The organism is Actinomadura rubrisoli, from assembly GCF_004349215.1.
Lineage (GTDB): Bacteria > Actinomycetota > Actinomycetes > Streptosporangiales > Streptosporangiaceae > Spirillospora > Spirillospora rubrisoli.
Genome location: NZ_SMKU01000040.1, coordinates 1 through 41,140, shown reverse-complemented (window position 1 = coordinate 41,140; position 41,140 = coordinate 1). Strand labels below are relative to the sequence as shown.

Annotated in this window: 41 protein-coding genes; 13 read left to right on the top strand and 28 right to left on the bottom strand. The window is 70.1% G+C overall.

All coding sequences use genetic code 11. From position 1 onward, the window contains the following. Nucleotides 1-662: acetoacetate decarboxylase family protein (locus tag E1298_RS11060; protein ID WP_131892006.1), on the top strand; the 662-nt coding region annotated here is incomplete at its 5' end. A gap of 55 nt (nucleotides 663-717) precedes the next feature. Here the strand turns inward: E1298_RS11060 and E1298_RS11055 are convergent. The 4 genes from E1298_RS11055 to E1298_RS48005 all read right to left on the bottom strand — a co-directional run bounded on the left by E1298_RS11055 (nucleotide 718) and on the right by E1298_RS48005 (nucleotide 4,778). After that, complete coding sequence (locus tag E1298_RS11055; RefSeq protein WP_207944559.1) at nucleotides 718-1,749, bottom strand: serine hydrolase domain-containing protein; 1,032 nt, start codon at nucleotides 1,747-1,749, stop codon at nucleotides 718-720. Between the two features lie 348 nt (nucleotides 1,750-2,097). Then, a complete protein-coding gene (locus tag E1298_RS11050) occupies nucleotides 2,098-2,460 on the bottom strand; it encodes a hypothetical protein (protein WP_131892004.1) in 363 nt (120 codons plus the stop codon). 509 nt (nucleotides 2,461-2,969) lie between these two features. Next, nucleotides 2,970-3,815: a GntR family transcriptional regulator gene (locus tag E1298_RS11045; RefSeq protein ID WP_131892002.1), complete on the bottom strand. Its 846-nt coding sequence runs from the start codon at nucleotides 3,813-3,815 to the stop codon at nucleotides 2,970-2,972. Between the two features lie 552 nt (nucleotides 3,816-4,367). After that, on the bottom strand, nucleotides 4,368-4,778 hold the full coding sequence (locus E1298_RS48005) for an ATP-binding protein (RefSeq protein WP_165975412.1): 411 nt from the start codon (nucleotides 4,776-4,778) through the stop codon (nucleotides 4,368-4,370). 370 nt (nucleotides 4,779-5,148) lie between these two features. On the opposite strand from E1298_RS48005, the gene E1298_RS11035 reads away from it, so the two are divergent. The 3 genes from E1298_RS11035 (at nucleotide 5,149) to hemC (ending at nucleotide 7,438) form a co-directional block, all read left to right on the top strand. Then, the gene (locus tag E1298_RS11035) at nucleotides 5,149-6,006 is read left to right on the top strand and encodes a helix-turn-helix domain-containing protein (RefSeq protein ID WP_131891998.1); all 858 of its coding nucleotides are present in this window, start codon (nucleotides 5,149-5,151) and stop codon (nucleotides 6,004-6,006) included. Continuing rightward, on the top strand, nucleotides 5,982-6,236 hold the full coding sequence (locus E1298_RS11030; protein ID WP_341770615.1) for a DUF397 domain-containing protein: 255 nt from the start codon (nucleotides 5,982-5,984) through the stop codon (nucleotides 6,234-6,236). The genes E1298_RS11035 and E1298_RS11030 overlap by 25 nt, the downstream gene beginning before the upstream one ends. Before the next feature lie 95 nt (nucleotides 6,237-6,331). Beyond that, nucleotides 6,332-7,438 carry a hydroxymethylbilane synthase gene (gene hemC / locus E1298_RS11025; RefSeq protein ID WP_341770614.1) on the top strand — a complete coding sequence of 369 codons (1,107 nt, stop codon included), beginning with the start codon at nucleotides 6,332-6,334 and terminating at the stop codon, nucleotides 7,436-7,438. On the opposite strand, the gene E1298_RS11020 is transcribed toward hemC, so the two are convergent. Both E1298_RS11020 and E1298_RS11015 read right to left on the bottom strand, forming a co-directional pair. Next, complete coding sequence (locus tag E1298_RS11020) at nucleotides 7,435-7,977, bottom strand: GNAT family N-acetyltransferase (RefSeq protein ID WP_207944557.1); 543 nt, start codon at nucleotides 7,975-7,977, stop codon at nucleotides 7,435-7,437. The two genes, hemC and E1298_RS11020, sit on opposite strands and share 4 nt — an antisense overlap. A gap of 15 nt (nucleotides 7,978-7,992) precedes the next feature. Then, a complete protein-coding gene (locus tag E1298_RS11015) occupies nucleotides 7,993-9,441 on the bottom strand; it encodes an APC family permease (protein ID WP_131891992.1) in 1,449 nt (482 codons plus the stop codon). A gap of 162 nt (nucleotides 9,442-9,603) precedes the next feature. Here E1298_RS11015 and E1298_RS11010 point away from each other — a divergent pair, with 162 nt between their 5' ends. Beyond that, a complete protein-coding gene (locus E1298_RS11010; protein WP_131891990.1) occupies nucleotides 9,604-10,176 on the top strand; it encodes a MarR family winged helix-turn-helix transcriptional regulator in 573 nt (190 codons plus the stop codon). A 40-nt stretch (nucleotides 10,177-10,216) separates the two neighbouring features. Next, on the top strand, nucleotides 10,217-11,149 hold the full coding sequence (locus E1298_RS11005) for a TIGR03619 family F420-dependent LLM class oxidoreductase (protein ID WP_131891988.1): 933 nt from the start codon (nucleotides 10,217-10,219) through the stop codon (nucleotides 11,147-11,149). A 105-nt stretch (nucleotides 11,150-11,254) separates the two neighbouring features. Here the strand turns inward: E1298_RS11005 and E1298_RS11000 are convergent, their stop codons facing one another. The 16 genes from E1298_RS11000 to E1298_RS10925 form a co-directional block, all read right to left on the bottom strand. Continuing rightward, nucleotides 11,255-12,034, bottom strand: a complete 780-nt coding sequence (locus E1298_RS11000; protein ID WP_131891986.1) for a maleate cis-trans isomerase family protein — start codon at nucleotides 12,032-12,034, stop codon at nucleotides 11,255-11,257. Next, nucleotides 12,031-13,077: a 2,5-dihydroxypyridine 5,6-dioxygenase NicX family protein gene (locus tag E1298_RS10995; RefSeq protein ID WP_131891984.1), complete on the bottom strand. Its 1,047-nt coding sequence runs from the start codon at nucleotides 13,075-13,077 to the stop codon at nucleotides 12,031-12,033. The genes E1298_RS11000 and E1298_RS10995 overlap by 4 nt, the downstream gene beginning before the upstream one ends. An 89-nt stretch (nucleotides 13,078-13,166) precedes the next feature. Then, nucleotides 13,167-14,105: an alpha/beta fold hydrolase gene (locus E1298_RS10990; RefSeq protein WP_131891982.1), complete on the bottom strand. Its 939-nt coding sequence runs from the start codon at nucleotides 14,103-14,105 to the stop codon at nucleotides 13,167-13,169. A gap of 27 nt (nucleotides 14,106-14,132) precedes the next feature. Further along, on the bottom strand, nucleotides 14,133-14,816 hold the full coding sequence (locus tag E1298_RS10985) for an isochorismatase family protein (protein ID WP_131891980.1): 684 nt from the start codon (nucleotides 14,814-14,816) through the stop codon (nucleotides 14,133-14,135). 70 nt (nucleotides 14,817-14,886) lie between these two features. After that, the gene (locus tag E1298_RS10980; RefSeq protein ID WP_131891978.1) at nucleotides 14,887-16,155 is read right to left on the bottom strand and encodes an FAD-dependent monooxygenase; all 1,269 of its coding nucleotides are present in this window, start codon (nucleotides 16,153-16,155) and stop codon (nucleotides 14,887-14,889) included. A gap of 174 nt (nucleotides 16,156-16,329) precedes the next feature. Further along, nucleotides 16,330-16,842 carry a MarR family winged helix-turn-helix transcriptional regulator gene (locus E1298_RS10975; RefSeq protein WP_131891976.1) on the bottom strand — a complete coding sequence of 171 codons (513 nt, stop codon included), beginning with the start codon at nucleotides 16,840-16,842 and terminating at the stop codon, nucleotides 16,330-16,332. A 154-nt stretch (nucleotides 16,843-16,996) separates the two neighbouring features. Further along, complete coding sequence (locus tag E1298_RS10970; RefSeq protein ID WP_131891974.1) at nucleotides 16,997-18,601, bottom strand: purine-cytosine permease family protein; 1,605 nt, start codon at nucleotides 18,599-18,601, stop codon at nucleotides 16,997-16,999. A gap of 45 nt (nucleotides 18,602-18,646) precedes the next feature. After that, a complete protein-coding gene (locus tag E1298_RS10965; protein ID WP_131891972.1) occupies nucleotides 18,647-18,967 on the bottom strand; it encodes a 2Fe-2S iron-sulfur cluster-binding protein in 321 nt (106 codons plus the stop codon). Between the two features lie 12 nt (nucleotides 18,968-18,979). Continuing rightward, nucleotides 18,980-20,233 (bottom strand): NAD(P)/FAD-dependent oxidoreductase, encoded by a 1,254-nt coding sequence (locus tag E1298_RS10960; protein ID WP_131891970.1) that lies wholly within the window; start codon nucleotides 20,231-20,233, stop codon nucleotides 18,980-18,982. Beyond that, the gene (gene hcaB / locus E1298_RS10955; protein ID WP_131891968.1) at nucleotides 20,230-21,042 is read right to left on the bottom strand and encodes a 3-(cis-5,6-dihydroxycyclohexa-1,3-dien-1-yl)propanoate dehydrogenase; all 813 of its coding nucleotides are present in this window, start codon (nucleotides 21,040-21,042) and stop codon (nucleotides 20,230-20,232) included. Before hcaB ends, E1298_RS10960 begins: the two co-directional genes overlap by 4 nt. Before the next feature lie 51 nt (nucleotides 21,043-21,093). Next, nucleotides 21,094-21,654, bottom strand: coding sequence for an aromatic-ring-hydroxylating dioxygenase subunit beta (locus E1298_RS10950; protein ID WP_131891966.1), 561 nt, complete (start codon nucleotides 21,652-21,654; stop codon nucleotides 21,094-21,096). Beyond that, nucleotides 21,651-22,961 carry an aromatic ring-hydroxylating oxygenase subunit alpha gene (locus tag E1298_RS10945; RefSeq protein ID WP_131891964.1) on the bottom strand — a complete coding sequence of 437 codons (1,311 nt, stop codon included), beginning with the start codon at nucleotides 22,959-22,961 and terminating at the stop codon, nucleotides 21,651-21,653. Before E1298_RS10945 ends, E1298_RS10950 begins: the two co-directional genes overlap by 4 nt. A gap of 2 nt (nucleotides 22,962-22,963) precedes the next feature. Further along, nucleotides 22,964-23,992 carry a DODA-type extradiol aromatic ring-opening family dioxygenase gene (locus E1298_RS10940; RefSeq protein WP_207944556.1) on the bottom strand — a complete coding sequence of 343 codons (1,029 nt, stop codon included), beginning with the start codon at nucleotides 23,990-23,992 and terminating at the stop codon, nucleotides 22,964-22,966. Further along, nucleotides 23,989-24,456 (bottom strand): RidA family protein, encoded by a 468-nt coding sequence (locus E1298_RS10935; protein WP_131891962.1) that lies wholly within the window; start codon nucleotides 24,454-24,456, stop codon nucleotides 23,989-23,991. The genes E1298_RS10940 and E1298_RS10935 overlap by 4 nt, the downstream gene beginning before the upstream one ends. 24 nt (nucleotides 24,457-24,480) lie before the next feature. After that, entirely contained in the window at nucleotides 24,481-25,905 is a 1,425-nt protein-coding gene (locus E1298_RS10930; protein WP_165975411.1) for an amidase, read from the bottom strand. 29 nt (nucleotides 25,906-25,934) lie between these two features. Then, a complete protein-coding gene (locus E1298_RS10925; RefSeq protein ID WP_131891958.1) occupies nucleotides 25,935-26,816 on the bottom strand; it encodes a fumarylacetoacetate hydrolase family protein in 882 nt (293 codons plus the stop codon). Nucleotides 26,817-26,965: 149 nt separating this feature from the next. Between E1298_RS10925 and E1298_RS10920 the strand changes: the two genes are divergently transcribed. Further along, nucleotides 26,966-27,625 (top strand): FadR/GntR family transcriptional regulator, encoded by a 660-nt coding sequence (locus E1298_RS10920; protein ID WP_131891956.1) that lies wholly within the window; start codon nucleotides 26,966-26,968, stop codon nucleotides 27,623-27,625. Between the two features lie 229 nt (nucleotides 27,626-27,854). Continuing rightward, nucleotides 27,855-30,170 carry a LuxR C-terminal-related transcriptional regulator gene (locus E1298_RS10915; RefSeq protein WP_131891954.1) on the top strand — a complete coding sequence of 772 codons (2,316 nt, stop codon included), beginning with the start codon at nucleotides 27,855-27,857 and terminating at the stop codon, nucleotides 30,168-30,170. A gap of 93 nt (nucleotides 30,171-30,263) precedes the next feature. Here E1298_RS10915 and E1298_RS10910 read toward each other — a convergent pair whose 3' ends face one another. The 3 genes from E1298_RS10910 to E1298_RS10900 are packed head-to-tail and all read right to left on the bottom strand — an operon-like array spanning nucleotide 30,264 to nucleotide 33,447. Then, nucleotides 30,264-31,109 (bottom strand): fumarylacetoacetate hydrolase family protein, encoded by an 846-nt coding sequence (locus E1298_RS10910; protein ID WP_131891952.1) that lies wholly within the window; start codon nucleotides 31,107-31,109, stop codon nucleotides 30,264-30,266. Continuing rightward, nucleotides 31,109-32,011: a 3,4-dihydroxyphenylacetate 2,3-dioxygenase gene (locus E1298_RS10905; RefSeq protein ID WP_131891950.1), complete on the bottom strand. Its 903-nt coding sequence runs from the start codon at nucleotides 32,009-32,011 to the stop codon at nucleotides 31,109-31,111. Before E1298_RS10905 ends, E1298_RS10910 begins: the two co-directional genes overlap by 1 nt. Next, complete coding sequence (locus E1298_RS10900; protein ID WP_131891948.1) at nucleotides 31,999-33,447, bottom strand: aldehyde dehydrogenase; 1,449 nt, start codon at nucleotides 33,445-33,447, stop codon at nucleotides 31,999-32,001. The genes E1298_RS10905 and E1298_RS10900 overlap by 13 nt, the downstream gene beginning before the upstream one ends. Before the next feature lie 115 nt (nucleotides 33,448-33,562). Between E1298_RS10900 and E1298_RS10895 the strand changes: the two genes are divergently transcribed. The 3 genes from E1298_RS10895 (at nucleotide 33,563) to E1298_RS10885 (ending at nucleotide 36,080) form a co-directional block, all read left to right on the top strand. Next, the gene (locus E1298_RS10895) at nucleotides 33,563-35,035 is read left to right on the top strand and encodes an aldehyde dehydrogenase (protein WP_131891946.1); all 1,473 of its coding nucleotides are present in this window, start codon (nucleotides 33,563-33,565) and stop codon (nucleotides 35,033-35,035) included. Then, on the top strand, nucleotides 35,032-35,784 hold the full coding sequence (locus E1298_RS10890) for a gamma-glutamyl-gamma-aminobutyrate hydrolase family protein (RefSeq protein WP_243725507.1): 753 nt from the start codon (nucleotides 35,032-35,034) through the stop codon (nucleotides 35,782-35,784). Before E1298_RS10895 ends, E1298_RS10890 begins: the two co-directional genes overlap by 4 nt. A 104-nt stretch (nucleotides 35,785-35,888) precedes the next feature. Further along, nucleotides 35,889-36,080 (top strand): hypothetical protein, encoded by a 192-nt coding sequence (locus tag E1298_RS10885; protein WP_131891944.1) that lies wholly within the window; start codon nucleotides 35,889-35,891, stop codon nucleotides 36,078-36,080. 24 nt (nucleotides 36,081-36,104) lie between these two features. Here the strand turns inward: E1298_RS10885 and E1298_RS10880 are convergent, their stop codons facing one another. Then, a complete protein-coding gene (locus E1298_RS10880; protein ID WP_131891942.1) occupies nucleotides 36,105-36,962 on the bottom strand; it encodes a hypothetical protein in 858 nt (285 codons plus the stop codon). A gap of 133 nt (nucleotides 36,963-37,095) precedes the next feature. Here E1298_RS10880 and E1298_RS10875 point away from each other — a divergent pair, with 133 nt between their 5' ends. Both E1298_RS10875 and E1298_RS10870 read left to right on the top strand, forming a co-directional pair. Continuing rightward, nucleotides 37,096-38,214 carry a histidine kinase gene (locus tag E1298_RS10875; protein ID WP_131891940.1) on the top strand — a complete coding sequence of 373 codons (1,119 nt, stop codon included), beginning with the start codon at nucleotides 37,096-37,098 and terminating at the stop codon, nucleotides 38,212-38,214. Beyond that, nucleotides 38,211-38,858: a response regulator gene (locus tag E1298_RS10870; protein WP_131891938.1), complete on the top strand. Its 648-nt coding sequence runs from the start codon at nucleotides 38,211-38,213 to the stop codon at nucleotides 38,856-38,858. The genes E1298_RS10875 and E1298_RS10870 overlap by 4 nt, the downstream gene beginning before the upstream one ends. A 65-nt stretch (nucleotides 38,859-38,923) precedes the next feature. Here E1298_RS10870 and E1298_RS10865 read toward each other — a convergent pair whose 3' ends face one another. After that, complete coding sequence (locus tag E1298_RS10865) at nucleotides 38,924-39,625, bottom strand: type 1 glutamine amidotransferase (protein WP_131891936.1); 702 nt, start codon at nucleotides 39,623-39,625, stop codon at nucleotides 38,924-38,926. Nucleotides 39,626-39,677: 52 nt separating this feature from the next. Further along, nucleotides 39,678-41,138 carry an acetyl-CoA carboxylase carboxyltransferase subunit alpha/beta gene (locus E1298_RS10860; protein ID WP_243725506.1) on the bottom strand — a complete coding sequence of 487 codons (1,461 nt, stop codon included), beginning with the start codon at nucleotides 41,136-41,138 and terminating at the stop codon, nucleotides 39,678-39,680. Nucleotides 41,139-41,140 lie beyond the last annotated feature (2 nt).

Genomic DNA, 41,140 nt, shown 5'->3' with positions numbered 1-41,140 from the left:
TGGCCGAACTGCTCCCCGACCCCCTGTCCCCCGCCGAGGACGACCCGGGCGCCGTCGCGATCATCTGGGCCGACTGGCAGTCCTGCTCCGAGTCCGGCGAAGAGCTCCTCGACCCCGTCCGGGCCCAGTACAAGGAGTGCTTCGTCGTCGTCCGCTGCTCCTTCGAGGGCCGGACGTACTCGCGCTGCGTCTACATCTGGGTCGACAAGGACTTCGCCATCGCGCGCGGCCTCCACCAGGGCTACCCGAAGAAGCTCGGCTCGATCCACCAGACCCGTCCCCACCCCTACGGGCAGGGCGCCCCCCGCATCGCCTCCGGCGGCCGCTTCGGCGCGACCCTGGCCGCCGCCGACCGCCGCCTTGCCGAAGCCGTCGTGACCCTGCGCGAACCGTCCGAGTCGAACGGCTTCGTCAACGGCCACCCCATGGCCCACCACCGCTTCCTGCCGTCCATCGAACCGGGCCGCCCGCCCGCCCTGAACGAGCTGATCGAGTCCGGTGCGTCCTCCTTCGAGGCCGGCCAGGCGTGGAAGGGCGAAGCCGACCTGTCCCTCTTCGACGCCCCCACCGAAGAGCTGTCCCGCCTAGAGGTGGTCGAGCCCATAGCCGCCTACTACCGCCAGGTAGGCGTCATCTGGAACGGCGGCCGCACCCTCGCCTGACCTTTCCGCAGTGCGGCGAGGCGTCATGGACGACTCGCCGCACGTCGGTCACCGCTCAGTCGCGGCAGAACTCGGCCTCCGCGACCGGCCGTATCCGCCCGCCCCAGTCCCCGTTGAAGTTGGACGTCACGGCGCGCCCGCCGTCCGCGGCCACCAGGCTCTCCGAAACAGAACCCTGGATGCCGCCGCTGTGGCCCCACACCTCGGTGCCGCAGGACAGCTTCAGCTTCATCAGACCGAGACCGTAGGAGAAGCCGGGCACCACCGGCACGCCTGTGGTCATCTCCTTGAACTGACGTGGCTTGAGGAGCCGTCCGGAGAGCAGCGCCCGGTAGAACCGGTTGAGATCCGAGGCGCTGGAGACGATCTCCCCCGCCGCGCCCGCGAGGGACGGGTTGAACTCGGTCACGTCGTACGTCGGCCTCCCCGCCTCACCCGGCCCCGACAGGCTCCCGGTCAGCTTGGAATAGGCGCGCCCGCTGGGCTTGGGCATGCGAGCGCTGGTCCCTGGCAACGTGGTGGCGCTCAGGCGCAGCGGCCGCAGGATCCGGCGCTCGATCTCATCGGCATAGGAACGACCGCCGGCCTTCTTGATCACCATCCCGACAAGGACATAGTCGGTATCGGAGTAGTGCCACCCATCGCCGGGCGCGAAGTCCGGCTTGTGAGTCATGGCGAGCCGGACGATCCGCTCCGGCGTCCAGGTGTCGTAGCGATGGCGGAGGAAGTCCGTCCCGAACTCCTGCCGCTGGAAGCCCTCGTCCTCGGTGTAGCTGTAGATCCCGCCGGTGTGGTTGAGGACCTGACGCAGACGGATCCGCTTGCCGTCGTGCCCGTTGCCCTTGACCACGCCCGGCAGCCAGTGGTCCACGGTGTCGTCCAGGCTCAGCTTGCCCTCGGCCGCCATCTGGAGCACCACCGCGGCGACGAAGGTCTTGGTGATGGAGCCGACCCGGAAACGGTCATGCACCCCGCGCTTCCTGCCGCTCACCAGGTCAGCGACACCCGATCGTCCACCCCAGACCCGGCGTCCTTGCTCGGCGACCGCGACCACCCCGGGCACCCCGTCCCTCACCGCCGCGTCCATCGCCGCCTGAGTCCCCCGATGACCACCGCGCGCGTCCGCCGAAGCAGACGTCGCAATGACGGGAACCACCATCGCCATGACCACCCCGACGCCCACGATCCTGAACCTCCGTGCCCTAAGCACCGGCGCCCTCTCGCCTCCCCCAACCTGCCGCCGCCTGAAGGACCGGCCCCTACCCCAAACCTGCTCGCGCACGAAAGAACTCCTGTGAATCAACGGGAAACCGCCTACGGGACCAGCATCTCCAGCCAGGACCGCACGGCATAATGCGGCTACCCGGCGCCTCCCGGGTAGGGCCAGCCCCCACACCGTGCAGACCTGTGGCCGGGTTGCGAGTAGTGGGTTATTTCAATGCTGGTGGCGGGTCGCGTCACGGACGAGCTCGGGGATGCCCCGCCTGCGAAGGTGGAGCCCGCACTTGGGGCACCACACTGTGGGCGGGACCACTGTGCGGGCGTCGCACCGGCCACAGGACAGCTTCATCCCCTGACCGACCCGAAAGGACTGCATGGGCACCCCGATCTGGTGGCCACAGCCTTGGCAGTCGATGATCTGCTCAAGGTACGGGGAAGGAGGGTGCGGGACGGTGGCGTGGTAGCCGCAGCCGACGCACGGTGCGTCGGCCGGGTCGCCGGGGCCGAATGCGACGAACCGCTCGCGCAGCCGATCGTTGATGTCCGGGTACAGCTGCTCGCAGTCTGGGCAGGCCATGCCACGTTCAGCGACGATCGTGACCAGCTCACACGTCTCGCACGCCCTCGACTGCGGCCCTTCATTGAGGACGCGGTAGGCGAGGGCCGTCGCGACGATGGCGGACTCGGCCCGACACCCTGGGCAGGTCAGGACGGGTTCGGGATCTGCCGGGAGCCTTCCGCACGAGCGGCAGCCTGGACGATCCGCGTGCTGCCCGCGCGGCCGTTTTCTGAACCTCATGGGACTCCGCGATGGTGAGTGACCGGGCGCTGACGTCCAGCAGGCGTGGGGATGGATGCCCGCCGACAACGTCCCAGAGTGGCAGAGACATTCGGGACCCCTCCCAGCCCAACGATCGCCCGTCCCTCGGCGCGGCACGGAGACCAGACGGCCCTCCCTGGCGAGCCTCCCAACCGCCCGCGACAGTACGAGCACACGCCCACCGTGACCAGGCAGACGGCAGCCTGGTCAGGACGGTCCGCGAAGCCGCCAGGCGACGCCGCCACGGCTGAACTTCCTCCAGTTAGTCATTCGGCGGGAGCCACTCGGGGGCCGTCGGGGCCGGTCTCGTGGTGCGGCCACTGGGCCGACTCGTCCCGCCGCAACCGGCACACCTCTTCCATCCGGTCACCGGGGATGACGACCTGCGTCACGTCGACGGCCTTCTCGTCCTTGGCGCTGTAGCTGGTCCGGACGATCTCCCAGACGGGGAGTTCGGCCGGAATGAGAAGCGACTTGGCCTCGCTCATGGTCGGCATGCGCACCCGACGCCGCTCAAGCCACTCCAGAGGGCCGTGCCCCTTCTCCTCGATCGCGTCGATCCATGCGCCCGGGCCCGTCCCATACGGCTCCTCGACCTCCGGTACCTCGGCGGCGATTCTCGGGTGGATCCAGGTGGTGGAGATCTGGAACGCCGGCTCACCCTCCGGGCCGGTCACCCGCAGCCGCCTCATGACCATCTCGTCGACCGGCACGTTCAGCATGTGGGCGAGGCGGGGATCGGTGATCGGCGCCTCGCCGACCTCCGGCTTGACGTGGTGAACCCAGAGCTCGTTGCCCATGGCGGCGGGAAAGCTGTAACCGGCGGCGAACTCCCCGCCGTCCTTCACATGCCTGGTGTTGCGCTTGACCACGTCCGTCCGCATGACCGTCTTGCGGTGTTTGGGACGGACGACCGTCCCCCGGCGCGGCACGGAGACCAGCCTGCCCTCCTTGGCGAGCTTCCCAACCGCACGCGCGACCGCGTTGCGACTGACGCCGTAGTGCTCCGCGAGCTTCTCCATCTGCGGCAAGGTCTCACCCGACCGCCACTCACCAGCGTCGATACGGCGAAGCAGATCATCGGCGATCTCGTTGTACCGAGCTGACCCCACGTCCCCAACTCCTCACTTCGGACGGCCCGCCCAACCTACGACAGCGCTTCGATCTCACTCCGCAGATGGGACAAATGACGGGAGGACCGCCGACCACAACTCAAGGCTTCGCCTCTGGGCTGGTCACCGCTCGCCTTCATACACTTGTCGCTCGTATTGCTCCCACAGTTCGAGCGCCTCCATCAACGCCTCCTCTACTTGCTCGGCCGCCGCCCAGTACGCCTGCGCCCGTCCTGCACACCCCCCCCGCATCCCACATCCGGCCCTCACGCGACCACACCCGCGCCCGCGCCGCCTCCATGTTCGCCAGTGACCGCAACGTCTGCGCCTCATGCGGCCACACCTCGAATGCCTTGCGCGCTTCGGGGACCAGGCTCGCGAACAGGAACACCGTCCCTGGGTAAGGCTCAGGTGGCAGCCCCGGGACCGCCTCGCATCCGTCCCGGCGCGATGCGCCCGGCCCGAGGCCCCGCCATGCCGTGGCCGGCCCCACCGGCCGCTGCATCACCGCCCACACGCCCCGCAGAACTCGCGCGGCCGTCCTCCTCAGGCTCATCGCTTCACCTCGAACCACACCGTGTACCGGCCATCGAAGCCCGGCAGAGTCCCCCACTGATCCGCCAGCCCGTTCACCACCACCAAGCCGCGTCCCGACTCAGCCCACCCCGTGCCCTGTGCCGGAATCACCGGACGCCCGGCCGTGCCGCCGTCATCCTGGATCTCCACCCGCAGCCGGTCCGCCGACACCAGCACCGTCACCCGCACCCCGCCACCCGGCTCTCCGCTCTTGCTGTGCCGGACGGCGTTGGTGGTGATCTCGCAGACCATGAGATCCACGTCGTCCAGATCGACTTCGTCCGCGCACTCCGCAAGCGTCCGCCGCACTCGCGCCCGGACCTCCCGCACATCCAGCACACCGCCCGAGCACAGCCGCACGGTGTGCACCTCATCCCAGACGATCACCGCTGAACCCCCGTGATCTGGTGAGCCGCGGTTTTGGATCCGTCTGCCGCTCGTGCCCGAACGAGCAGGACCGGCTGTCCCGCCGGAGGAAGCACCAGCACCGAGCCACGCCCCAGCTGCGGCGCAGCACCAGTTAGACCAGCAGGTTGGACCGGACCCGAGCCGTGCTCGCCTCCGCCTGCCGTACTCCCGTTCTCCATGGAGATCACCCGCCGTCCGTGGCTCGATTCGACCACCTGGCCACCATCCGTGGCCGAGTGCTGACATTCTGTGTCTGCGCTCGCTTGCAAGCTAGGCTGCATCTTGCAGATTTTCAAGCGACTTGCAGATTCCCAGGACATACTGGCGGCATCCAGATCAGGAGGCATCCATGGCGCCCCGTTCCAGCCCCACGGCACGCCGACGGCGACTCGCCACAGCGCTGCGTCAACTTCGAGAGACGCGCAAGCTGAGTTGCGCGGAGGTGGGACGCGCCGTCGGCTGGTCCGAATCCAAGGTCAGCCGGATCGAGACCGGCAGGACCGGTATCCGAGCTGACGACCTTGATCTCCTCTTGAGAACGTACGAAGTGGACGAGGAGATGCGTAAGGCGCTTCACGTACTTCGGCGCCAGGCCAGCCACCGAGGGTGGTGGAGCACCTACGGCGATGCTCTTCCAGCCTGGTTCCAGGGCTACGTCGGCCTTGAGGACGGAGCGAGATCCGTGATGATCTACCAGGGTCAACTGGTCCCCGGTCTCATGCAGACTGACGACTACGCCACAGCCGTCATGCGTGCTCATCAGCCGTCGGTGGCAGCCGATGAAATCGAGCGGCAGCTCGCGGCTCGGGCTGCCCGTCAGGCGCTTCTCACCAGTTCGGACGCTCTGGAGGTGTGGACCGTGCTTGACGAGGCTGTGTTGCGTCGTGTCGTTGGCGGGCCGGAAACCATGAAGCCTCAGTTGCAGCGGCTACGTGAGATCGCGGGCCTTCCGAACGTCACCTTGCAGGTTCTCCCGTTCGCCCATGGCGCGCATGCCGCCATGGGGACCTCGTTCATCCATTTGAAGTTCCCAGAGCCCGGCGACGCGGACATCGTCTACATCGAAGACCTCACCAGCAGCCAGTATCTGGAGGAACCAGAGGACATCGAGCGGTATAGCCTGGTAGCGGACCATCTACGAGCTTCGGCTCTGCCTCCCGAAGCCTCGACAAGCTTCATCAAATGCATCGCCGACGCCATGTCCTAGCGATGAGAGGAGACCGGGACGTGTTCGCACCAGATCTGTCCCGCGCCACTTGGCGCAAGAGCAGCCGGAGCAACGGAGCAGGCGGAGAGTGTGTCGAGGTCGCGGAGGCTGACGCCTTCATCGCCGTTCGCGACAGCAAGGTTCCGTCTGGTCCCTCGTTGGCCTTCCCTGCCCAGCAGTGGAGCGCGCTTTTGCGGGACATCAAGACAGGCCGTCACGATCTCACCTGATTGAGCTCCATCCGCGCAGGACGTGGCAGCCCAATGCTTCGCTTAGCGACGTGACCGTCCAGGGCGCGGGATGACGACACCCGATCGGTCCTGGCATGCGCCGGGGCGGCGCGTGCCTTGGAGTTGATCGAGCCGCTGATCACCGGCTCGGATCAGGGATGGTGACGTGGCCGCGGACGAACCGCGAACTACGCACGTGCGGGCGAGTGGCTTGGCTAGGGTTTCGGTCGGGAGGGATCTGGTGCCGGCTGCTGGTGCGCCTGCGTTCTCGTGGGCCGGGGGTGGTGGTGCGGCTGGGGACTCGGGCGTCGCCGTTGGCGATGGCGCAGGCTCGCGGGGTCGCCGGACGGCTTGAGGAACTGGCCCCTGTCACCGTTGAAGTGGTCGGCATCGAGACGGCCGGGGACCGGCATCGGGGGCACCTCGGGGAGCTGGGCGGCAAGGGCGCGTTCATGCGGGAGATCGACCGGGCGCTGGTGACGGGCCGGGTGGACATGGCGGTGCATTGCCTCAAGGACGTGCCGGGGGACGTGCCTCGTCCGGAAGGGCTGGTGTTCGCCGCCTACGTCGAGCGGGACGAGACGTCCGACGTGATGCTGTTCCCCATGGCGAGCGAGGTCCAGAGGATGTCCGATCTTCCTCAGGGGGCACGGGTGGGGACCTCGGCCGTGCGCAGGCGGGCACAGCTCGGACGGATCCGTCCGGACCTGCGGGTGGAGTATCTGCGCGGGAACGTGAACTCGCGGCTCGGACGGCTGGACGCCGGGGAGGATTTCGACGCGATCGTTCTCGCCCTGGCGAGTCTGGCGCGGCTGGGGATCGATCGGCCGGGGGAAATGCTGGACATCGTCCCCGCCGTGGGCGCGGGTGTGCTGGCCGTGGACTGCCGCCGCGCCGATTCCGACGTCGTGGAACTGGTCCGGCTCCTGGACGATCGCGAGACCCGCCGGTGCGTGGCAGCGGAGCGGACGATGCTGCATGGTCTTCAAGGCCACTGCAACAGCCCGATCGCCGGTCACGCCCGGCTGGAGCGGGACGGTCAGCTCTGCCTTCGCGGGATGGTGTTCACGCGCGACGGGTCCCGTTTCGTCCATTCGCAGGAGTGGGCGCCGCCGGATAAGGGGGCTGAGCTGGGCGCGTATGTCGCCGGTGATCTGTTGCGGAAGGGCGCGCGGGATTTGATCGGCGGCGTTTCCCGCTAAGGACGGTCTGTGCGGTAGAGGTGGTGGGTGGGGTCGTCGATGGGGTTGTCGGGTTCCAGGTCGCCTTCGGCGGTCTTGCGGAGGCCGGCTCTTTCGAGGGCGCGCCAGGAGTTGCGGTTGGCCGCCACCACGGGGACGATCACGCAGGTGGCGGACGGGTGGACGGTCCAGATGCGGTGCAGGACCGACTCGATCATCCGGGTGCCGAGGCCGTGGCCCGTCCGGTCCGGGTCGCCGATCGGGTAGTCGATGGTCATGGCGCCGGCGGGGACGTCCGCGAGGGTGGCCAGTTCGGCGGCGTAGTCAGGGTAGTCGGACAGGAAGCAGCATTGGACGAGTCCGAAGGGCCGCCCGTCCACGGAGGCGAGGAGGTCCTCGGACGGCTCCTCGCCGCGCGCCGCGGGGCCGAAGCCGCGCAGGACGGCCTCGGCGGAGGGGTCGTGGTTCCACCATCTCGCCACATGGGGACGGGACAGCCATTGCGCCAGCAGGGGGAAGTCGTTCTCATCGACACGTCGCCACGTGATCTCGTCCGCCACGGGACCGACGGTACGTCAGGACGAGGTGCCCTGGCCTATGCGGGCGTAGGTGGACGGGCGGGCGCCGCGGAGGTAGAAGGCGAAGGCCACGCCGAGGACGCCGGCGACGACGATCAGGCCGGGGAGGAGCCAGGTGAGGGACGAGCCCTTCTCGGCGCCGAGGAGGGCGTCGAAGTTGAGCAGGCTGGCGATGAAGACGGCGCCCAGGCCGAGGCAGGCCAGGGCGGGGGCGATGAGGCGGTTCCAGGGGTGCTCGCCGCGGTGGTCGCGGACGAAGTAGGCGACGACGGCGGCCGAGGTGAGGGTCAGGAGGAGGATCACGCCGAGGGCGCCGAGGTTGGTGAACCAGTTGAAGAGGGTGAGGACGGGGTCCTTGCCGGAGAGGGCGAAGACGACCACCACGGCCGCGGCCAGGGCGGTCTGGGTGGCCGAGCCGACGTGCGGGGAGCCGTGGCGGACGTGGGTGCGGCTCAACGGGGACGGCAGGACGCCCTCGCGGCCCAGGGAGAAGAAGTAGCGGGCGACGGCGTTGTGGAAGGACAGCAACGCCGCGAAAAGGCTGGTGACCAGGAAGAGCTGCGCGAGGTCGGCGAAGAGCTTGCCGACGTGTTCCTCGGAGAGCGCGAAGACGAGGCCGGGGCCGTCCTTCTGGGCGCGTCCGACGATCTGGGACGAGCCGGTGCCGACGGTCATGGCCCAGGCGGTGAACGCGTAGAACACGCCGATGAGGGCGACGGCGATGTAGGTGGCGCGGCTGATCGTGCGGCGGGGGTCGCGGCACTCCTCGCTGTAGAGGGCGGCGGCCTCGAAGCCCATGAAGCTGGCCATCGCGAAGCAGAACGCGGCGCCGACGGCGCCCTCGTTCGCGGCGTTCCAGCCGAGGGGCGCGAGCGACACGCCGGACGGGGCGTCCGCGAGCTGGGCGAGGTCGAAGACGAGGACGGTCAGGAACTCGACGGCGAGCAGGACGCCGAGGACGCGGGCGTTGAGGTCGATGCGGCGGAAGCCGAGGACGGCGACGACCGCGATGCCGGCGAGGGCGACCGTCCACCAGGGGAGGTCGATGCCCGCCTTGGCCTTGAGGAAGTCGGCGGTGGTGAATCCGAACAGGCCGTACAGGCCGATCTGCATGGTGTTGTAGGAGATGAGGGCGATGAACGCGGCGCCGACCCCGGCGGCGCGGCCGAGGCCGTGGGTGATGTAGGCGTAGAAGGCGCCCGCATTGGAGATGGAGCGGCTCATCGCCGCGTATCCGCTGGTGAAGACGGTGAGGAGCACCGCGAGCACGACGTACAGGAGCGGGATGCCGACGACTCCGGTGACGGCGAAGGAGGTCGGCAGGCCGCCGGCGGCGACGGTCAAGGGGGCGGACGCGGCGACGACGAAGAACACGATCTCGGGGACGCCGATGCGGCGGCGCCCGGTGCCGGCGGACGAGGGGGACACGACTTCGGGGATCGCCATGCGCGGCTCCAGTGCCGGTGCGGGGCCCCGGGAGCTAATTGTTTGGGCCCGCACGATGTGCGGAATTGCCGAGATCGTACGGCCCCAAATGAGGCTCGGCAAGGGTAGATTCGCCTTCGGCCCGCGAGAACTCGACAGCGGGGCCCCACGGGGAGGACCTACGTGACCGGCCACCACACACTGCAAGAGACCGAGCAGGCCATCCAGCGGCGGCTCGGCGACGTGCCGCTGCGCCACGACGCGATGATGGCGGTCTCCAACATCTACCGCGCCGCCGCCGCGATCCGCCAGCATTTCGAGAGTTCGGTGCTGCGCGGCGCCGACCTCACCTGGACGGCGTTCGTCGTGCTCTGGGTGGTGTGGATCTGGGAGGAGATGGAGACCCGGCACGTCGCCGAGGAGGCGGGCATCTCCAAGGGCACGCTGACGGGCGTCGTCAAGACGCTGGAGGGGCGCGGCCTGATCGAGCGCGGCGCGCACGCCACCGACGGGCGGCTCGTCCTGCTCCGGCTGACCGACAAGGGGCAGGAGCTGATGCGGGTGCTCTTCCCGGCGTTCAACGCCGAGGAGGCGTTCGTGGTGGAGCGGCTGAGCCACGACGGCAACCGGGCGCTCGCGCAGACGCTCCGCTCGGTCGTCGAGCACCTGGAGGAGGAGGGCGACGGGCGGCGCGCGGCGCTGCGGGCCGAGTCCCCTCCCCCGCCGCGGCGGTCGGGGCGGCGCCCGCGCGCCTGACCCCTTGTCCAGGATTCGTTTGGACCCATACGATAGCCCGATGACGCCACGCTTCGTCCTCGTGCTGAGCGAGAACTGGACCCTGACCACCGGCCGCGACCTTCCCACCCTCGTCCGCTGGGCGCGCGAGGCGGAGGACGCGGGCTTCGACGCCGTGATGGTCAGCGAGCACGTCGTGCTGGGCCCCGACGCGGGCGCGGACGGCGTGATGGGCAACCCGCGCGAGTACGCGCTTCCCGGCAACCAGGACCCGTTCACCCCCTGGCCCGGCTCGCTGATGCTGCTCGGCGCGATCGCCTCGGTCACCACCCGGATCCGGCTCGCCGCCGCCGCGATCCTCGCCCCGCTGCGCCACCCCCTCGCGCTCGCCCGCGACATCGGCACGCTCGACCTGCTGTCGGAGGGCCGCCTCGTCGTCCAGCCGACCGTCAGCTGGAGCAAGGACGAGTACGCCGCGCTCGGCGTCCCGTTCACCAAGCGAGGCCAGATCCTGGACGAGCAGCTGGAGATCTGGGACCTGCTCTGGCGCGGCTCCCCCGTCTCCTACAGCGGCCGGCACTTCTCGTTCGAGGACGTCTACTTCGAGCCGCGCGCCCACCGTCCGGACGGCCCGCGCATGTGGCTCGGCGGGCAGCACCTCCACGACCGACTCCTGGACCGCATCGTGAAGTACGGGCACGGCTTCCACCCGCTCGGCCGCCCGACCCTGGACGAGCTGGAGCGCCTCGCCTCGGCCATGGCCGCCGCCGGACGCGACGCCGCCGACCTGGAGATGATCGGCGGCTGCCGTCCGGTCTTCCCGGACGACGACTCGGTCTCCCCGCTGGCCCCGGCCCTGGAGAGCATCCCCGGGCAGATGGAGCAGGGCTTCACGACCTTCTGCATCAAGCCGTCCCAGTTCACCGACGACCCGGACGGCGTCGGCGCGTTCTGCCGCGAGGTCGTCAAGCGCGCGGACGCCCTCACCTCCTGAGGCAGGCGATGCAAAGAGCGCCCCGGCCGGGGTCGGCCGGGGCGCTCTTTGCGGTGTGGTGACAGACGGCGTTCACAGGTCGCCCGCATCCCTGCGCCGCGGGAGTTACGCGGTGCGGACGGCGCCGGGGTCTGCGACCTCGCCGCTGAGCAGGTGCCCTGCGTTGGGCACCTGGGGCTTGAGGCCGAGTTCGCTCAGGATCCGGAACGTCGTGGCGGTCGCCGCGGAGAGGACCGGGATGCCGACGGCGTCCTGGACCGGCTGGATCGCCGGCAGCGAGGGCATCTGCACGCACGCCGACAGCACGAGCGCGTCGGCGCCGGTGAGGTCGAGCTTGCGGTAGTGCGCGCGCAGGTCGGCAGGGTCGAGCCGGGCGACCGCGAGGTTGTCGGGAACCTCAAGTGACAGTGAGTCGACGACCTCGACGCCGGCGGCCTCAAGGTACTCCACGACGGTCCGGGTCAGCGGTTTGAGGTAGGGCGTGATGATCGCGACCCGCTTCGCCCCGAGCGCGGCGACGCCCGACAGCAGGGCGCCGGCCGACGAGACGACCGGGGCGCCGGATCCTTCGGCGCGCAGCGCCGCGGTGATCGAATCCTCGGCGACGCAGTGGTGGCCCGGCCCCTGAGCCATGATCGCGACCAGGCACGCCGTGACCACGACGCCGGGACGAGCGTCGGCCAGTTCGGTCGCCGCGCGCTCGGCCTGCGCGTTCATCGCCCGCAACTGCTCCGGCGTGACGTGCTGCATCCGCGCCCGGGCGGAGTGGAACACGAACCGGTCGCCCGGGTACAGCTCCTCCCGGGCCCGCAGCATCTGCGGGAGCTCGGTCTCCATCGTGAGGTTCGAGCTCGGGACGATCATCCCGATGTGGTGGGCGCTCATCGCCGGCCCGCCGGGCGCATCTGCTCGACGGTCAGCTCGCCGGCGTCGACGATCAGCTCGTCGTCCAGGTACAGGCTGTTGCCGCGCATCGGGATGTCGAAGTGGCAGGCGGTGTCGTTCGGGCCGCCCAGCTCGTTGTTCGGGCCGATGGAGAACATCACGTTGCCGTAGAAGCTGCGCAGCTCCATGCCCATGCCGCCGGGGAACTGCGTCAGGCCGTGCCAGTGGGCGCGCTCGTCGAGGCCCCAGCCGACGTGCGACATGCCGTAGCCGCGGGGGTCGTGGAAAGACTCGATGTAGCTGCGCAGCAGATCGGCGTCGAGGCCCGACGACCCCGCGCCGCCGCGGATGTCGCGGATGAAACCTTGCTCGATCGTGAGCTCGACCGGGGTCTGGACGTAGGTGTTGAACGGCAGCAGCACATCCCCGGGCGCCAGGACGATCTTCCCGTCCACGCCGTCGTCGGCGCCGCCGGTGAACACGAACGCCGCGGGCCAGTGGTCCCAGCGGCCCGGCTGGTCGGTGTAGCCGTACTCGCTCAGCGTCGGGTACGCGCCCAGCCGGTAGGTGACGTCCGTGCCGTGGGGGCTGGTGATCCGCATGGCCTTGGCCTTCGCGAGCAGTTCCGCGCCGATCTCGACGCGTTCGCGCATTTCCTTCGTCGGCATCAGCCGGGCCAGCAGTTCCGGCGGCTCGACCGCGGTGAGGATCCGGGTACCGGCGGCCTGAATCGCGAACTGCTCCTTGCTGAACAGCAGAAACGTGCAGTCCACGACCATGTCGGCCGCCTTGAGCGCGTCCACGGCGAGCGGGAGCCGGGCCAGGCCCGAGTCGCCGACGGCCCAGGCCCCGGACGCGTCGGCCGGCGACGGAAGGCGCATGTGGTAGGCGGCCGCGCCGAGTCGCTGGGCGGCCCACAGGAACGCGTCCGCGTATTCGGCGCGGTCGCTGCCGCGGGTCAGCACCACGAGGGTCTCGCCTTCGTGCACCCCCGAAAGAGTCAGCTGGCGCAAGCAGATGTCGTTGAACAGGTTCTGGTCCATGTCGGCCTCCTTCATATTGATCCGAACACGCAATGTTTGTGGTGACTCGCGCGCATGAGCCGTGCCGGGGTTCCGGGCTTCGGCGAGCGTCAGGGCGTGGTGGCTCCCGCGTCCGCCTCAGCCACCTCGGCTGCGGCCACGAGGTCCTGCAGCACGTTCCGAAGGGCGTTCAGTGCCGCCCCTGGCTCGTCCCAGAAGACCATGTGGCCGGCGCCTTCCACGCCCACGAGCGGGTGGGCCGGGTTCGCCCTCGCGATCTCCGCGACGTCCGCCGAGGTCACCACTGGGCTCTCCGAACCGAACAGCAGGGCGGTGGGCTGAGTGAGCTTCTCCCAGAGCGGAAGGAACGCCTCGGACTCGAAGCCCGCGTGCGTCGCGGCGATGGCGGTACGGGAACAGGAGCCCAGCCAGCCGGCGCGCAGCTCTTGCTCCCGGCGGGGCCACCGGGGCCACGATTCGGCCACCTCGTCGGCGTCGGTTCCCCGCCGGGCCTGGTCCAGCTGGGCCAGGAACGTGGCCGGCGTGGTCGGATAGGGGCGGTCCGGGCCGCTCATCGGCGGATCCACCAGGACCGTGCCGGCCACGCGACCGCCACCGCAGACCGCTGCCCGGGCGGCGATCCGGGCGCCCATCGAGTGCCCGAGCAGGATCGCCGTGCGCAGCCGCAACCGCTCGATGACCGCGTCGACGTCAGCGGCGTAGGCGCCGAGGTCGTAGCCGTGCAACGGCCCGGCGTCGGGAGCGTCGTCGGACAGGCCGCGGCCGCGGACGTCGAGCACGAGCGGCCGGACCAGGTCGGTCAGCTCCCGGGCGACGAAGTCCATGGTCACCGCCGGGCTGGTGATGCCGGGGATGACGACGAGCGGGACCGCGTCGGCCGGGCCGTAGTCGAGCACGTGCAGTCGCACCGCGCCCGAGCGCACCCAGACGCTGGTCGCACGCACGCTCGCCAGGTCGGCCAGGGCCCGCTGGGTGAGCACCCGCTGCCCGCTCGCCTCGACGGGGATGCCTGCGGTGGTGGAGGACATGGCGTGACCTTTCTGGGTGGTACCTGCTCAGCGGGCCGGTGCCGGCGGGACCGCGGTGGCGAGGGTGGCGACACCCTCGCCGAGGTCGATCACGTCGGCGTATTTGGCCTGTAGGTCGAACAAGGCCGCGTCGTGGGGTCCGCGCGCGCGGTCGCCGCACGCCTCGCGGACGACGAGGGTGTTGAAGCCGGACTGCACGGCGTCGACCGCAGTGGCCCGCACGCAGCCGGAGGTCGTGGCGCCGCACACCAGTACGGTGTCGGCGCCCAGCCCGGTGAGCAGGCCGGCCAGGTTCGTTCCGTGAAACGCGGAGGCGCCCTTCTTGGTGATCAGGTGATCGCCGTCCTGCCTCTCAAGCCGCGGATCCAGGGCGACCTCGCCGCTCCCCTCGCGCAGGCCGCGCATGCCGGGGGCCTTGCGCAACCACGCGATCGAGTCGCCGTCCGCCTCGGCGCCGGTGTAGCCGATCGCGGTGTAGACGACCGGCGCTTCGCTCCGGTGCGCTGCTCGGACGAGCTCGCCGGCGGCCGCGACCTCGGCCGAGAGGTCAGTGCCAGAGGGGAAGCCGGGCTCGGTGAAGCCGCGCGTCAGGTCGACCACGACCAGTACCGGTGAGTTCCCCCGGGGCACCGCCGCGCCGAAACCCGCGCGGGTGTAGGCGCGATCGGTTTCTGCGCCGTGCAGTCCGGTCGTCGTTTCACGCGCGTCCACGCCGCAACTCCTTCATCAGCTTGTTCTGGGAACGAATCCGGTCGAGCGGCCACCCCGCCGTGGGGTGCCGCTACCGCGCGAACTGGTAGTGGATCGATTCGTTGTCGGGGTCGTTCAGCGGAGTGCCCTTCCACAGCCAGTCGTAGGACACGTCGGACTCGCCGTCGAAGCGCCGCAGCTTCTCGTCGCGCTCGCGCTGTGCCGGGCCGTCCGGCAAGTGGTAAAGGCTCATGTTCCGCAGGGAGGCGTCCTGGACCATCCCGGCGTGCTTGGCCCGGCGGTGGACGTACCGGGCCAGCGCCCCATCGATTCCCGCCCGGGCGACCTGCCCCAGTTCCTCGGCGAGGACCGCCGCGTCCTCCATCGCCTGCGACGCGCCCTGCGCCTGGTAGGGAAGCATCGCGTGGCAGGCGTCCCCCAGCAGGGCGACGCGGCCGTCCACCCAGACCGGGTCGCGGCGGCGGCGGTACATCGCCCATACCGACACGTCTTCCTTGGCCTTCGACAACATCGTGGGCACCCGGTCGTCCCACTCGGCGAACTCGCCGGCCAGCTGCTCCGCGGTCGCCGGCCCGCTCCACTCCCGCTCGACGGTCTCCGTGCACGGCACGACCGCGACCACGTTGAGGTACTCGCCACCGCGGACCAGATAGTGCACCAAGTGCTTGCCGGGGCCGTACCAGATCGTCGAGTGGTAGCGGTCGGCGAGGAACCGGGTGGCCGGGTCCGAGGCGATGAGGTCGCCCGGGATGAGCGCGCGGTAGGCCATCTCCCCGGAGAAGGCCAGTGTGTCGTCGAAACCGGCGAGGTCGCGCACCGCCGAACGGATCCCGTCCGCCCCGACGACGACGTCCCCCTCGAAGCGGCGGCCGTCCTTCGTGATGACCGCCGGCCGCCCGGGGTCCGAGCGGTCCAGATCGACGACCCTGGCATCGGTGGCCAGCCGCACGACCGGTCCCGCGCCCTCCGGATCCACGCAGGCCCGCAGCAGCATCGAGTGCAGATCCGCGCGGTGGTAGTGCCAATACGGCGCGCCGTACCGCTCCACGACCCGCTGCCCCAGCGGGAGCTGAGCGATGATGCTGCCGTCGGCCCACCGGCGCCGGACCTGGTCCTGCGGCTCGCACCGGATCTTGCGCAGCTCGGTGTGAAGGCCGAGGCCGATGAGGATCCGGCTGGCATTGGGCGCCGTCTGGATGCCGGCGCCGATCTCGCCGAGCTGCGGCGCCGCCTCGACGACGGTGACCCGCAGGCCGTGCCGCCGGAGCGACAATGCCGCGCAGAGACCGCCCAAGCCGCCTCCGGCGATCACTACCTCGAAAGACTGACTCGCCGCCACGCTGACCTCCTGCCCTCTTCGCTTCCGGTCGTGCGTCACTCGGACCTATTAATCCGAACACGGATTATCCGAGCACGCAATAGTTGGTTGAAAGTTACCCCAGGGTAGTGCGATGTCGGCGCCGCTTCCAGGGCCCGACCCGGCATTGCTACCCGGTCAGACGACCTCGCTGGTTCAGATCTCGCGGCGCTCCGCGACGGCTTCCCACAGCGCACCCAGGTCGTTGAGGATCTCCGCAACCGCCTCACGCTTGTCCGGCGGACAGTCCGCGAGCAACGCTCGATCCAGCTTGCGGGTCCGCCGGGTCACCTCACGAAACGCGGCGACCCCTTCATCGGTCAGCGTCAGGACTTTCGCGCGGGCGTCGTGCGGCGCCGGACCGCGCGCGATCAGCCCCCGTTTCTCCAGCCGCCGGCAGACGTCCGCCATGGTCGAGGTGTCGAGAGCGACCGCACTGGCCAGCGCGGTCTGATCGTGACCGGGATACGCGCGGACGGCCGATAGCACGGCGAACTGCGGACCGGTGAGAACCGGATCGACGTGGCGGTTCCAGGCGGCCAGATAGGCCTGGTACAGGCGGCGGGCTCCGAAACCAGGAGCGGCGGAAAGGTCCGCAGGAGCCTCCAGGCTGACCCGGCGCCCCGCCCGCGAGCCGCCCTTCGATGACCCACCAACCGCTGTCGACATCCCTTGACCTTAGCCACGTGCCCTCGTCCCAACGGGAAGACCTCCCGTTGAGCCTGTCACCACATTGGTTGCGCACGCCGATAATACGCCCTCGGAACATCTGCGGGCTCGGGCGCACAGGTACTGGATGGCGCCGCACGTGACGAGCGGCACCTCATCCAGCCTCTGGAACCGGTCGGACCTCTACGAGCGAGGGGCTACGGCGGCAGGCGCGCAAGTACGCAGAATTCGTCGAAGCACATGCACTGCAGATGGTCGGAAGTCCCGGCACGCTGGGGTCGCGGTCCATCTCGACGGCGACGTACGACAGATCACATACATGGCACTTCACACGGGCCGCCCAGATGTCGTCCACCTCGTCACGAGGGTCATGGGGACGGTCGACAACCACCTTCCACGGCGTTCTCGTTGCGGCAGCGTAGAAGGCGAAACTGAGGACAAGGCTGAAGATCGGTGCCCACGTGCGCCCGAACCCGCCCCCCTCCTGATGCATCGCGATCCCGATTCCGGACGCGGCGAGCCAGCTGATGAGTCCGGGGCCGAAGCGCTGCAGCCTTCCGGGACGCGACTCCGGCATCTCGCCGCGGTGCAGCGCGATATGCGCGACAGCCAGACCGGTCCATGCGACGATCAAAATGCCCTGCCAAGCCAGAGCCGTGAGCAGGTAGCTCAAGACATCGGTCAACATGAGCAGGTAGGCGATGACGCCGATTGCCGCCAGCCACCACCCCCGCTGCGCCTTGACCCTGAATGCCTGCATGCCGAACAGTTCCAGATTCGTCGACGCGGCGTACAGGTTGCCGGTATTGATCCGAACCTGCGTGACGATGACCAGGAGCAGCCCGGAGACGCCCATCAGGCCCATCAGCGCGATCACGACGGAAACCCCTGACAAGGGGCCGTCCAGCGGGACGGTCGCAACGATGAAGATGGCTGCGAGCCCGTTGAACAGAATCCCTATCGTGTACAGTACCGGCCCGAATGCCACGACCCCGTTGAAGCGTTGATCACGAGGTTTGCCGAACCGGCCGAAATCCACGGCGAGCATCGACCCGACCCAGAACGCGGTGTAGACGGAGAACGCGTACAGCCAGCCTGGTCCTGACACCGATTGCGGGATGGACGCACCCTGGGTGAGCCAGGAGTCCGGCACGTCGTACTTCACCGCCGCGACCACTACGGCGGCTACCATCCCGGCGGCATAGAAGGGAAGCAGGAAGCCACTGAACTTGTCCAGCCAGCGCCTGACGCCACCGAGCGCGAGAGGGATGTTGACGAGCACGACCACGAGATACCAGATCTTGATATCGATGGCGCCGAAATAGTGGCGCAAGGCCGCCGCGATGATGGCGGCTTCCAGGACGTACAGGTATACCGTGGTCGCGCAGAGAAGAAGCGGAGCGAGTACCGCTCCGGAGGCCCCGAACAGCCGCCGGGACAGCATCGCCATACTGAGCCCGGTCCTTGCCGCGTAACCGGATAGCACGTAGCTGAACCCGCCCGCCACGACGACCGTCAGTCCCGCTCCGATAAGGGTGTCTCTTGTACCGACGGCCGCTACCAGCGCCGCGGCTGTGACCATGTAGGCCACCGCGCTTGCGAAGGCCCAATAGGCCATCGCCAAGGAGAGGCGGCCACTGCGCCAGGTGAGCGGCGTGACGTGAGCCGTGTAATCCTCGGTCGCAGCGTGCAGGACGACACGGGGATCGTCGGTGTATCTGACCTCAAGTGGCGACGGAACGTCGGGGGGTCTGTCCATTGTGGTCTTCCTTGCTTCGAGGCTTGATGAATACCGCCGAAGGCGCTATCCCTGGCTCTCCGGGGTGCGGACGATCAGGCCGTCGAGCTCGTCCGAGACTCTGATCTGGCAGGAGAGACGTGAGTGCTCGCTGGTGTCGTCGGCGAACTCCAGCATCGTCCGCTCGGCTTCGCGCGGCGGGCCGGCCTTGGCCGTCCATTCCCGGTCGACGTGCACGTGGCAGGTGGCGCAGGACATCTGGCCACCGCACTCGGCGTCGATGCCCGGGATGTTGTTGCGGATCGCGCCCTTCATGACGGACAGTCCCGGCTCCAAGTCAACGGTCCGTGAAGTTCCGTCATGCTCGACGTAGGTGATCTTCGGCATCGGCGTCCGCCTTTACTGCACGGGTTGTTTCGCGAGGTCACGAAGGGTGAGGGTCGGGTTCCGCAGCAACGTCGAACCGAGCGGGTCCCGGCGTCCGATGAGCTTCTTTCCGATCATGAAGTCGCCGGGCCGGTTGACGGCCTCGACGGACACGAGGTGGTCTCCGTCGTCGTGGGTGACCGTCATCCCGTCGTCGGCGACGCCCCGCGCCGTCGTCGTGAGTGACGGTCCGTAGAGGCCGGCGATCTGGATTTTCAAGTCGTACTGGTCGGACCAGAACCAGGGGACCTCGGGTACGGGTCGTACCCGGCCGGCAATGGCGCCGGCCGCCTGCTTCGCCTGTTCCAGAGTGCTCGGGACGCTCTCAAGGCGCACGTGGCCATCGCGGAAAGGAACGGGACGAGCGGTCACATCACCGATCGCGAAGATGTCCGGGTCGGCCGTTCGCGCGAGCTCGTCGACAAGAATGCCTTCGGCGCAGGGCAGTCCGGCATCAGCCGCCAACTCCAGCCGGGGTTCGGCGCCAACGCCAACGACGACGACATCGCAGGATAGTTGTTCGCCGGTGGCGAGTTCGACCGCCGTCACACGCCCGGCCTCGCGTTGAACCGAGGCGACGGATGCGCTGAGGACCACCCGCACCGAGTTGGCTTCGTGGTAGCCGCGGAGGAACTCGGCCAGCTGCGGCGACGCGACACGGTTCAGCAGCCGCGGTTGCTGTTCGACGACCGTGACGTCCATATCGTGGCCTCGTGCGGCGGCGGCGATCTCAAGGCCGATATAGCCGCCGCCGCAGAGCACCACGCGCTTGCCCGGCCCCAGTGAATCACGTATGCGCGTGGCGTCGGATTGGTCCCGCAAGTGCAGGACGTCGTCTCCGTCGCCGCACTCGGCGGGAAGCCGTCGCGGCCGTGCTCCGGTGGCGATGACCAGAACGTCGTAGTCGAGCGTGCTGCCGTCGTCGAGTGCGACGCTGCGCCGACCGCGGTCGATCGCTCTAGCGGTGACGCCGAGGCGCGTTGTTATCTGTTCGGCGCGATAGAACTCCTCCGGCCGGAGCGCGAGCGAATCGGGGTTCAATCCGCCGCGCAGCCATGCCTTGGACAGGGGTGGGCGTTCGTAGGGAAGGCGCGGTTCGGACCCGACGATGGTGATGGGGCCGCCGTGACCGTACTGGCGCAGGAGGGCCGCGAGCGTTCCGCCGCCGTGACCGGCCCCGAGGATCACGACGTGCGGTTCGGACGGGCTGGATGAGAGCGGGGTCATGCTCCTTTCCCGCCGCCTGCGACGCGACCGATGCCGCGCACGCCGAGTCCGCCGTCGGATTGGAGGACGGCACCAGTCGTCGTGCTCGAATTGCGGTTGGAGGCGAGCCATACGTACGCCCCGGTGTAGTCCTCCGCCGCGGGCGAGAAATCCAGCGGCAGCACGGCGGCGATGGCGGACTCGTTGCGGTCTCGCGTCAGCGACGTGCGGTCGAGGCCGAGGTTCGCCGGGCCGCGCAGATCCGACGCGAACGCACCGGGAGCGACCCCGTTGACCCGGATATCGGGAGCGAACTCGAACGCGAGCTGGCGGACGATTCCGACCCCGGCATGCTTGCTCGCCGTGTACCAGACGCCCCCGCCGTCGGGGTAGAAAGAAGCGTTGGACAACGTGTAGACGATGTTGCCGCCGGATTTCGCCAGCTCATCGTGTGCCGCTTTGGCTCCGGCGATATAAGCCTTGACGTTGAGGTCGAAGACCGAACGGAAGGTGTCCTCGAACTCCTCGTCGGGCAGGCCGACCAGGGCGGTGTTGCCGTCCCACAGACCGGCGTTGCCGATGAAGCTGTCCAGGCGGCCGAATGCGTTCACCGCGGCCTCAACGGCTTCACGGTTGGCTTCGAGCGTCGTCGCGTCCCCCTGGACGGCGACGAGGTCCGGGTACTCCTCGCGCAGCTCGTCGATCTTGGCCTTGCTGTGCTCAAGGACGACGATCTGGGCGCCTTCGGTGCGGAAACGGCCGAGAACGGCGCGACCGAGCCCGGAACCGCCTCCAGTGATGATCGCGACGGTGCCATCAAGCCATCCCATGGGCGGGGCCTCCTTATCGTGGTGGACGGGTGCCGGCGTGGATCACCGGGATCAGAAGAACGTCGAGATCGCGCCCGCCCAGATCACGGTGGAGTCGAGGACGACCTTGCGGTACGCGATCTTGTATGTGTCGCCGGCGCGGCGCAGCACGTCCTGGCGTTCGCCGATGAACGTGGTGCCCTGGCTGTCGAAACGGGCGTGGAGCACGGCGAAGCTGGACCTCACCGAGAGCTCTTCGGCGACCTCTGTGTGATAGGTCTCGACGTTGGTGACGAGGTGCCGATTGCGAGCCGGCGGGTTCTCGCACCAGAGCTGGCGGGCGCTGTTGACCCGCGCGACCCGCAGCCTGAGTTCGTGGATGTTCTCCGACATCACCCACGGCCGGCCGTCGCTGCTGAGTTCGTGTTCGAGGTCCCGATCGCCGGGTTTGGCGCTGATCATGCGGACCTTGCGGCTGGGGATGAAGTAGTGCACGTCCTCGGTGAACAGCTCGACCCATTTCTCGTACTCGCGGTTGTCGAGGAGCCGGGCCTCTTCGGTGAGGAAGCGGTTCACGGAGAACCAGGTGGCCATGTCCACCGGGGCGCCGCGCTTCGCCATCGCGGTAGTCATTCGCCGACCTCCATGACCGCGGCCCAGTGCCGGTAGAAGTTGCGTTGCGCGGCTTCGCTCAGCCGCGGGGTGATCATGCAACCCAGGCCCTCGTGCCAGCTCTCTTCACCGAGGCCCATGGAGTAGTCGGCGACGCCGCGGCGGCCGTATGCGCCGCGGGCGGTGCGCGCGACGGACTCCCAGATCGCGCTGTCGTCCTGCTCGATGATTCCGGCGGGCCCGAAGGAGAAGTTGTACGCCTTTCCGAGTTCCCGCTTGACCTGCTCGGGCGCGTTCTTCGCGACGAAGAAGTACGACCACAACTCGATCTCGTTCGGGCCCTTGGGGTGGCAGATCCGGAAGGTGTTGTACACCGGCAGGAGCGACCAGTTGGGGAACACCGTGCCGGCGACGAGCTGGCAACGCAGATGGACGGCGCTCACGCGCCTTTCCGCCTCGGCGGCCTCCTGCGCCAGATATGCCTGCGTTTCGACGCTGAACAGGCTGGGCTGCTCGACCGTGGTGTAGGCGCTCTCCGCCCCGTTGGGCTCGACGAACCTGGCCGCGAACCCGTGGCCGCCCTCCACATAGCAGTGCCGGACCTCTTCGAGGTAGGCATCCCAGTCGAGCTGGATCGTCTCGACGGACGACCCATGGGTCGATGAGACGTGGTATTCATCGCCGGCGAAGTTATCCTGGTAGATCTTCCAGTTGGTCGGCACCCGCCACTTCTGCGGTGCGCCGATGACCTCGACTCCGCCCTCCTGCCGGCCGAAGATCGCGTCGAGGAACGGGATCATGTTGCCCAGTGCCTCGCGGAGCGGCCGTGCGTTCGGATCGAAGGTGGCGAAGATCATTCCGTGGACGCTGTCGACGTGCGCCACTGGGGTGAGTCCATGCCGGCTCTTGTCGATCGGAACGGTCTTGTAGTACCTGTCCTCCATCGCCACCCCCACCAGACGTCCGTCGGCGGCGAAGGTCCAGGCGTGGTAGGGGCAGACGAAGGACTTGGCGGTGCCGGAGTCCTCCAGGCACACCGTTGCTCCGCGATGGCTGCACGCGTTGAGGTGCACCCGTATCCGATCGTCGGCGCCGCGGGACACGATGACCGCGTCCTCCCCCATGAAGGTCGTGAAGAACGATCCCTTCTTGGGCAGCTGGGACTCGTGCCCCAGCGGTAGCCACGCCTTGCCGAATATGGTGTCCAGTTCACGGAGGTAGAGCTGCTCGTCGGAGTAGACGGCCCGGCTCACCCGCGAGCCGTCTTTCGACACCAGGCCGCGAGTCAGGACCGGACTACGCTCAGCGGGCTTCTCGGTGGTGGTCATTGCTAAGCCTCCTTGCGCCTGCTCGTCGTGCGGCCGTCCGTGCTCGGGGTGTCGTAGATCGCGAACCCCATTCCGCAGATCCACTCCGGCACGGGTTCGTAGTTCAGAACGGTGGCCGGCGCGCCGTCCATGGCGCCCATTCCCGCCGCCCAGTTGAGGACCTCGTGGGCGCCGAATCCGGCATTGGACTCGATCTCGCCGTAGGTGAGCGCGCGGACGGCCCCGGCATCGCCTGCGGCGATGAGGTCGAGGAAATGCCGGTCCCATTCGGGTGCGACGACGGGTTTGTCCATCACGTCGGCCATCAGCCGCTCGTAGACCCCCATGTCGTGAAAGAGCTTGGGGTCGTCCTTGAGCACCGATCGTCCTTCGAACTGGTAGCGCTTGATCCGCTCCAGGTAGGGCTGCATGACCTCGGGCCAGTCCTGGATGTGCTCAAGCCAGATCGGGGGCCAATGCGACAGGCCGCCGGTGGACAGAATGAGCACCCGTTCACCGCCGGGCATCGACTCGATCGCCCGCCGCACGGCGGCCCCGAACTCGTATGCGCGGTCCATGGTCGGCAGCGGCGGATGGTAGACGTTGACGAAGATCGGGACGACCGGGAGGTCGTTCTGCGGCCGGATGAGGTTCCAGACCGCCATCAGGTTGTTCCCGTAGTCGATACGCCCCATCCGAGTCACGTCGAAGCCCGCGTGTACGGTCTGCCGCAGCAACTGTCCGGCGAACTCGGGCGCGCCGGGTATCTCCACCGGGGCGTCCATACGCAGGACCTTGACGAAGTAATCCGCGGGCCCCTGGTGGGACTCGGCCACCGGAATCGCGAACGTCGGGGCCATCGATCGGAAGATGTTCTCGAAATGGTCGTCAAGGAAGGCGACCACCACGTCCGGCCTGACATCCTCAAGGTAGCCCGCAATGCGATCGACCGCGGTGCTTATCCGCGCGAGCTGGTTCTCCTCGACCTTCTCCGGCCAGCCGACGATTCCAGGTGCGTGCGACATGCTGATGCCGCCCACGATCCGGCTCACGAGGCCGCCTCCGGCGTGGTGGGGCGCAGATGGGGCAGGCGCGCGGACGGACCGGCGACGATCGCCTCGATCTCGACCAAGAAGTCCTCTTTGACCAGCCGGTCCACCGTGAGAAGCGTGTTCGGCGGGTACAGCGGAGCCGAGGCGAACAACGTCGGGTACAGCTCGGCGCGCAGCGTCATGAACGTGGCGATGTCCTGGGAGTGGACCAGGTAGGTGCGGAACTGGATGATGTGGTTCCAGGTGACGCCGGCTCCGGTCAGCACGGCTTCCAGATTGCGATGGACCTGCGCGAACTGGGCGGCGAAGTCGCCGATCCCGACGATTTCGCCCTGGCCGCCGACGGAGAGCTGGCCTGCGACGAACAGCAGGTCGGTTCCGGCGGGAACGGCGGTCAGGTGCGAGTACAGTCCCTGCGCCTCACAGGCCCCATCGGGGTTGACGTATTCGACCGTGGTGAACATCTGTCTCCTTCTTTCGATGGGGTCTCAGCGCGTTCCGGTGAGCACGACGGGTGCGATGGGCGCGGTGTCGCCGGCGACGGCCTCGGCCGCGGCGAGGCACTGGCCGTCGCGGAACCGGCGGCCGACGATCTGGACGCCGAGCGGACCGTCGGCGTTGAAGGCGGTCGGAGCGGTCACAGCGGGCAATCCGCACAGGTTGACCGCGATGGCGGGGACCATCGAAGCCATCACGCGGCGGACCGCATCGGCGCCGCGCTGGTCATAGCCGGCCGGGAACGGCTGCTGCCACGACACGGGCATCAGCACCAGCGGGTGTTCGTCGAGGAAGACCTGCCAGTCCCGCGCCATGGAGGTACGTCTGCCGAACAGCCCGAAGTAGTCGGCGACGTCGAGATCGGCGACCATGCCGCGGAAGACCTCGGCGACGGCCCGGCTGGCGTCGTCGCCGTGGCGGTCGATCGTGTTCAGAAGGCCGTGGCCGGCCTCCCACAGCAGCCCTCGGTAGATATCGAGCGTGCTCTCGAAACCGGGGGGCACCGCGTCGACGAGGTCGTACCCGGCCGCTTTCAGGCGCCCGGCGGCGAGGTCGACCTGCGCGGAGACGGCCGGATCGACGTCGGCCCACGGCACGTCGCGTACCACCGCGACCCGGCACGGCACGGTGGAGTCATCCGCCCTGCCGGCGTGGGGCACCGTCCACGGATCCAAGTCGCTGTAGCGCTCCATCGCCCGCAGCGCGCACCGCAGGTCCGCCACGGACCGCGCCATCGGTCCCTGGGACCCGAGAAGCTGGGCGAACGGTGCGCGCTCGGCGGGTGCGGACGCGTCATAGCTGGGCACGCGGCCCTGGCTGGGGCGCAGCCCGAACAGGCCGCACGCCATCGCCGGATAGCGGATGGACCCGGCGAGGTCACTGCCGTGCGCCAGAGGGACCATGCCCGCGGCGACCGCCGCGGCCGACCCGCCGCTGGATCCGCCGACGGTTCGTGCCGGGTTCCACGGGTTGAGCGTCGCGCCGTACAGCTCGCTGTCGGTGAACCAGCGCCAGGAGAACGCCGGGGTGCTGCTGCGGCCGAGGATGATCGCGTCGGCGTGGCGCAGGTTGGCGATGACCGGGTTGTCGTGTTCGGCGATGCGGTCCCGGAAGGCCGTCACGCCATTGGTGGTGGCGCTGCCGCGCTGGTCGACGTTCACCTTCGTCACCATGGGCACGCCGGCGAGCGGGCCGAGAGGCGCTCCCCGCCGTGCCCGCTCGTCGACCGCGGCCGCGGCCGCCATCGCGCCGTCCTCGTCGACCTCGACCACGGCTCGCAGCTCCGGATTGACGGCGTGGACGCGATCGAGGCAGGACCGGGTGATCTCGCTGCAGGTCGCCGTTCCGTCGGAGACCTTGCGGACGATCTCTGTCGCGCTCCATGCCCAGGGGGCCGTGTCGTTCTGGCCGATCATGTAACCGGGTCCTCCTGTCATGCGATCCGTCATGCGATGCGGTTGCGCTGTGCGCCGAGGCCGGTGATCGACGTCTCGACGACATCGCCGCTGACCAGGAACCGCGGAGGGGCGAAGCCGATACCGACGCCCGCGGGGGTGCCGGTGGCGATGATGTCGCCCGGCAGCAGAGTGATCCCGGCCGACAGCGTCGCGATCAGCTCGGGAATGTCGAAGATCAGATCCTTGACGGAGGCGGACTGCCGCAGGTCCCCGTTGACGCGGCTCTCGACCCGCAAGGCGGTGACGTCGGTGATCTCGTCCGCGGTCACCGCGAAGGGCCCCATCGGGGCGTGCGTGTCGAGGGATTTCCCGATCAGCCACTGCTTGTGAGCGCGCTGCAGGTCCCGCGCGGTCACGTCGTTGATGATCGTGTAGCCCCAGACATGCTCGAAAGCGCGCTCCCGGCTGATGCCGCGCCCGCCCCGTCCGACGATCACGGCGAGCTCGGCTTCGTAGTCCAGTTCGGCGCTGACGGCCGCGTGCGGTTCGATGTCATCGAACGGGCCGGTGACCGACGTGGTCGCCTTGGAGAACACCACCGGGTACGTGGGCATCGCTTCCGAGCGGTCCGGCTGGTCGTAGCCGCTGCGGCCGAACTCCACGACGTGCTCGCGGTAGTTCTTACCGACGCAGAAGATATTGCGACGGGGCTCCGGGATCGGGGCATGCACCCGCACGTCCGCCAGCGGATACGCGGGGAGGTCGGCACCGGCCGCCGCCAGCAGCGGGGCGGCCTCCGCCCATCCTTCGACGACTTCGAGCATCCCCGCGTTCGCGGGCAGGACGCCGCTGACGTCCCGCACCATGCCGAGGTCGACCGTGCCGACGCGAGGCGAAGCGGATCCGGGCGAGAAGGTCACCAGCTTCATACATTGCACCAATCTGAACCAATATTACCAATTTGGCGAGCTGTGGCAGATAGTACGTCCCCGGATCATTGTCGTCAATACTCTGACGTGCTGCCCTATGCCACGACATTGGTCTTGATTGGTATCGTCCGGCGGCGTATCGTGATCGCATGATGGGTGTCGAACAATCGCTGCGGGCCCTGCTGCTCGACGGTGCGCAAGACGGAACCTTCGGGCCGGGCGCGAAGCTGCCGACCGAGCGCGCGCTCGTCGAGCGACTCGCCGCACCGCGCAGCGCGATTCGCCGGGCGCTCAGCGCGCTGGAGCGCGACGGCATCATCGAGCGGCAAGTAGGCCGCGGCACCTTCCTGACCGACGTCGCCATCGACATCGCCGGAGCGCCCGCGGACAGCTCGCCCGCCGAGATCATGCAGGCCCGGCTGCTCGTGGAGCCCCAGGTCGCGGCCCTGTCCGCCAGCATGGCGACGCAGGCCGACCTGGAAGGGATCGGCGACTGCCTGGCCGCGGGCGGAGCCAGTGACGATTTCGCGTCGTTCGAGTCCTGGGACGCCAAACTGCATCGAAGCATCGCGAAGGCCGCTCACAACGGCCTGCTGCTCACCATGTACGACGTCCTCAACACCGCCCGGTCACTGCCGGTCTGGGGGTCCCTCAAGAGCCGTACCTCCACACCGGAGCGGCGCCGTCGCTACCACGCCGAGCACGTGGAGATCGTCAGGGCGCTGCGCGATCGTGACGCCGACGGCGCCGGTCAGGCCATGAGAGTCCACCTGCAGAACGTGTCGGAGAACCTGCTGGGGCGACCGTGACCCCGCCTGCCGCGGCTCCGATTCCGGCGGGGCCCCCGCGGAGCCCATGTCGCGACCTGATGTTCTTGCACGTGCATCTCACACCTCCCGATCCTCGGCTAAGGCCAGGATGCGCGGCCGTGGCCGGCGCGGGTATCGCGCAAAATGCGTACCGGCGTACCGACACTTCAAAGCTCGCCGACCGCGTGATCCGTGCCCGGACTGACCGGACCGTCCGGAGCGCCGCGGCATGACGGGCTCAACGGGACGCGCAGCGCTTCTTCCCTCAGAACTGACGAGCTTCGTCGGACGCCGCGACGAACTAACACGTACTCGCGAGCTGGTGGCCGCTAGCCGGCTCGTCACCCTCATCGGCGCCGGTGGTGTCGGGAAGACGAGACTTGCGTTCAAGGCCGCCGCCCAAGTGCAGCGAACCTTCAAAGATGGAGTCAGGGTCGTCGAGCTGGGAGAACTGCGCGAGCCGAAACTCCTGGCGCAGACCCTCCTGGACGCACTTGAGGTTGCGGAGATGTCCGGCCGAGCGCCGCTGACCGTCCTCATCGACCATCTCCGGCGACGCCACATGCTGCTCGTCCTCGACAGTTGCGAGCACCTTCTCGACGAGGCCGCGTCGGTCGTCTTCCGCACGCTGCAACACGCCCCGCACATCCGGATACTGGCAACTAGCCGACACGCGCTGGGCGTCCCCGGTGAACGGCTGATGCAGGTTCCGCCCCTGCCCGTACCGGATGTCGAAGCACCGGTGGCCCCCGGCGATGAGCACCTGTACCCGGCGCTCGCCCTGTTCGGCGAACGAGCAGCCGACGCCGTTCCAGGGTTCACCATGACCGCCGCGAACCTGCCCGAGGTCGCGAGGATCTGCCAGCAGCTGGAAGGCAATCCGCTCGCGATCGAACTGGCGGCGGTCCGCCTCCGGGTCCTGACCGTCGCCGAGCTGGCGGCCCGGCTCGATCACCGGCTCGATCTGCTCACGGGCGGCAGCCGGACGACCCCCGCGAGGCATCAGACGCTGCGCGCGACGATCGGCTGGAGCTTCCAGCTCTGCAGCCCGGCCGAGAAACTGCTGTGGACGCGCTCCGCCGCCTTCGTGGGCAGCTTCGATCTCCAGGGCGCGATGGCCGTCTGCGTGGACGAAAGGCTGCCCTCGGAGTCGATCCTCGACGTCATCGCGGGCTTGATCGACAAGTCCATCCTGATACGGCAGGAGTCGGGCGGCCACCTCCGATTCCGACTCTTGGAAACCCTTCGGGAGTACGGTCAAGAACGCCTGACGGAAACAGAGGACGGCCCAGGAATACGGCGACGGCATTGCGGCTGGTACCTCCACCTGATCAACAAGGCCACGGCGGAGTGGTTCGGTCCGAAGCAGCAGGAGTGGTTCGTCCGGCTCCAACAAGAACAGCCGAATCTCCGCGCCGCGTTCGAGTACTGCCTGAAGGAGCCCGGACAGCAACGAGCAGGCTTGCGCTTGGCCGGGTCACCGTGGTTCCTCTGGGTGGCGTCCAACCTCGCGGAAGGCCGCTTCTGGCTGGACCTTCTCCTGGCCTCTGGCACCGAAGCCGGCCCCGAGAGGGCATGGGCGCTGGGAACGCACGCCTACGTGGCCGGACTGCAGGGCGATCACGCCACGGCGACGGCCTCCGCACGAGCGTGCATCGCGATGGCCGACGATCTCGACGAGCCGCTCACCCATGCCTACGGCGTCCACACGCTGGGACTGACAGAGCACTTCAACGGGGACTCCGAGCGCGCGACAGCGACCATGTCGAATGCTCTCGCACTGTACGAGCAACTCCAGGCGCCCGCCGGGCTGAGAGCGATTCTGAACGTCAGCCTAGGACTCGCGTACCTCTTTCGCGACCATATCGACGAGGCCGGAGAGCATTTCGAGCTCTGCCGGTCCCTGTGTGAACGCCATGACGAGTTCTTGATGAGGTCATATGCGCTCTACGGCTTCGCCTTCGTCGATCTGACCAGGGGACACCTGTCGTCATCCGCCGCCCGGGTGCAAGACAGTCTTCAACTCCAGCGGAGCTTTCACGACGCTCTTGGGCGCGCCATGGCCTTCGAGCTGCTGGCATGGATCGCGGCCGGCCGGAGCAATTCGGACCGCGCCGCGGTTCTGCTCGGATGCGCGACGCACCTGTGGCAAGGCATCGGCCTGCCACTGTTCGGCTCCCGCCCCTGGCAGGCGCACCGCAGCCGCTGCGAGCATGAAGCCCGCGCCGACATCGGTGACGAGGCCTTCGATTCGGCGGTCTCCCGCGGAGCCGCGCTGGCACCGGACGAGGCCCTGGCGTACGCACTAGAAGAAAAGAGGATCCAAGCACGTTCACCCAAGCGTGCTGACGGGACCCTGACGCTGCGCGAACTGCAGATCGCGGGTCTCGTGGCCGCCGGAATGTCGAACAAGAAGATCGCCGAGCAGCTCGTCATCGCAAAGCGCACCGTCGATACGCACGTCGGGAACATCCTTGTCAAACTCGGATTCAATTCACGAGCGCAGATCGCGTCATGGATCACGGAACGAAATCCCGGCCACTGAAGAGCTTCGAGGCTGGAGGCCCAGGCCGGCCGGGGGGCGGCCCCAGACCCCCCGGCAACTACCTCTCATTCTGAGGGGGCGACCCCCCACCAACTACCTTTGGGGCGCTCGGATGCCGCGGAACTCCCAGTCACCGCCGAACGCCGTGGAGATCACTTCCTCGGACGCGGTCGGCTGCGCGCCGCAGTCGTCGCGGATCGGGACGGGGCCGGTGACGATGTGGTTGCGGAGCCGTCCGAGCCCTTCCGCCTCGACCTCCACCACGTCGCCCGGACGGACGGGGCGCGAGTTGGCCGGGGTGCCCGACAGCAGCACGTCCCCCGGGTAGAGGGTGATGGTGCGGGCGATGTCGGCGACGAGGTAGTGCATGTCCCACTCCATCTCGTCGGTGCTGCCGTCCTGCACCAGCTCCCCGTTGACGTAGGTGCGCAGGTACTTGCCGTGGAAGTCCCAGCCGGTGACGAGGCCGGGGCCGAGCGGGCAGAGTGTGTCGGAGCCCTTGACGCGCAGCATCGAGCCCGCGTCGGTGTCGCGGAAGTCGTGCAGGCCGTAGTCGTTGGCGACGGTGTAGCCCGCGATGTAGTCGCCCGCCTCCTTCGGCGAGACGTTGCGGGCCGTCCGGCCGATGACGATGGCGATCTCGCCTTCGTAGTTGAGGTACTCGCAGCGCTCGGGCCGCACGACCGCGCCGCCGTGCGCGTTCAGCGCGGAGGTCGGCTTGTGGAAGAACGTGGGCGCGGGCGGCAGCGCGGTCTGGAACTCCTCGACGCGGCTGCGGTGGTTGAGGTGCACCGCGATCACCTTGGACGGCTCGCACGGCGGCAGGTGGACGGCGTCGCCCGCGCGCACACGGCGGCCGTCCGCGCTGACGAGGTCGTCGCCGTCGCGGACGACCTGGGTGGCGGCGCCGTCCAGCAGGATCCGTCGGTATTCGGCCATCAGGGGGTCCATCCGTTCTCGGGCCGGTCGAACCAGATGTGCACCTGGCCGGTTCCGACGGAGTTCTCGTACTCGCTGTAGAGGCGGCCGGGGGCGGTGCAGGCGCGCTCCCCCAGGGCGCCGATCATCATGAGGTAGTGGCCGAAGCGGGCCTCCGGCTTGTAGCGCAGGAAGTCCGGCATCGTGTCGAGCATGCGCGCGTGGTCGCCGTCGCGGAGCCAGCCGATGCGCTCCTCGTCGGCGGCCCGCGCCTCGGGGCTGAAGATGTGCTCGGGCCCGGCCGCCTCATGGTCGCGGATCACCCGCAGCGGCCAGAACGTGTGCGACAGGGCGCCGGAGGCGATCAGCAGGACGCGCCGGTCGCTCGCGGCGATGGCGTCGCGCAGGGCGCGGCCGAGGCGCAGGAAGTCCTCGGTGTCGGCGGTCTGGCACACGCCGATCGACATCCAGCGGCGGCCGGGCTCGCCGAGGTAGGGGTTGTCGCGGACGCCGAGGTGCGTCCACAGGTTGACGGTGGCGTAGTAGATCGGCAGGTACGGGTCGTCGATCGGGGTGATGTACGTCCCGTGCTCGTCGGCGTAGTCGGCGACCGCGCGGGCCAGTTCGGGGTCGCCGGGGAAGTCGTACGGCATGCGGCACATGCCGCGCGGCAGCTCCTCGGACGTGTAGAGCCCGGCGCGCCGGTCGTGGGCCGTGGTGACGAACTCGACCGTCGTGGCCCAGTGGGAGTCGAGGACGACGACGGTGTCGTAGTCGTCGCGGTCGAAGACCTCGGCGCGCAGGCGCTTCAGCCCGGGGACGAGGGTGGTGTCCGCGCCGCCGTTCAGCTCGCGCCGCGTCACCTCGGGGAGGACGATCGTGGGAACGTGCGCGAGGAGGCCCGCGCCGACTATTTCGCCCATGGTGCCGTCACCGTGTTCTTGAGATCGCAGTAGAAGTCGAACGACCAGTCGCCGCCCTCGCGTCCCATCCCCGACTGCCGGGAACCGCCGAACGGGGCCTGGAGGTCGCGGACGAAGAAGCAGTTGACCCAGACCGTCCCGGCCACGAGCCGTTCGGTGACGCGCCGCGCGCGCTCTGGGTCGCCGGTGGCGAGGGTCGCGGCCAGACCGAAGCGGGTGCCGTTCGCCATGGCGATGGCCTGCTCCTCGGTGTCGAAGGTCTGGAGCGTCAGGACGGGACCGAACACCTCTTCGGTGAGGATCTCCGCGCCTTCGGACGCCCCGGTGAAGAGCGTCGGACGGTAGTAGAGGCCGCCCAGCTCGTCGTTGGGGCCGCCGCCGATGAGCGCGCGCGCCCCGGCGTCCTTGGCCCGCTGGACGAAGCCGTCCACCCGTTCGAGGTGCCGCCGGTGGATCTGCGGGCCCATGTCGGTGGCGGCGTCGCGCGGGTCGCCCTGCTTGATCCGGCCCGCCTTCTCGATGAAGCGCTCGGTGAACTCGTCCGCGATGGACGACTCGACGAGCAGCCGGGTCGCGGCCAGGCAGACCTGCCCGGCGTTGTCGTACTGCTCCACCGCCAGGTCGACGGCCAGGTCCAGGTCGGCGTCGGCGAAGACGACCAGCGGCGACTTGCCGCCCAGCTCCAGCGACAGCGGCGTGAGGTGCGGGGCGGCGGCCGCGGCGATCGCCCTGGCCGTCGGCACCGACCCGGTGAAGCTGATCCGCCGCACGTCGGGGTGCGCGGTCAGCGGGCCGCCGACCTCGGCCCCGTAGCCCTGGACGACGTTGAACACCCCGTCCGGCAGGCCCGCCTCGGCGGCGATGCCGGCCAGCAGCGACGCGGTCAGCGGCGTCCACTCGGCGGGCTTGAGCACCACGGTGTTCCCGGCCGCCAGCGCCGGGGCGATCTTCCACGTGGCCAGCATGAGGGGGGCGTTCCACGGGGTGATCAGGGCGCAGACGCCCGCCGGGTCCCAGCTGACGTGGTTGGTGTGGCCTCGCGTGTCGAAGTCCTCGTGGCCGAGCTTGAGGAGCCAGTCTGCGAAGAAGCGGAAGTTGTGCGCCACGCGCGGCATCACGCCGCGCCGGTGCGAGCGGATCAGGGCGCCGTTGTCGGCCGTCTCGACCTGGGCCAGGTCCTCGATCCGCTTCTCGACGCCGTCGGCGATCGCGTGCAGGATCCGGGCGCGCTCCTCCCGGGTCGTCCTGGACCAGGAGGGGAAGGCCCGGCGTGCGGCGTCCACCGCCGCCTGCGCCTCCTGCGCCCCGCCCCGTGCGATCTCGGCGATCGGCCGCTCGTCGATCGGGGAGACGTCGGTGAACGTCTGGCTGGAGCCGACGCGTTCACCGCCGATCCAGTGCCCGGGTTCGACGGCGACGCCCGCGACTGTTGCCATCGCTGCACCTCCAGTTTGTTTGGTCCCAAATAACTTAGGAAGCGGGGATGGCGGCGGTCAACCCTGTCCGGCTAATGTTTGGGTTCAAACGAACTCTAGCGCGAGGAGGGGCCCCGTGACCGATGTCCCGTACGACGAATGGCGTGCCCGGGCCGCCGGGCTCGTCCCGTACACCGGCCACCACATCGACGGCGCGTTCACCGGCGATCCCGCCACCACCCCGGTGGTCTCCCCCCGCGACGGCCTGACGATCGCGCACGTCCCGTCCGCCGGGACGGCCCAGGTCGACGACGCCGTCGCCGCCGCCCGCCGGGCCTTCGACGCCGGGCCCTGGCCGCGCCTCGCGCCCGCCGAGCGCAAGGCCGCGCTCCTGCGCTGGGCCGCCCTGGTCGAGCGCGACCGCGACGCCCTCGCCCTGCTGGTGAGCCTGGAGATGGGCAAGCCGATCACCGAGTCGCACGGTATCGAACTGCGCGCCCTCATCGGGTGCCTGCGCTGGTACGCCGAGGCCGCCGACAAGCAACTGGACGAGTCGCCCCGCACCGCCGCGTCCTCGCTCGCCCTCATCACCCGCGAGCCCGCCGGCGTCGTCGCGGCCGTCGTCCCGTGGAACTTCCCGCTGACGATGGCCGCGTGGAAGATCGCCCCGGCCCTCGCCGCCGGCTGCACGGTCGTGCTGAAGCCCGCCGAGGAGTCGCCCCTGTCCGCCCTGCACCTGGCCGCGCTCGCGACCGAGGCCGGGCTGCCGCCGGGCGCGTTCAACGTCGTCAACGGGCCCGGCGAGATCGCCGGGCGCGCCCTGGGCGAGCACCCGGGCGTGGACGTCCTGGCCTTCACCGGCTCCACCGAGGTCGGCCGCCACTTCCTGCGCTACGCGGCCGGGTCCAACCTCAAGCGCGTCTGGCTGGAGCTCGGCGGCAAGTCCCCCAACATCGTCCTGCCGGACGCCCCGGACCTGGACGTCGCCGCCGACACCGCCGCGGGGAACATCTTCTTCAACGCGGGCGAGATGTGCTCCGCGCCGTCCCGCCTGCTCGTCCACCGCTCGGTCGCCGACCGCGTCCTCGACCGGGTCGTGGCCCGCGCCGAGTCGCTGCGCGTCGGCGACCCGCTGGACCCGGCGACCGAGATGGGTCCGCTGGTGTCGGCCGCCCACCACGCGCGCGTCATGGCGCACATCGAGGCCGCCAAGTCCTCGGGCGCCCGGCTGCGCACCGGGGGCCGCGCCGACGGCCCGCACATCCGCCCCACGGTCTTCGACCAGGTCAAGCCCGAGATGCCGGTGGCGCGCGAGGAGATCTTCGGGCCCGTCCTCGCCGTCCTTGCGTTCGACGACGTGGACGAGGCCGTCGCGATGGCCAACGACTCCGACTACGGTCTCGCCGCCGCCGTGTGGACGTCGGACCTGTCCACCGCGCACCGCGTGTCGCGCGCCCTCCGCGCCGGGACGGTCTGGGTCAACTGCTACGAGGAGGGGGACATGAGCATTCCGTTCGGCGGGGTCAAGCAGTCCGGGCACGGCCGCGACAAGTCCCTGCACGCCCTCGACAAGTACACCGACCTGAAGACCACCTGGATCGAGCTGTGAGCCCGCGCCCCGAAGCCGGAGGCCCGCGCCCCGAAGCCGGGAGCCGGCGCCCCGAAGCCGGGATCCCGCGCCCCCTCATCGCCCTTCCCGCCCGCTTCTCCGCGAGCGCCTCCGCCCTGCGCTACCGGGCCGAGGTGGCCGCCCGCGCCCTCGTCGAGGCGGTGTTCCGGGCCGGTGGCGAGCCGTTCGTCATGCACCCGGCCGCGCCGTTCGACCCGTCCCGGCTGGAGCGCTGCGACGGCGTCCTGCTCCCGGGCGGCGGCGACCTCCACCCGCGCCACTACGGCGCGGCCGACGAGCACGAGGCCCTCTACGACGTGGACGAGGAGCAGGACGAGTTCGACCTGGCCCTGGCGTCCCACGTCCTGGAGACGGGGATACCGGCGCTCGCCGTCTGCCGGGGGTTCCAGGTCGTCAACGCGGTCCTCGGCGGGACGCTCGACCAGCACATGGAGCCCGACCACCGGCACAAGGCGCACCCGGTGGCGGTCACGCCGGGCACGCTGCTGGCCAAGACCCTGGACGCGGAGGAGACGGTCGCGTCCTGCTACCACCACCAGGCGGTCGCGACGCTGGCCCCCGCGCTGAAGCCGACCGCGCACGCCGCCGACGGCACGGTCGAGGCCGCCGAGCTCGCCGATCCCCGCGGCTGGTTCCTCGCCGTCCAGTGGCATCCCGAGGACACCGCCGCCACCGACCGGGCCCAGCAAGCCCTGTTCAGGGCCTTGATCCAGGCCGCGGCCGCCTGACTACGAATCACGGTAAGTAATTACCACGACGCGGAGTGTGGCGGAGATCTGTCACCATGGAGCCTAGGAAGGGCGAAGGAACACCGGAAGGGGATCGCGACCCTATGGCGGACGACACCGCGAGATGCAGGAGCTTCAAGATCACTACCTGGGTTCTCGCCGCCCTTCTCGTCGTGCTCCTGATCGGGCTGGCCCTCGGGGCCGTCGCCGCGTTCGTCCCCCGCGGCCGCCGCCACCGCCGGGGCTCCCGCCACCACTCCGGCCCCCGGCGGCCGCCTCGTCGCGGATCGTCCTAGAGGGGGTCGTCCTGGACGGGGTGGTCAGATGCGCGTCTCGACGGGCGCCGCCGTGGTCCGGCGCCGGGGCGCGGGACGGCTCGCGGCGCGTCCCCAGCGCGTCTTCCCGCCCGGCTTGAAGACCGACAGGGCGACCGCCGTCCACAGCAGCAGGGCGTAGCAGGCCATGCAGATCACCAGCGTGAGGCCCAGGCCGCCGGGCTCGCCCGCCGGATCGGCGGTCCGCGCTCGCAGCTCCTCGATCCACGTGCTCTGGACCGTGGCGATGACCGGGATGACCAGCGCGATGACGAGCTTGAGCAGCACCCACCAGTGCTTGAGCACGCCCCAGGGCGTCCCCAGCGACACCACGAGGCCGGTGGCGATGGCCATGACCACGCTCGGGATCACGATGGCGAGGTCGAACACGTGCATCAGCTCGTAGGCGCCGTGCCGCACCGCATGGCCGCCGGCGGTGGCCCCGGCGACCGCCAGCGTCGTCATCGCCAGGGACAGGCCCAGCCATCCGACGCTGACGCCGACGTGCAGGGTCAGCCACACCCGCCGGGCGCGGCGCCTGAGCTGCGGGAACCGCGGTCGCATCAGCACGGCGGCCACCACGGAGAAGATCATCCCGCCCAGCGGCGCGAACCCGCCGCCGAAGCTGAAGACGAACTGCACCGGGACGAGGAGGAGGTGCGACACGATCAGTGTGCGCCTGGCCCGCCGCAGGGCGGCGGCGGCCACGAGGACGGCGGCGATCGGATACCCGTAGCCCGCCGCCATCTGGACGGCGGGCCGAGCCGGGTCCTCTGGGAGCAGCGCCAGCACGGCGGCCACCAGGCAGAAGGCCGCGAAGACGAGGTTCAGGCGCCGCCGGTCGTTCTCGTTCTCTCTGGACATGCCCTTCAGGCTGGCCACGACGGCACGTCCGGCACATCGGCCGATCCTCGCCTTCTCCGGAGGCGAAGTGTGGACGCCGCCTACAACTTTCTCTGGATGCCCGCAGGTCGCGGCCCGGTTAGCGTGGACGTCCATGAGACGGCCGACGGCAGTGGACGCGCTCGTGGCGGTCGCCGTCGCGGTGAGCACCGCGTACTCCGACGCCGGGGCGGGACGGTCGTTCGGCGACAGGGAGATCGCAGGTCTCGGCTGGGAGCCGCCGCTGTGGTTCGCGGTCCCGCTCGGCCTCCTGGTCGGCGCGGCGGCGCTGCTCCGGAGGCGGCGTCCCGAGCCGTTCGTCGCGCTCGCCCTGGCCGCCTGGGTGACGCTCGCCGCGTTCACCGCCGTCATGGTCGCGCAGTACGCCTTCGCGGAACGCACGGGGTCATGGCGCCGGACGGCGATCGGCACGCTGGCCGCCTCCGCCGTGGTCGGCGTCCCGATCTGGCGGCTCGGCGGCCCCGACGCCGCCGCGCCGCTCACCGCCGCGATCTGCGTCGCGCCCGCCCTGCTCGGCCTGTACACCGGCACCCGCCGCGAGCTGATCGCCCGCATGCGCGAGCGGGCCGAGCGCCTGGAGCGCGAGCAGCACCAGAACATCCTGCGGGCGCGCGGCGAGGAGCGCGCCCAGATCGCCCGCGACATGCACGACGTCGTCACCCACCGCGTGTCGCTGATGGTGCTGCACGCCACCGCCCTTGAGGCGTCGGACGGGCGGGACGCCACCACGATCGGCAGGAGCATCGGCGCCATCGGGCGCGAGGCCCTCGGCGAGCTGCGCTCCCTCGTCGAGGTGCTCCGCGCGGACGGCGACGCGCCCGTCGCCCCCCAGCCGGGCCTGGCCGACCTCGCCGACCTCGTCGCCGAGTCGCGGCGCATCGGGATGCGGGTCACGTTCGAGATCGCGAACGAGTCCGGCTCGCGTCCCCCGGCCCTGATCGAGCACGCCGTCTACCGGGTCGTGCAGGAGGCGCTGGCCAACGTCCACAAGCACGCCGGCGACGCCGAGACGAGCGTCCGGATCAGGCAGACCCCGGACGTCCTGCGACTCCGCGTCGCCAACGGCCCGGCGCGCGGCCCCGGGCCCGGCCTGCCCGGCGGCGGCCACGGCCTGCTCGGCATCGCCGAGCGGATCCGGCTCGTCGGCGGCGAGCTGACCGCGCGCCCGGCGCCCGGCGGCGGCTTCGAGGTGAGCGCCGAGGTGCCGCTGTGATCCGCGTCCTGATCGTGGACGACGAGTGGATGGTGCGCGCCATGCTCCGCACCATCATGGAGACGGCCCCCGATGTCACGGTGGTCGGCGAGGCGTCCGACGGGGACGAGGCGCTGCGGGAGGCCGGGGCCCGCGCTCCCGACGTCGTCCTGATGGACATCCGGATGCCCCGCGCCGACGGCCTGACCGCGACCGAGCGCATGGCGCGCCTCCCCCGCCCGCCCAGCGTCGTGGTCCTCACCACCTTCGACCTGGACGAGTACGTGCGCACCGCCCTGCGCCACGGCGCCGTGGGCTTCCTGCTGAAGGACGCCTCGGCGCAGGAGATGCTGGCGGCCGTCCGCAGCGCCGCGCGCGGCGACGCGATGCTCTCCCCCAAGGTCACCCGGCGCCTGCTTCGCGACTTCGCCGACACGGGACGCTCCGAGGCCGAGCGGCGCCTCACCGTCCTGACCGCCAAGGAACGCGAGGTCCTCGTCCGGGTGGGCGGCGGCCTGTCCAACACCGACATCGCCGCCGCCCTGCACATGAGCGAGGCGACGGTGAAGACCCACGTCAGCCGGATCCTCACCAAGCTGTCCCTGACCAACCGCGTCCAGGCCGCGATCCTCGCCCACCGCGCCGGCCTCCTCGACCCGTCCTGACGCGCCGGCGCGGTCGGCGGGCCGCCTGGCCTCGTCGGCGAGGCGCCCGGGTCCGCGGAACCGCGCTAGGCGGTGGCCACTCGGTCGAGGAAGGCGTCGACGAGGGCGTGGGTGCGGCGGATCGAGGCGGCCTCGGTGCGGCGGACCTCCTCCAGGATGGCGTCCGGGTCGGCGCCCTCGGCGCGCATCGCGACGTGGCCGCCGTGGGAGAGCCACTGCTCCAGCTCGAACACGGTGATCTCGGGGTGGAACTGCACGCCCATCGCGCGGCCGTGGACGAACGCCTGGGAGCAGACGGCGTTGCGGGCGATCTCGGTGGCGCCCGGCGGCAGGATCCAGCGGTCGTAGTGGAACTGGAACCAGGGGCCGGGGCCGACCAGCGACGGGTCGTCGGTCTCGACGTCCACCCAGCCCATCTCGGCGTGCGGGGCCCGTTCGACGCCGCCGCCGAGCGCGGCCGCGAGGGCCTGGCCGCCGAAGCAGATGCCCAGGACCGGGACGCCGCCCGCGTGCGCCTTGGCGAGCAGGTCGAGCTCGGGCACGACCCAGGAGGCGACGCCCGGATCGTCCACCGACCAGGGCGCGCCCATGGGGACGATCAGGTCGTAGGCGAGGGGGTCGGGAAAGGCGCACTCCACGTCCGGGGTCAGGTGCCGGTCGGCGGGCACGACGAGCAGTTCGCCCACGTCCCAGCCGCGACCGGTCAGGCGCTCGCCCACCGGTCCCGAGGGCGACACGTGATCGTGCTGGATGAGCAGGGCGCGCACGGGTTCCTCCAGAGGTCGACACTGAGATCGTACGTACCCAAATGAAATCCGGTCAACGGGACGGCGGCCGGTAGCGCGCCTGGCGGACGGCGGGCCCGCCCGGGACGAGGCCCGAAAGCTCCCGCTCGACCGCCGCGGCGGCCCGGCGGCAGAACGCCTCCGGCTCGTCGGCCGCGTCCGGGCGCTCGTCGAGGAGCGCGTCGGCCAGCCCGTCCCGCAGGAGGTCCGCCGACCGGACGCCCTGGGCGGCGGCCATCTCCCCCGCCAGATCGGGCGTGCGGTGCATGATCACCGAGGCGCCCTCGGGCGGGAGCGGGGACAGCCAGGCGTGCCGGGCCGCCAGGACGCGGTCGGCGGGGAGGAGCGCCAGCGCGGCCCCGCCCGTCCCCTCGCCGAGCAGGACGCACAGCGTCGGCGCGGAGAGCGTGATCAGGTCGGCCAGGCAGCGGGCGATCTCCCCGGCGAGGCCGCCCTCCTCTGCCTCGGCCGACAGCACCGCGCCGGGCGTGTCGACCACGGTGACCAGCGGAAGGCCCAGCTCGGCCGCCAGCCGCATGCCGCGCCGCGCGACGCGCAGGCCCGCCGGGCCGAGCGGATGCCCGGTCCGCTGGCTGCGCCGGTCCTGACCGACGACGACGCAGGGCGCCGCGCCGAAGCGGGCCAGGGCGAGCAGCAGGCCGGGGTCGGCCTCGCCCTGGCCGGTCCCGGAGAGGGGCGTCACGTGCGTGGCGCCGTACCGGAGCAGTTCCCGGACGCCCGGACGGTCGGGCCGCCGTGACCGTCCGATCGACTCCCACGCAGGAACGTCCTCGGAGACGTCCGCCTTGGCGGGTGGGACGTCGTCCGGTACGGCCGCGGGCGGACGGGCGCACAGGACGTCCAGGGCGGCGGACGTGACGCCGGCGAGGTCGTCGATTCCCACGACGGCGTCCAGCAGGCCCTTCGCGGCGAGGTTCTCGGCGACCTGCACGCCCGGCGGGAACGGCTCGCCGTACAGCCCCTCGTAGACGCGGGGGCCGAGGAAGCCGATCAGCGCGCCGGGCTCGGCGGCGGTGACGTGGCCGAGGGACCCCCACGAGGCGAACACCCCGCCCGTGGTGGGATGCCGCAGGTACACCAGGTAGGGCAGCCCGGCCGCGCGGTGCGCCATGACGGCGGCGGCGATGCGGGCCATCTGGACGAACGCGGCGGTGCCCTCCTGCATGCGGGTGCCGCCCGAGGACGGCGCGGCCAGCAGCGGCAGGCCCTCGGCCGTGGCGCGCTCGACGGCCGCCACGATCCGGTCGGCGGTGGCCAGGCCGATCGAGCCCGCCAGGAAGCGGAACTCCGACACGACGAACGCGACCCGGCGCCCGCGCAGCACGCCCGAGCCGCTGACGACCGCCTCGTCGCACCCGCTGCGCTCCCGCGCGGCGGCCAGGGCTCTCCCGTACGCCGAGCCGGGGTCGACGGCATCGGCGGGCGGGGTGTCCCAGGACGTCCAGCCGCCCCCGTCCAGCACGCGGCGCAGCAGGC

What these genes read in the sequence shown, in the direction of transcription:
- E1298_RS11055 (WP_207944559.1), bottom strand. Translation starts at nt 1,749, where the DNA reads ATGGACGCGGCGGTGAGGGACGGGGTGCCCGGGGTGGTCGCGGTCGCC.
- E1298_RS11050 (WP_131892004.1), bottom strand. Translation starts at nt 2,460, where the DNA reads ATGGCCTGCCCAGACTGCGAGCAGCTGTACCCGGACATCAACGATCGG.
- E1298_RS11035 (WP_131891998.1), top strand. Translation starts at nt 5,149, where the DNA reads ATGGCGCCCCGTTCCAGCCCCACGGCACGCCGACGGCGACTCGCCACA.
- E1298_RS11030 (WP_341770615.1), top strand. Translation starts at nt 5,982, where the DNA reads ATGCATCGCCGACGCCATGTCCTAGCGATGAGAGGAGACCGGGACGTG.
- hemC (WP_341770614.1), top strand. Translation starts at nt 6,332, where the DNA reads ATGCGCCGGGGCGGCGCGTGCCTTGGAGTTGATCGAGCCGCTGATCAC.
- E1298_RS11015 (WP_131891992.1), bottom strand. Translation starts at nt 9,441, where the DNA reads ATGGCGATCCCCGAAGTCGTGTCCCCCTCGTCCGCCGGCACCGGGCGC.
- E1298_RS11005 (WP_131891988.1), top strand. Translation starts at nt 10,217, where the DNA reads ATGACGCCACGCTTCGTCCTCGTGCTGAGCGAGAACTGGACCCTGACC.
- E1298_RS11000 (WP_131891986.1), bottom strand. Translation starts at nt 12,034, where the DNA reads ATGAGCGCCCACCACATCGGGATGATCGTCCCGAGCTCGAACCTCACG.
- E1298_RS10995 (WP_131891984.1), bottom strand. Translation starts at nt 13,077, where the DNA reads ATGGACCAGAACCTGTTCAACGACATCTGCTTGCGCCAGCTGACTCTT.
- E1298_RS10990 (WP_131891982.1), bottom strand. Translation starts at nt 14,105, where the DNA reads ATGTCCTCCACCACCGCAGGCATCCCCGTCGAGGCGAGCGGGCAGCGG.
- E1298_RS10975 (WP_131891976.1), bottom strand. Translation starts at nt 16,842, where the DNA reads ATGTCGACAGCGGTTGGTGGGTCATCGAAGGGCGGCTCGCGGGCGGGG.
- E1298_RS10970 (WP_131891974.1), bottom strand. Translation starts at nt 18,601, where the DNA reads ATGGACAGACCCCCCGACGTTCCGTCGCCACTTGAGGTCAGATACACC.
- E1298_RS10965 (WP_131891972.1), bottom strand. Translation starts at nt 18,967, where the DNA reads ATGCCGAAGATCACCTACGTCGAGCATGACGGAACTTCACGGACCGTT.
- E1298_RS10960 (WP_131891970.1), bottom strand. Translation starts at nt 20,233, where the DNA reads ATGACCCCGCTCTCATCCAGCCCGTCCGAACCGCACGTCGTGATCCTC.
- hcaB (WP_131891968.1), bottom strand. Translation starts at nt 21,042, where the DNA reads ATGGGATGGCTTGATGGCACCGTCGCGATCATCACTGGAGGCGGTTCC.
- E1298_RS10950 (WP_131891966.1), bottom strand. Translation starts at nt 21,654, where the DNA reads ATGACTACCGCGATGGCGAAGCGCGGCGCCCCGGTGGACATGGCCACC.
- E1298_RS10945 (WP_131891964.1), bottom strand. Translation starts at nt 22,961, where the DNA reads ATGACCACCACCGAGAAGCCCGCTGAGCGTAGTCCGGTCCTGACTCGC.
- E1298_RS10935 (WP_131891962.1), bottom strand. Translation starts at nt 24,456, where the DNA reads ATGTTCACCACGGTCGAATACGTCAACCCCGATGGGGCCTGTGAGGCG.
- E1298_RS10930 (WP_165975411.1), bottom strand. Translation starts at nt 25,905, where the DNA reads ATGATCGGCCAGAACGACACGGCCCCCTGGGCATGGAGCGCGACAGAG.
- E1298_RS10925 (WP_131891958.1), bottom strand. Translation starts at nt 26,816, where the DNA reads ATGAAGCTGGTGACCTTCTCGCCCGGATCCGCTTCGCCTCGCGTCGGC.
- E1298_RS10920 (WP_131891956.1), top strand. Translation starts at nt 26,966, where the DNA reads ATGATGGGTGTCGAACAATCGCTGCGGGCCCTGCTGCTCGACGGTGCG.
- E1298_RS10915 (WP_131891954.1), top strand. Translation starts at nt 27,855, where the DNA reads ATGACGGGCTCAACGGGACGCGCAGCGCTTCTTCCCTCAGAACTGACG.
- E1298_RS10910 (WP_131891952.1), bottom strand. Translation starts at nt 31,109, where the DNA reads ATGGCCGAATACCGACGGATCCTGCTGGACGGCGCCGCCACCCAGGTC.
- E1298_RS10905 (WP_131891950.1), bottom strand. Translation starts at nt 32,011, where the DNA reads ATGGGCGAAATAGTCGGCGCGGGCCTCCTCGCGCACGTTCCCACGATC.
- E1298_RS10900 (WP_131891948.1), bottom strand. Translation starts at nt 33,447, where the DNA reads ATGGCAACAGTCGCGGGCGTCGCCGTCGAACCCGGGCACTGGATCGGC.
- E1298_RS10885 (WP_131891944.1), top strand. Translation starts at nt 35,889, where the DNA reads ATGGCGGACGACACCGCGAGATGCAGGAGCTTCAAGATCACTACCTGG.
- E1298_RS10880 (WP_131891942.1), bottom strand. Translation starts at nt 36,962, where the DNA reads ATGTCCAGAGAGAACGAGAACGACCGGCGGCGCCTGAACCTCGTCTTC.
- E1298_RS10875 (WP_131891940.1), top strand. Translation starts at nt 37,096, where the DNA reads ATGAGACGGCCGACGGCAGTGGACGCGCTCGTGGCGGTCGCCGTCGCG.